Source organism: Acidocella sp., assembly GCF_027352905.1.
In the GTDB taxonomy this organism is placed as follows: Bacteria; Pseudomonadota; Alphaproteobacteria; order Acetobacterales; family Acetobacteraceae; genus Acidocella.
This window is the reverse complement of record NZ_DAIEIF010000048.1, coordinates 1-46,057: the sequence shown is the minus strand read 5'-3', so window position 1 is coordinate 46,057 and position 46,057 is coordinate 1. Positions and strand designations below refer to the sequence as shown.

The 46,057-nt window shown below is 67.6% G+C and carries 40 protein-coding genes and 1 tRNA gene; 13 read left to right on the top strand and 28 right to left on the bottom strand.

What is annotated here, in order from left to right; genetic code table 11:
* Positions 1-58: 58 nt before the first annotated feature.
* The gene (locus M7H45_RS08910; protein ID WP_298216187.1) at positions 59-496 is read right to left on the bottom strand and encodes an HPr kinase/phosphorylase; all 438 of its coding nucleotides are present in this window, start codon (positions 494-496) and stop codon (positions 59-61) included.
* 97 nt (positions 497-593) lie between these two features.
* On the opposite strand from M7H45_RS08910, the gene M7H45_RS08905 reads away from it, so the two are divergent.
* Positions 594-785, top strand: coding sequence for a YqaE/Pmp3 family membrane protein (locus M7H45_RS08905; RefSeq protein ID WP_298216186.1), 192 nt, complete (start codon positions 594-596; stop codon positions 783-785).
* 6 nt (positions 786-791) lie between these two features.
* Here the strand turns inward: M7H45_RS08905 and M7H45_RS08900 are convergent, their stop codons facing one another.
* The 11 genes from M7H45_RS08900 to M7H45_RS08850 all read right to left on the bottom strand — a co-directional run bounded on the left by M7H45_RS08900 (position 792) and on the right by M7H45_RS08850 (position 12,804).
* The gene (locus M7H45_RS08900) at positions 792-2,060 is read right to left on the bottom strand and encodes a type III PLP-dependent enzyme (RefSeq protein ID WP_298216183.1); all 1,269 of its coding nucleotides are present in this window, start codon (positions 2,058-2,060) and stop codon (positions 792-794) included.
* A gap of 161 nt (positions 2,061-2,221) precedes the next feature.
* A complete protein-coding gene (locus M7H45_RS08895) occupies positions 2,222-2,959 on the bottom strand; it encodes a response regulator transcription factor (RefSeq protein ID WP_298216181.1) in 738 nt (245 codons plus the stop codon).
* 218 nt (positions 2,960-3,177) lie between these two features.
* Positions 3,178-3,996 (bottom strand): inositol monophosphatase family protein, encoded by an 819-nt coding sequence (locus M7H45_RS08890; RefSeq protein ID WP_298216179.1) that lies wholly within the window; start codon positions 3,994-3,996, stop codon positions 3,178-3,180.
* Positions 3,993-5,273 (bottom strand): GTPase HflX, encoded by a 1,281-nt coding sequence (gene hflX, locus M7H45_RS08885; protein WP_298216177.1) that lies wholly within the window; start codon positions 5,271-5,273, stop codon positions 3,993-3,995. Before hflX ends, M7H45_RS08890 begins: the two co-directional genes overlap by 4 nt.
* A 15-nt stretch (positions 5,274-5,288) precedes the next feature.
* The gene (gene hfq / locus M7H45_RS08880; RefSeq protein ID WP_298216175.1) at positions 5,289-5,618 is read right to left on the bottom strand and encodes an RNA chaperone Hfq; all 330 of its coding nucleotides are present in this window, start codon (positions 5,616-5,618) and stop codon (positions 5,289-5,291) included.
* A 210-nt stretch (positions 5,619-5,828) separates the two neighbouring features.
* The gene (topA, locus tag M7H45_RS08875) at positions 5,829-8,504 is read right to left on the bottom strand and encodes a type I DNA topoisomerase (protein WP_298216173.1); all 2,676 of its coding nucleotides are present in this window, start codon (positions 8,502-8,504) and stop codon (positions 5,829-5,831) included.
* Between the two features lie 45 nt (positions 8,505-8,549).
* Entirely contained in the window at positions 8,550-9,659 is a 1,110-nt protein-coding gene (gene dprA / locus M7H45_RS08870) for a DNA-processing protein DprA (protein ID WP_298216171.1), read from the bottom strand.
* Entirely contained in the window at positions 9,652-10,023 is a 372-nt protein-coding gene (locus M7H45_RS08865; RefSeq protein ID WP_298216169.1) for a hypothetical protein, read from the bottom strand. Before M7H45_RS08865 ends, dprA begins: the two co-directional genes overlap by 8 nt.
* Positions 10,020-10,613 carry a glycerol-3-phosphate 1-O-acyltransferase PlsY gene (plsY, locus tag M7H45_RS08860; RefSeq protein WP_298216167.1) on the bottom strand — a complete coding sequence of 198 codons (594 nt, stop codon included), beginning with the start codon at positions 10,611-10,613 and terminating at the stop codon, positions 10,020-10,022. Before plsY ends, M7H45_RS08865 begins: the two co-directional genes overlap by 4 nt.
* Positions 10,610-11,833 carry a dihydroorotase family protein gene (locus M7H45_RS08855; RefSeq protein ID WP_298216165.1) on the bottom strand — a complete coding sequence of 408 codons (1,224 nt, stop codon included), beginning with the start codon at positions 11,831-11,833 and terminating at the stop codon, positions 10,610-10,612. Before M7H45_RS08855 ends, plsY begins: the two co-directional genes overlap by 4 nt.
* 47 nt (positions 11,834-11,880) lie before the next feature.
* Positions 11,881-12,804 (bottom strand): aspartate carbamoyltransferase catalytic subunit, encoded by a 924-nt coding sequence (locus M7H45_RS08850; protein ID WP_298216163.1) that lies wholly within the window; start codon positions 12,802-12,804, stop codon positions 11,881-11,883.
* Between the two features lie 101 nt (positions 12,805-12,905).
* Between M7H45_RS08850 and M7H45_RS08845 the strand changes: the two genes are divergently transcribed.
* The 5 genes from M7H45_RS08845 to M7H45_RS08825 all read left to right on the top strand — a co-directional run bounded on the left by M7H45_RS08845 (position 12,906) and on the right by M7H45_RS08825 (position 15,754).
* Complete coding sequence (locus M7H45_RS08845) at positions 12,906-13,301, top strand: OmpA family protein (RefSeq protein ID WP_298216161.1); 396 nt, start codon at positions 12,906-12,908, stop codon at positions 13,299-13,301.
* A gap of 167 nt (positions 13,302-13,468) precedes the next feature.
* Positions 13,469-13,542: transfer RNA gene (locus tag M7H45_RS08840), tRNA-Pro, on the top strand.
* A 57-nt stretch (positions 13,543-13,599) separates the two neighbouring features.
* Entirely contained in the window at positions 13,600-13,905 is a 306-nt protein-coding gene (locus tag M7H45_RS08835; RefSeq protein WP_298216160.1) for an ETC complex I subunit, read from the top strand.
* Between the two features lie 26 nt (positions 13,906-13,931).
* Positions 13,932-14,753, top strand: coding sequence for a 3-deoxy-8-phosphooctulonate synthase (gene kdsA, locus M7H45_RS08830; protein WP_298216190.1), 822 nt, complete (start codon positions 13,932-13,934; stop codon positions 14,751-14,753).
* Positions 14,750-15,754, top strand: coding sequence for an SIS domain-containing protein (locus M7H45_RS08825; protein ID WP_298216158.1), 1,005 nt, complete (start codon positions 14,750-14,752; stop codon positions 15,752-15,754). The genes kdsA and M7H45_RS08825 overlap by 4 nt, the downstream gene beginning before the upstream one ends.
* Positions 15,755-15,775: 21 nt before the next feature.
* Here the strand turns inward: M7H45_RS08825 and M7H45_RS08820 are convergent, their stop codons facing one another.
* Both M7H45_RS08820 and M7H45_RS08815 read right to left on the bottom strand, forming a co-directional pair.
* On the bottom strand, positions 15,776-17,155 hold the full coding sequence (locus tag M7H45_RS08820; RefSeq protein WP_298216156.1) for a cytosine permease: 1,380 nt from the start codon (positions 17,153-17,155) through the stop codon (positions 15,776-15,778).
* A gap of 19 nt (positions 17,156-17,174) precedes the next feature.
* Positions 17,175-17,327 (bottom strand): hypothetical protein, encoded by a 153-nt coding sequence (locus tag M7H45_RS08815; RefSeq protein WP_298216154.1) that lies wholly within the window; start codon positions 17,325-17,327, stop codon positions 17,175-17,177.
* 190 nt (positions 17,328-17,517) lie between these two features.
* Between M7H45_RS08815 and argE the strand changes: the two genes are divergently transcribed.
* The gene (gene argE / locus M7H45_RS08810; protein WP_298216152.1) at positions 17,518-18,651 is read left to right on the top strand and encodes an acetylornithine deacetylase; all 1,134 of its coding nucleotides are present in this window, start codon (positions 17,518-17,520) and stop codon (positions 18,649-18,651) included.
* On the opposite strand, the gene M7H45_RS08805 is transcribed toward argE, so the two are convergent.
* Entirely contained in the window at positions 18,648-19,565 is a 918-nt protein-coding gene (locus M7H45_RS08805) for a LysR family transcriptional regulator (protein WP_298216151.1), read from the bottom strand. The two genes, argE and M7H45_RS08805, sit on opposite strands and share 4 nt — an antisense overlap.
* Before the next feature lie 93 nt (positions 19,566-19,658).
* Here M7H45_RS08805 and M7H45_RS08800 point away from each other — a divergent pair, with 93 nt between their 5' ends.
* On the top strand, positions 19,659-20,336 hold the full coding sequence (locus M7H45_RS08800; RefSeq protein WP_298216148.1) for a DUF1028 domain-containing protein: 678 nt from the start codon (positions 19,659-19,661) through the stop codon (positions 20,334-20,336).
* Position 20,337: 1 nt separating this feature from the next.
* On the opposite strand, the gene M7H45_RS08795 is transcribed toward M7H45_RS08800, so the two are convergent.
* From M7H45_RS08795 to M7H45_RS08755, 9 genes are all read right to left on the bottom strand, one after another.
* Complete coding sequence (locus M7H45_RS08795) at positions 20,338-20,745, bottom strand: RidA family protein (RefSeq protein ID WP_298216146.1); 408 nt, start codon at positions 20,743-20,745, stop codon at positions 20,338-20,340.
* Entirely contained in the window at positions 20,742-21,968 is a 1,227-nt protein-coding gene (locus M7H45_RS08790) for an NAD(P)/FAD-dependent oxidoreductase (RefSeq protein ID WP_298216144.1), read from the bottom strand. Before M7H45_RS08790 ends, M7H45_RS08795 begins: the two co-directional genes overlap by 4 nt.
* 110 nt (positions 21,969-22,078) lie before the next feature.
* The gene (locus M7H45_RS08785; protein ID WP_298216142.1) at positions 22,079-23,338 is read right to left on the bottom strand and encodes an MFS transporter; all 1,260 of its coding nucleotides are present in this window, start codon (positions 23,336-23,338) and stop codon (positions 22,079-22,081) included.
* Positions 23,339-23,403: 65 nt separating this feature from the next.
* Entirely contained in the window at positions 23,404-25,557 is a 2,154-nt protein-coding gene (gene pnp, locus M7H45_RS08780; RefSeq protein ID WP_298216140.1) for a polyribonucleotide nucleotidyltransferase, read from the bottom strand.
* 273 nt (positions 25,558-25,830) lie between these two features.
* Positions 25,831-27,390, bottom strand: coding sequence for an efflux transporter outer membrane subunit (locus M7H45_RS08775; RefSeq protein ID WP_298216138.1), 1,560 nt, complete (start codon positions 27,388-27,390; stop codon positions 25,831-25,833).
* Complete coding sequence (locus tag M7H45_RS08770) at positions 27,387-28,937, bottom strand: DHA2 family efflux MFS transporter permease subunit (RefSeq protein WP_298216136.1); 1,551 nt, start codon at positions 28,935-28,937, stop codon at positions 27,387-27,389. The genes M7H45_RS08775 and M7H45_RS08770 overlap by 4 nt, the downstream gene beginning before the upstream one ends.
* The gene (locus tag M7H45_RS08765; RefSeq protein ID WP_298216134.1) at positions 28,934-30,055 is read right to left on the bottom strand and encodes an HlyD family secretion protein; all 1,122 of its coding nucleotides are present in this window, start codon (positions 30,053-30,055) and stop codon (positions 28,934-28,936) included. The genes M7H45_RS08770 and M7H45_RS08765 overlap by 4 nt, the downstream gene beginning before the upstream one ends.
* A 111-nt stretch (positions 30,056-30,166) precedes the next feature.
* A complete protein-coding gene (locus tag M7H45_RS08760) occupies positions 30,167-32,176 on the bottom strand; it encodes a biotin carboxylase N-terminal domain-containing protein (RefSeq protein WP_298216132.1) in 2,010 nt (669 codons plus the stop codon).
* A 5-nt stretch (positions 32,177-32,181) separates the two neighbouring features.
* A complete protein-coding gene (locus tag M7H45_RS08755; protein WP_408832770.1) occupies positions 32,182-33,786 on the bottom strand; it encodes an acyl-CoA carboxylase subunit beta in 1,605 nt (534 codons plus the stop codon).
* A gap of 128 nt (positions 33,787-33,914) precedes the next feature.
* Here M7H45_RS08755 and M7H45_RS08750 point away from each other — a divergent pair, with 128 nt between their 5' ends.
* The 3 genes from M7H45_RS08750 (at position 33,915) to M7H45_RS08740 (ending at position 36,179) form a co-directional block, all read left to right on the top strand.
* Positions 33,915-34,409, top strand: a complete 495-nt coding sequence (locus M7H45_RS08750; protein ID WP_298216128.1) for a MaoC family dehydratase — start codon at positions 33,915-33,917, stop codon at positions 34,407-34,409.
* A gap of 5 nt (positions 34,410-34,414) precedes the next feature.
* The gene (locus M7H45_RS08745; protein WP_298216126.1) at positions 34,415-35,587 is read left to right on the top strand and encodes an acyl-CoA dehydrogenase family protein; all 1,173 of its coding nucleotides are present in this window, start codon (positions 34,415-34,417) and stop codon (positions 35,585-35,587) included.
* 109 nt (positions 35,588-35,696) lie between these two features.
* A complete protein-coding gene (locus tag M7H45_RS08740) occupies positions 35,697-36,179 on the top strand; it encodes a hypothetical protein (protein WP_298216124.1) in 483 nt (160 codons plus the stop codon).
* On the opposite strand, the gene M7H45_RS08735 is transcribed toward M7H45_RS08740, so the two are convergent.
* Together M7H45_RS08735 and M7H45_RS08730 are read right to left on the bottom strand one after the other, a co-directional pair.
* Positions 36,141-37,478 (bottom strand): bifunctional diguanylate cyclase/phosphodiesterase, encoded by a 1,338-nt coding sequence (locus M7H45_RS08735; RefSeq protein WP_298216188.1) that lies wholly within the window; start codon positions 37,476-37,478, stop codon positions 36,141-36,143. The two genes, M7H45_RS08740 and M7H45_RS08735, sit on opposite strands and share 39 nt — an antisense overlap.
* Positions 37,479-37,554: 76 nt before the next feature.
* A complete protein-coding gene (locus M7H45_RS08730) occupies positions 37,555-39,156 on the bottom strand; it encodes an NAD(P)/FAD-dependent oxidoreductase (RefSeq protein ID WP_298216122.1) in 1,602 nt (533 codons plus the stop codon).
* A gap of 38 nt (positions 39,157-39,194) precedes the next feature.
* On the opposite strand from M7H45_RS08730, the gene M7H45_RS08725 reads away from it, so the two are divergent.
* Positions 39,195-41,339: a glycosyltransferase gene (locus M7H45_RS08725; RefSeq protein WP_298216120.1), complete on the top strand. Its 2,145-nt coding sequence runs from the start codon at positions 39,195-39,197 to the stop codon at positions 41,337-41,339.
* Here the strand turns inward: M7H45_RS08725 and M7H45_RS08720 are convergent.
* Both M7H45_RS08720 and M7H45_RS08715 read right to left on the bottom strand, forming a co-directional pair.
* Positions 41,317-41,607: a hypothetical protein gene (locus M7H45_RS08720; protein ID WP_298216118.1), complete on the bottom strand. Its 291-nt coding sequence runs from the start codon at positions 41,605-41,607 to the stop codon at positions 41,317-41,319. The two genes, M7H45_RS08725 and M7H45_RS08720, sit on opposite strands and share 23 nt — an antisense overlap.
* Positions 41,600-44,938, bottom strand: coding sequence for a DUF2126 domain-containing protein (locus tag M7H45_RS08715; RefSeq protein WP_298216116.1), 3,339 nt, complete (start codon positions 44,936-44,938; stop codon positions 41,600-41,602). Before M7H45_RS08715 ends, M7H45_RS08720 begins: the two co-directional genes overlap by 8 nt.
* Positions 44,939-45,084: 146 nt before the next feature.
* Here M7H45_RS08715 and M7H45_RS08710 point away from each other — a divergent pair.
* Positions 45,085-46,057 (top strand): glycosyltransferase family 8 protein (locus tag M7H45_RS08710; protein WP_298216114.1); only part of this gene is annotated, 973 nt, incomplete at its 3' end.

Below are 46,057 nucleotides of genomic sequence, written 5' to 3'. Positions count from 1 at the left end.
TTGCCCGCGCCGGAGAGGCCGGTGACCAGCACGATCTGCACCTTGGCGGACGAACCGTTCATGGCGCGAGGGCGCCCGCCACGGCGGCGACGCGCCCGCACGCCGCCTCCAGCGCCAGGGCCGCCCGCGCCGGGGCGGCGGGATGGGCGGCCTCCAGATGGATGAGCGGCAGGCCGAGATCCGGATGGCGGCAGGGCGAGGGCAGGCGCTCCGCCGGGGTTGCGCCCAGGGCGATGACGAGGCGCAACCGGGCGGGAGCGATATGGGCGAGGCGGAACAACCCGAGCCCGCGCACCTCCAGCAGCCCGGCCAGGGGAGCGGGTGGGCTGGCCTGGCCGTCCTCGATGATGACCTGGTCATCCGCGACCAGGGTGAAGCCGGCATGGATGAGGCGCAGCAGCAGATCCGATTTCCCGGCGCCGGAGGGGCCGAGGATCAATAAGGCATCACCGCCCGGCTGGCTTTGCCGGGCGGCGCAGGATGCGTGCCAATGCATGGTAAGACGATTGTGGCAAAATTCAGCCCCCGCGAAAAGGGATTGACAAGCGGCGCGGCCCCGGCACCATGCCGCCGCGCCCGCAAGCGGAGGGGATATGCGGCTCATTCTCGCCATTTTGCTGCCCTGGCTGCAATTTTTCACCATCGGGCGGCCCTTCGCCGGGCTGATCTGCCTGGTGTTGCAGCTCACGCTGATCGGCTGGCTGCCGGCGGCGATCTGGTCGGTCTACGCGCTGAGCCAGTACAAGACCGACCGGAAGATCAGCGCCGCGCTGGGCCAGCGCTGAGGCGCCTCATTCCCGCTCCGGCCCGTATCCGGGCGTTCCCATCATCGGGCCGTCCCGCACCTCGGCCAGGGTGGCGCGGTCGAAGCCGTTGAAGCCCGTGCGCAGGCAGGCGCCATAGGCGCCGAGCTGGCCGATCTCGATCCAGTCTCCCTCCGCCACGTCCGCCGGCAGGAAGAACGGGCCGCGCATCACGTCGAGCGAATCGCAGGTGGGGCCGAAGAAGCCAAAGGGCGCGTCCGGCGCGCCGGGGCGGGGCCGGGCCGGGATCAGCCTGGTGGGGAAGCGGAAGCGCAGCGCCCCCGCATCAGAGAGGGCGCCGTAGACGCCATCATTGATGTAGAGCATCTCACCCCGGCGCAGCTGCACCTGCACCACGACCGAGGCGCCGCCCCCGACCAAGGCGCGGCCCGGCTCGGCCCATAACCTGAGACCCGGCATCCGCAACGCCTCATAAGCGGTTGTGATCTCAGCCATGAAGGCGGAGAGGGGGGGCGGCTCCATATCCGGATAGGCGACGGGAAAGCCGCCGCCGATATCCAGCACCTCCACCGGCACGCCGGCGGCGCGGATGATCTCGCCCGCCATGGCGATGGCCTCGCCCCAGGCGGCGGGGGCCAGGCATTGCGAGCCGACATGGAAGGCGAGGCCGAGCCGGGCCGCGACGGGCCGCGCCGCGCGCAGGAGGGCGGCCGCCATCTCCGGCTCGGCGCCGAATTTTTGCGAAAGATTGATGGCGGCACCGGTCTCCGGCAGGGCGAAGCGGACGAACAGGCCGGGCCGCTCCGCCGTGACGGAGGGGGCGGCCGCCGCCTGACCGGTTTCCTCCAGGATTTTATGAAGCTCGGCCTCGGAATCGAGGATGAAGTCGCGCACGTTATGCTTGGTCCACGCCTCGCGGATGGCGAAGCGGGCTTTCACCGGATGCATGAAATGAATGATGGCGGCGGGAAAGAGCCGCCGGACGAGTTCAACCTCGGCGATGGAGGCGCAATCGAAATGCCGGATGCCGCCCGCCCAGACCGCGCGCAACACGGCGGGTTCCGGGTTGCATTTGACGGCATAGAGCACATCGCCCGGGAAACCGGCGGCGAAGGCGCGAGCGGCGGCGGTGATCGCCAGGGGGCGTATGCAATGCAGCGGCTCCTCCGGCCGGAGAGAGGCGACAAGGCTCTCCACGCTGGGAAGATCATGGCTGGGAAGCCCGGATTCATTGCCACGCAAGGTGACAAGAGGGTGCGGCGCCTGCACGCCGGTCGGCGTTTTGATTACGTTCAACGATCTCATCCCCTTGATCTCGGGACGGATGATCCGCCCCCGGACGATCGGGCGATGATACCATGTTTTCAGTCCGCGTCAGGCATCCTTCCCCGGAATTTCATATTCGTCATGCCCCGCCCGGATATGTCTCGATGATGGACCAAATCCTTCCCGGAAGGTCAGGCCACGCTCTGATTGGCGAGGGGCAGGGCGTGGGGCGGCGCGGGCAGGGATGGTTTGTCCTGGCGGTGGTCGATGACCATATAGCCGCGCCCCCAATTGGTTTCGATGAAATCATTGACGCCAAGCTGCTGGAGCTTCTTGCGGATCTTGCAGATGAACACGTCGATGATCTTGGGGTTGGGCTCGTCCAGCCCGCCATAGAGATGATCGAGGATCGCTTCCTTGCTGAGAACCACGCCCTTGCGCAGCGCCAGGATCTCGGCGATCTGATATTCCTTTTTGGTGAGCGTGACCGGCTTGCCGTTGGCGAAGATTTTTTTCGCGTTCATGTTGATCTCGACCCGACCGATGCGCAGGGCGTTGTCTTGAAAGCCGCGGGACCGACGGATGAGGTTCTGTATCTTCATGAAGATTTCCTCATGGGAGAGCGCGTCGACGATGAGATCATCCGCGCCGCTTTGCAGAACGCGCAGCCGCGCCGCCTCGCTCATCATCTGGGCGATGGCGATGATGGGCACCGCGACCCGGGCCAGGCGGAGCTTGCGAATGAGATCGAGGTCTCCCATCCGGGTCTCCGACACACGCAGCAGGATCGCGTCGTAATCATAGAATTTAACTAGATCGAGGACCTCGGCCGGGTCGTTGGTTTCATCGACGATGGCCATGCGCGAGCGTAGAAAGGCCGTAAGGTAATCTTTTTTAATGGCACCAGTATCAAAAGATAGAATTTTCATGATGTCCTCCGTGGTGTTGAGGCATGAAATACAACCGGCGATAGCATAATGTCAATATTTTTTGTTTAATGCACGCAATGCGTGTTATTTTTAAGAAACGCGAAGCGAAAAGATTAACAACTATATTCGAGATGGGTGAACGAAGTTTTCCGCGGAGCGCGAATTTAACCCGCCGCCGCGAAGGACGCGGCGGGGCGCTTAAAAAATATTAAATTATATCAGCGAAGTATGGCGTCGGCGAGGGCGTTCCAGCTCGCCTCGTCCGGGGCGAGCAACAACCCGCCATCGGTAGCGGAAGGGTGATATTCCCCGCCATCGAATTGCCGGGCGTAACCGCCCGCCTCGCGATGCAGGAGCACGCCCGCCGCGTGATCCCAGGGCAAAAGCTTGCGGAACATCTGGGCGTGGCAATATCCCGCCGCCAGCATGCGGTATTGATGCGCGGCGCAGCGATAATCGGTAACGGCGGCCAGCCGGTCCAGCCGGTGCAGAATATGCCCGCGCAACGGCTCGGGCATATAACGCCAGGACATTGAGCCCACCATCTGATTCACCGGCACGGGCGCGGCGACGCGCAGGCGGCGGCGGGCGCCATCCGCCGCGACGAGCCACGCCCCCCCGCCCCGCAGCGCCAGCGCGCAATCATCCCCGAACGGGTCGTAGATGAAGCCCGCCAATATCTCATCCGCCTCGACCAGCGCCGCCATCACGCCGAAGAGCGGCAATTCGGCGGTGAAATTGGCGGTGCCGTCTATGGGGTCCAGCACCCATACCCGGCCAGGGGCGCGCAGCCGGCCGAGACTGGCGGCGCCATCCGCCACCGCCTCCTCCCCGATCACGTCATCCGCCGGAAAAAGCCGGTTGAGCCCGGCCCGCAGCGCCCGCTCCGCCGCCTCGTCCGCCACCGTCACCGGGTCGAGCGGCCCCGCCTTGGTGCGCACATCCTCCGGGCGCAGTTTTTTGAAGCGGGTGAGAATTTCCGTGCGGGCGACATGACGCAGCAACTCCATGACGGCTCGCGCATCGTCGGCGTTCATCGGGCGGCGAACCTTGCTCTGTCCTCCGGGGAGAGCCGCACCCGCAGGCGGACGTGACGCTCGTCATCCTCGCGGCCCAGCACCTCGCCATGGTTGTAGACCCAGGCGATGCCCGCGCCGTCCGTCACCGGCAATTCGAGATCGCAGACCTCCCGGAAGGCGGCGAGGCGGGAATCGATGGCGGCGAGCAGCCGGGGCAGGCCTTCCCCGGTGAGGGCCGAGACGGCGACGCCCTCGCCCTGCACCACCTGCGCCACGCCGCCGGCCAGATCCGCCTTGTTCAGCACGTCCAATGTGCGCCGGGGCCAGTCCTCGTCCAGCGTGCCCTCCTGGGCCATGCGGTCGAGCACGGCGCGCACGTCGCGGGCCTGCGCCTCGGTATCCGGGTGAGAAATATCGCGCACATGCAGCAGGAGGTCGGCCTCCGCCACCTCCTCCAGCGTGGCGCGGAAGGCGGCGACGAGTTCCGTCGGCAGATCCGAAATGAAGCCCACCGTGTCGGAGAGGATGATCTCCCGCCCCGAGGGCAGAACGAGGCCGCGCATGGTGGGATCGAGCGTGGCGAAAAGCTGATTCTCGGCGGTGACGGCCGCGCCGGTGAGGGCGTTGAACAAGGTGGATTTGCCGGCATTGGTGTAGCCGACCAGCGCCACCACCGGATAGGGCACCCGCCGCCGCGCGCCCCGGTGCAGGCCGCGCGTGCGCCGCACATCCTCAAGCTCCGCCTTCAGCCTGACGATGCGCTCGCCGATCAGCCGCCGGTCGGTCTCGATCTGGGTTTCGCCCGGGCCGCCGAGAAAGCCGAACCCGCCGCGCTGGCGCTCGAGATGGGTCCAGGAGCGGACGAGGCGCGAGCGCTGATATTCGAGATGGGCCAGCTCCACCTGCAACGCGCCCTCCCGCGTGCGGGCGCGCTCGCCGAAAATATCGAGGATCAGCCCGGTGCGGTCGATCACCTTGGTGTCCCAGGCCCGTTCCAGATTGCGCTGCTGCACGGGGGTGAGGGTGGCATCCACCACCGCCACATCCACCCCGGCCTGGCGCAGCGCGGCGCCCGCCGCCTCCACCTGGCCCTTGCCGAACAAGGTGGCGGGCGCGATGGCCCGCAGCGGGAAGGTCTTCTCGTAAACGACCACCAGCCCGATCGACGCGGCGAGACCCACGGCCTCGGCCAGCCGCGCCTCGGCGGTGCGGTTATGACCGCCGGCATGGGCCGCCTGCCTGTCCCAAGGCAGCAGGATCGCCGCGCGCGCGGGCGGCGGCGCCGTGTCCCTCACCGTGTCATCCGCGTCTCATTCCGGCTCATGCTGCGGCTCGGCGCGGCTGAGTTTCAATGTGCTGGGTCCGGCCTCGCCCGCCGCCGGGGCGGCGGTGGCGGCGCCCTCGGCCCGCGAGGCGTCGAAGAGCATGATCGGCGCGCCCGGCATCACCGTGCTGATGGCGTGCTTGTAGACGAGCTGGGTATGACCGTCACGGCGGAGCAGGACGGAGAAATTATCGAACCAGGTGATGACGCCCTGCAGCTTCACGCCATTGACGAGAAACACCGTCACCGGCGTTTTGCTCTTACGGACATGATTGAGAAAGACATCCTGCACATTTTGCGATTTTTCGTTGGCCAAAGCCCGATCCTTTGTTTTTTGTCGCCCGCTTTGCCGGACGAGTGATTGAGATGGTCGTAAAATTCCAAGTTCAGGCGGCTGCGGCGCGCCCCGCCCATGCCTGGAATATAATGGATTTGTGCGGCGCGGCAACCAACCGGCAACGGGCACCCGCCGCATGGGAGCGTTGTCGCAGCGCATGCCCATGATTCAACTCAGATGATCAGTGCTTTAACGGGCGGCGGTTTTTTTGACGGGCGGGGCGGGGGGCTTGCGGGCGGGCGCTTTCTTTTTTCCCGCCGGTTTGGCCTTTGCCGGTTTGGCCTTCGCCGCCGGCTTCGCCGCCTTGGGCGCGGCGGCGGGTTTGGGGGCGGGCGCCGCCTTCGCCCCCTTCCTGCCGCGCGGCGCCAGGGTCTTGCCCTTCTCGGCCAGCAGCGCCACCGCCTCCTCCAGGCTCACACTCTCCATCTCCGTGCCCTTGGGCAGGTTGGCGACGGTTTTGCCCCATTGCACATAGGGGCCGAAGCGGCCCTTGCGCACCGAGATTTCCGCCCCGTCCTTGGGGTGCGGCCCCAGGATTTTCACCGAATCCTGCTTGCGGGCGATCAGCTCCATCGCCCGGTTGAGGCCGAGATGCAGCACGTCGTCATCACGGTCCAGCGAGGCGTAGAGCGAGCCGAGTTTCACATAGGGGCCGAAGCGGCCGATATTGGCCTCGATCTTCTGCCCCGTTTCCGGATGCAGCCCGACCAGGCGGGGCAAGGAGAGCAGGCCGAGCGCCTCCTCCAGCGTCAGGCTCGCCCCGTCCATCCCCCGCGCCAGCGAGGCGCGCCTGGGCTTGGCTTTCTTGTCGCCGGGGTCGGGCTCGCCCTGCTGGACATAAAGCCCGTAAGGGCCGCGCCGCAGGGTGATCTCCTCCCCCGTTTCCGGATGGGTGCCAAGCACACGCACGCCGTCTTTGAGGGTGTCGTCCCCCTCCTCGCCAGTCTCGACCGCCAGCTTGCGCGTGTACTGGCAGGCCGGGTAATTCGAGCAGCCGATGAAGCTGCCATAGCGCCCCAGCTTCAGCCCCAGCCGGCCCGTGCCGCAGGCCGGACAGGCGCGCGGGTCCGAGCCGTCCTCCCGGGGGGGGAAGAAATGCGGACCGAGATCGGCGTCCAGCGCGTCGATCACGTCCGAGATCTTGAGATCCTTGGTCTGGGCGATGGCGGCGGAAAAATCCTCCCAGAAGGCGCGCAGCACCTCGCGCCAATCGGCGCTGCCCTCGGCGATCCGGTCCAGTTCCTCCTCCAGATTGGCGGTGAAGCCGGTGTCCACATAACGGGCGAAGAAGCTGACCAGGAAGGCGGTGACCAGCCGGCCCCGGTCCTCCGGCACGAAGCGGCGGTTTTCCAGCCGGACATAATTGCGCTCGCGCAGCACCGAGAGGATGGAGGCGTAGGTGGAGGGGCGGCCGATGCCCAGCTCCTCCATCTTCTTGACCAGCGAGGCCTCGGAATAGCGGGGCGGCGGTTGGGTGAAATGCTGGGTGGCGGTGACCTCGCGGGTATGGGCCGGGTCGCCCTTGGCCAGAGGCGGCAGGATGCGGCTGTCCTCGTCCTGCTCGGCGGGGTCGTCCTGATCCTCGCGATAGAGGCGCAGGAACCCGTCGAAGGCCAGGACCGAGCCGGTGGCCCGCAGGGTCTGGCCCTTGCCGTCGGTGAGTTCCACCACCGTCTGGTCCAGCTCCGCCGGGGCCATCTGGCAGGCCAGGGCGCGCTTGTAGATCAGCTCGTAAAGCCGGGCCTGGTCCGGGGAGAGGCGGCGCGCCACCGCCTCCGGCTTGAGCCCGGTATCGGTGGGGCGGATGGCCTCATGGGCCTCCTGGGCGTTCTTCGCCTTGCTTTGGTAGACGCGCGGCGCCACGGGGAGATAGGCCTCGCCGAACTCGGCGGCGATTTGCTTGCGCATGGCGCTCACCGCCTCCTGCGCCAGCTGGACGCCATCCGTCCGCATATAGGTGATGAGCCCCACCGTCTCGCCGCCGATCTCCACCCCCTCGTAGAGCTGCTGGGCGAGGCGCATCGTGTGCTGGGAGGAGAAGCCGAGCTTGCGGCTCGCCTCCTGCTGCAGGGTGGAGGTGATGAAGGGCGGCGGCGGCGAGCGGCGGACGCGTTTTTTCTCCACCGAGGCGACGCTGAATTGCCCGGCCTCGACCGCGGCCTTGGCGGCGGCGGCCGCCGTTGCGTCCGCCAGATCGAACTGGTCGAGCTTTTTGCCCTGGTAATGGGTGAGGCGGGCGGGGTAGGGGGCGCCGGTGGAGGAGAGCAGCGCCGCCTCCACCGTCCAGTATTCGCGCGGCTTGAAAACCTCGATCTCCGCCTCGCGCTCGCAGATGAGCCGCAGGGCGACGGATTGCACCCGCCCGGCGGATCGGGAGCCGGGCAGCTTGCGCCACAGCACCGGGGAGAGGGTGAAGCCGACCAGGTAATCCAGCGCCCGGCGGGCGAGATAGGCCTCGATCAGCGGCGTATCGAGGTCGCGCGGGTGGGCCATGGCGGCCTTGACCGCGCTCTTGGTGATCTCGTTGAAGGTGACGCGCTTGACGTGCACGCCCTTGAGCGCGTTGCGCTCCAGCAGCGCCGCCTGGACATGCCAGGAAATCGCCTCGCCTTCGCGGTCCGGGTCGGTGGCGAGGTAGAGCGTCTTGGCTCCTTTCAGCGCCTTGGCGATCTCGCCGAGCTGGCGGGCGCCGCGCTCATCGGCCTGCCAGTCCATGGCGAAATCCTCATCCGGGCGCACCGAGCCGTCCCGGGGGGGCAGGTCGCGGACATGGCCGAAACTGGCCAGAACCTTATAGGAATCCCCCAGATATTTATTGATCGTCTTGGCCTTCGCGGGGGATTCGACGACGACGATATCAGTCAACGAGCCGTTCCATTCTCTCAAACATCCGCCCGGCGCCGGTCGGATTTACCCATCCGCGGGGCGGACCACCTTGTCTCCGGGCAGGCATTCCGCGCGTCCCGCCAGTTCCAGTTCCAGAATGACGGTCCGCACCGCCGTCAGCGAGAGTTGGCAGCGCCGGGCGATCTCGTCAACCAGGACGGGTTCCACCCCCAGCAAAGACGGGATCTCGCCCCGCCCGCGCTCCAGCTCATCCGGACCGGGGGCGTCATCCTCCCAGAGCGGCGGCGGCTCGGCGAAGCCGGTGAGGGCGGCGCGGCGCAAGGCGGGGTGGGCGGGCAGGTTGGCGAGCACGTCCTCCGCGGTTTCGGTGAGATGGGCACCCTGGCGGAGCAGGTCGTTCCCTCCGCGCGAGCGCGGGTCGCGCGGGGAGCCGGGAACGGCGAAGATTTCCCGCCCGGCCTCGGCGGCGAGGCGGGCGGTGAGCAGCGAGCCGGAGCGGGGGGCGGCCTCGATGACCACCAGCCCGAGGCTGAGCCCGGCGATGACGCGGTTGCGTTTGGGGAAATGCCGCCCGAGCGGCTCGGTGCCGAGCGGCGCCTCGGTGACCACCGCGCCAGTCTCGGCGATGCGGCGCTGGAGCCCGGCATTCTCGGCCGGGTAGGGCACGTCCAGCCCCCCGGCGATGACGGCGACGGTGCGCCCGCCCCGCAGCGCGCCCTCATGCGCGGCGGTATCTATGCCGCGCGCCAGGCCGGAGACGATGGTGAGATGGGGGGCGAGCTCGGCGGCGAGCTGGGCGGCGAGGGCGAGGCCGTTGGCCGAGGCGTTGCGCGCCCCGGCGATGGCGATGGCGGGCGCGGCCAGCAGGGCCGCGTCTCCCAGCACGGCGAGGACGGGCGGGGCATTGGCAAGCTCCGCGAGCAGGGGCGGGTAGCCGGGCTCGTCCAGGAACAGGAACCGCCCGCCCAGCCGGCGCACCGCCTCCCATTCCCGCCGCGCCTCCTCCGGGGACGGAACGCGGGGCGGGTGCGCCCGCCCGCCCGCCGCCGCCAAAGCGGGCAGGGCGGCCAGCGCCTCCTCAGGCCCCGCGAAACGGGCCAGCAGCCGCCGGTAGGTGAGGGGGCCGACGCCCTCCGAGCGCGCCAGCCGCAACAGGCTGAGCGGATCAGCCATTGCCGTTGAGGATGGCGAGAAGCTGGGGCAGTTTTTCGGCGGGGATGGGCCAGGCCCCGGCGGGGCTGGCATTCTCGTAAAAACTGGCGATCAGCCCGCAGGCGCCGGGCTGGCTGGCGAGGGCGGCCTCCGTCTGGCCCGGCTGGTTGCCGGTGAGCAGCGCGCCGATCTCGTCGAATTGCGGCGCGGTGACGTTGTGAAAGCCGGGCGCCGCCTGGCCGGCGCCAAGGGTGATCCAGACCGGGTTATAGGCGGCGGGGCAGCCGGCGGGAGTGAAGATATGGATGCGGTTGGCCTGGAAATGGCTGAGCGCCAGGGCCGGGCCGGCCAACAGGAAAAAGGCGAGGGGGAGACAGCGCCTCATGCCGGGGATTTCCGGCCGATGCGCGGCTCCTGCCCGGTGGCGAGGCGGCCAATATTGGCGGCGTGCCGCCAATAGACCATCAGCGCGATGAACAGCGCGACGCCGAGCCCGGCCTCGCCGTCGAAATACCACGCCGCGAAGGGGGCGGCCGCATAGGCGGCCAGCGCCGCCAGCGAGGAATAGCGGAACAGCAGCGCCGCCAGCAGCCAGACGGCGCAGCAGATGACCCCCACCGGCCAGGCGATGCCGAAGAACACGCCGAAGCCGGTGGCGACCCCCTTGCCGCCCTTGAAGCCGAGCCAGAACGGGAAGAGATGCCCGAGAAAGGCGCAGATGCCCGCCAGGGCGACGCCGTGATGGCCGAGATGCCGGACCAACAGCACGGTGACCGTGCCCTTGAGCGCGTCCAGCAGCAGAGTGGCCGCCGCCAGTTTTTTGCTGCCCGTGCGCAGCACGTTGGTGGCGCCGATATTGCCGGAGCCGATGGCCCGGATGTCCCCGAGCCCCGCCAGCCGGGTGAGCAGCAGCCCATAGGGCACGCTGCCCATGAGATACCCGAATGACGCCACGGTGAGATAATACGCGATCATGCCCCGAACACCCTCCGCCCCGCCTTCCAGGTGCCGAGCACCACGCCCTCCAGGGCGCGGCCGTCAAACGGCGTGTTCTGCGCCTTGCCCGGCAGCTTCCCGGCCTGAACCTGCCAGGATTTTTCCGGATGGAACAGGCAGAGATCCGCCGGGCGGCCGCGGGCCAGCGCCCCGGCCTCGATGCCGAGCCAGGCGGCGGGGCGCAGGGTGAGCAGCGCGAGAGCCTGGGGCAGGGTCAGATCCCCGTTCTGCACCCGCGCCAGGGTGACGGCGAGCAGGGTGGCGAGGCCGGCCCCGCCGGGCGCGGCATCGGCGAAGGGCAGGCGCTTGTCATCCGCGTCGCGTGGCTGATGGTCGGAGGCGATGGCGTCCACCGTGCCATCGCGCAGGGCCGCGACCACGGCCTGGCGGTCGGCCTCGCCGCGCAAGGGGGGCGAGAGCTTGGCGTAGGTGCGGTAATCGCCGATGGCCGTCTCGGTGAGATCGAAATAGGGCGGGGCGGTGTCGCAGGTGATGTTGAGGCCCTGTTCCTTGGCGGCGCGGATGAGGTCCAGCGCCTCGCCGGTGGAGACATGGGCGAAATGCACCGCGCCCCCGGTGAGCGCGGCGAGGCGGATGTCCCGGGCGACGCCGATCGCCTCGGCGGCGGCGGGGATGCCGGGCAGGCCCATCCAGGTGGCGCGCGCCCCGGCGGTGGCGGCGCCGCTCTGGGCGAGGCCGGCATCCTCGGGATGCTGGACGATGCGCGCGCCGAACCCGGCGGCATAGGCGAGGGCGAGGCGCATGATGCGCGAGGAGGCGATCTGCCGCGCGCCATCGGTGAAGGCGACGGCCCCGGCCGCCTGCAACAGCCCGTATTCCGCCAGCTCCCGCCCCGCCAGCCCGCGCGTGGCGGCGGCATAGGGGAGGAGGGTGAGGCTGCCGGTTTCCTCCCCCCGGGCGCGGATGAAGCGCACCAAGGCGGGGTCGTCGATCACCGGCTGCGTCTCCGGCAGCACCGCCAGGGTGGTGATGCCGCCCGCGGCGGCGGCCTCGGCGGCGGCGGCGATGGTCTCGCGATATTCATATCCCGGCTCGCCGATGGCGGCGCGCAGATCGACCAGGCCGGGGCAGAGCACCGCGCCCTCCGCCTCGATGATCTCCACCCCTTCCGGCGCGCCGAGGGAGGGGCCGTGATCGGCGATGCGGCCGTTCAGGACCAGCAGCTCACCTTCATGCATATGTTGAGCTGACTCGTCCAAATATTTGATTTTACGAAATAAAATATTCAATAATTGCTCCGCGCGCAGGTTTCCAGCACCGCCATGCGGACGGCCACACCCATCTCCACCTGCTCCTTGATGCGTGAGCGCTGGGGGTCGTCCGCGACCTCGCTGGCAATCTCCACGCCCCGGTTCATCGGCCCGGGATGCATGATGAGGGCGTCCGGCTTGGCATGGGCCAGCTTCGCGCGGTCCAGCCCGTAAAAGGCGAAGAACTCGCGCGAGGAGGGGACGGGGCCGCCGGACATGCGCTCTTTTTGCAGGCGCAGCATCATGACGATATCCGCGCCTTGCAGCCCCGCCGCCATGTCGTGGAAAATCTCGACCCCGCCGACGCCGATGCCGCCCGGCATGAGGGTGGGGGGGCCGACGAGGCGGACGAAATTATTCATCATCGTCAGCAAGAGGATGTTGGAGCGGGCGACGCGGGAATGGGCGATGTCGCCGCAAATGGCGATGGTGAGGCCGGAGAGGCGGCCCTTGTTGCGGCGGATGGTGAGCGCGTCCAGCAGCGCCTGGGTGGGGTGCTCATGCGTGCCGTCCCCGGCATTGATGACGGAGGCGCCGACCTTCTGGGCGAGCAGGGCGGGGGCGCCGGAGCTGTTATGCCGCACGACCAGGAGGTCGCAATTCATGGCGTTGAGCGTGGCGGCGGTGTCCAGCAGGGTCTCGCCCTTGGAGACGGAGCTGGTGGCGACGGCCATGTTGACCACATCCGCGCCGAGGCGGCGGCCCGCCAGCTCGAAGCTGGTGCGGGTGCGGGTGGAATCCTCGAAGAACAGGTTGATGAGGGTGCGCCCGCGCAGCAGGTCGCGCTGGGTTTTGCCGGAACGGTTGAGAAGGGCGTAGCTTTCCGCGAGATCCAGCAGATTGGTGACGGCGACCGGGTTGAGCCCTTCGATCCCCAGCAGGTGTTTCAGCGGCGCCATGGCCGCCAGCCTTAACCCATAATCCGGCGCCGCGGGAGATGAGAGCGGTTGATTTTTTATCCGCCTTCATAACATGATACATTGTAAAATAAGGGGGCTTCATGAAAAAAATCATCATATTCAGCATGCTGGCCGGGCTGGGGGGCTGCGCCTCCGCCCCGCAGACGCCGCCCGCCACGCCGGTGTTTTTCCAGCCCTGGTCGGCCGCGCTCGACCAGCCGGCGCTGACCACCATCGCCACGGTGGCGAAGGCGGCCAACGCCCAGCCGGATGCGCCGGTGGAGGTGACCGGCGCGGCGGATAGCGTGGGAGATACCCAGGCGAATGAGCAGCTCGCCCAGGCGCGGGCGCAGGCGGTGGCCAACCAGCTGGTGGCGGATGGGGTGGCGCGCGAACGGCTGCGGGTCGATACCGTGGGCGAGATCAAGCCGAAGCTGGTGGCGCCCGGGACGCCGGTCCAGGCCGACCGGCGGGTGCTGATCCGGATCGGCGGCTAAAAATCCGAGGTTAAGCCAAGGGGCGGGCGCGATACCGCCCTTTATTTCCCACCGACAAAAATCGCAGAATCTATATTATGGAAAGTAATGGGTTTCGCACAGGCGGTCATCGCTTTCTGACGGGGGCATCTCGCCATTCGATAGTTTTTTGTTTAGTACCCATCGCACGGAGCGTAGCTCAGCCTGGTAGAGCGCCAGCTTTGGGAGCTGGATGCCGGAGGTTCGAATCCTCTCGCTCCGACGGTATTTTGCATACGTCATCGCGATCCGGGCGCCCGGCCAGTCAGGAGAGAAAACCATGCGGGCTCATATCTTTCTGCCTCCCAAATCCGCCATGCAATCCGGCCTGGCGGGAACGCGGCGCTGGGTGCTGCAATATGAGCCGGAGCGGCCCAAACTGCGCGACCAGCTGATGGGCTGGACCGGCTCCGACGATATGCGCCAGCAGATCAAGCTGACCTTCGCCACCAAGGAGGCGGCGATCGCCTATGCCGAGGCGCATGGCATTCCCTACGACCTTGAGCTGCCGGCGGCGCATCTGCGCAAGCCGAAATCCTATGCCGATAATTTCCGCCCGGACCGCAAGGAAAACTGGACCCATTGAGCGGCCCCCCCTCCCCGCCCGACTCCATCGTCACTGCGGGCGGCGTGCGTTTTGGCAACGCCCTGCCGCTGGCGGTCATCGCCGGGCCATGCCAGATCGAAAGCGCCCAGCATGCCCTGGAATGCGCGGCGGCGCTGAAGGAGATCAGCGCGCGGCTCGGCATCGGCCTCGTTTTCAAATCATCCTTCGACAAGGCGAACCGCACCAGCCTCACCGGCGCGCGCGGCGTGGGGCTGGACGCCGCCTTGGCGATCTTCGCCGAGATCAAGGCCCGCTACGGCCTGCCGCTGCTCACGGACGTGCATGAGCGCGGGCAATGCGATCCCCTGGCGGGGGTGGTGGATATTTTACAGATCCCCGCCTTTCTCTGCCGCCAGACCGATCTGCTGACCGCCGCGGCGCGGACCGGCGCGGTGGTGAACGTGAAGAAGGGCCAGTTTCTCGCCCCCTGGGATATGGGCAACGTGGTGGCCAAGCTCACCGGTTCCGGCAATTCCCGGGTGTTGCTCACCGAGCGCGGCACCAGCTTCGGCTATAACACGCTGGTCTCGGATTTCCGTGGCCTGCCGGTGATGGCCGCCACCGGCGCCCCGGTGATTTTCGACGCCACCCATTCCGTGCAACAGCCGGGCGGCCAAGGCGCTTCCTCCGGCGGGCAGCGGGAATTCGTGCCGGTGCTGGCCCGCGCCGCGGTGGCGGTGGGGGTGGCCGGGTTGTTCATCGAGACACATCCGGACCCGGATCACGCGCCCTCGGATGGGCCGAACATGATCGCGCTCAAGGATTTCGAGCCGCTGCTGCGCCGGCTGATGCGCTTCGACCGGCTGGCCAAGGAGGCGGCGGCATGAGCGGGGCGGCGGCCATCCAGGCGGACGGGCGGGCGCGGGAGCGGGCGCGAATCACCGCCACCATCGACACCGAGATGAACGGCCTCGCCGCCATGCGCGCCGCCTTGGCCGAGGGGCTGGCGGAGGCGTTTCTCGCCGCCGCCGACGCCATCGAGCAAAGCGGCGGCGCGGTCATCGTCACCGGCATGGGTAAATCCGGCCATATCGGCCGCAAGATCGCCGCGACGCTGGCCAGCACCGGCACGCGCGCCCATTTTGTCCATCCCGCCGAGGCGAGCCACGGCGATCTCGGCATGATCGCGCCGCGCGACGTGGTGCTCGCCCTCTCCTGGTCGGGGGAGGCGCCGGAACTCGCCAATCTCATCACCTATACAAGGCGTTTCGGCAACCGGCTCATCGCCCTCACCTCCCGGCCCGGCTCCGCTTTGGGCAAGGCGGCGGATATCGGCTTGTATCTTCCCGCCGCCGAGGAAGCCTGCCCCAACGGCCTTGCCCCCACCACCAGCACCACCATGCAGCTTGTGGCGGGGGATGTGCTGGCCATGGTCCTGCTGGAGCGGCGCGGTTTTTCCGCCAAGGATTTTCGCCGCTACCATCCCGGCGGCCGGCTGGGGGCGCAGCTGCTCAGCGTCGGCCAGCTGATGCATAAAGGCGAGGAGGTGCCGCTGGTGCGCGAGGGCATGGCGCTCTCGGACGGGATCGTCGAGATGACCTCCAAGCGCTTCGGCATCGCCGCCGTGGTGGATGAGGCGGGGGCGCTGGTTGGCGTGCTGACCGATGGCGATCTGCGCCGCGCCTTCCAGGGCGGGTTCCGGGATATGAAGGTGGATGAGGCGATGGGCCGCCGCCAACCGCCCCAGACGATCACCGCCGACGCCCTCGCCGCCGAGGCGCTGGCCCGGATGAGCGATGCCAGCATCACCTGCATGTTCGTGGTGGAGGCGGGGCGCCCGGTGGGGGTGCTGCATATCCACGATCTGCTCCGCGCCGGGGTGGCTTAGAGCATTTGAATCCAAACATTCTCACGCCGCCGCCAGCCGCGGCGCGTGGCGTTTGGCCAGCACGTAATAAACCGGGCTGACCACGGCGAGGCCGACGATCCAGGAGAGGTCGATGCCGCCCAGCATGCGCGCGATGGGGCCGGTATAGAGCGCGGTATCCACGAAGGGCAGTTGAATGACGATGCCGAACAGATAGCAGCCGATCGCCAGCCTGTTATAGCGCCCATAAACGCCCCCGGCGGCGGTGAAAAACGACTCCACCTCGTAATTGCCATGGCGCACGAGGTAGTAATCGACCAGATTGATCGCGGTCCAGGGCACCAGGACATAGAGCAGCAGCAGAATGAAATTGGTGTAGGTTTCGAGGAAATTGCCGGCCGCGAACAAGGCGATCCCCAGGCCGATGAGGGTGATGACGATGGCGGTGACGATGCGCGCCGCCGGGCCCGCCCGCCATTGCGGGGCAAAGGTGTGGAGAAGCGTGATGGTGGAGAGCACGCCGCAATAGAGATTCATGGCGTTGGTCCCGGCGATGCCGACCGAAAAGACCAGCACGATGGGGATGGCGGCCGCGCCGGTATAGGCGGTCAGCCCCGTCACCGGATCGCCATTCGCCGCCACGAGGCCGAGCAGGGCGCCCAGGATCATCGGCAGGATGGAGCCGAGCGAACAGCCGAGATAGGACGCCCAGAAAGCCGGAACGGCGCCGGTGTCGTGCGGCATATAGCGCGTGTAGTCGGAGACATAAGGGGCGTAGGCGATCTGCCAGAGCGCGCCGACGGAAATCATCGAGCAAAAGCCGGCTATGGTGAAGCCGTTCATCCGCAGCACGCCCGCGGGCAGACCATGAACGAAGATCATCCATATGAACGTGAGCGCCAGCGCCGCGCCCGAGGCGAAGGTGAGGAAGCGGGTATAGGCATGAATCAGGTCATGCCCGAAAATGGTGGCGACGACGCTGATGGCGGCGATGAGGATAATGAACAGCTTCTCGTCAACGCCGGGGATGATGCTGTGCAGGGATTGGCCGCCGAGCACGATGTTGGAGGCGAGAAAGCCCACATACATGATGATGACGATGCCAACCACCAGCACCGCGCCCATCGAGCCGAACTGCCCGCGCGTCTGCACCATTTGCGGCACGCCGAGCCGGGGCCCCTGCGCGGCGTGGAGCGCCATGAAAATGGCGCCGACGAAATTGCCGATGGCGATGGCGAGAAGCGAGGCCAGGAAATCCAGCTTGAAGACGGTGGTGGCCAGGGCGCCGGTCACGATGGTGAGCATCATGATGTTGGAGCCGAACCAGATGGTGAACAGATCGCGGAACGTGCCGTGGCGCTCGTCATGGGGAATTTGATAAATGGTGTGCTGCTCGACAGCGGCTGGGCGCTCGGTGGCCATGGAAGTCTCCTTTCTGGGTTCAACCCGCCAACAGGGTGGCGGGATCGTAGGGTAAGAGCTCGGCAACCTCCCGTTTGAACGGCGGGCGGCCGGGATCGGCCGGGGTGCCCAATTCCTCGGCATAGCGGCGCCCGGCGAACACCGCCGCCGACCAGCGCCCGTCGCGCGGCATCAGCGGAAAACTTCTCTTGCATTATTGACTCCGATACCTAGCCTAATTTTCATCCGTGTTGCATTGAATTTATTGAAGCAGGACGCAGGCTCAGCCATGGTTCCGCCCAAAGAAAAGGCAGATGTGCCCTCCCCCTGCCCTCCGTGAGCCACAGGGTGGCCATGGCGTGCCGCTTTGCTAAACTCCGGCCATGTCCCCCACCATCGCCACCTTGGCCGCGCTCGCCGCCTTTCCCACGGTCAGCTCTGAGAGCAACGAGGCGCTGATCCGTTACGCGGCGCGGAGGATCACGGAAGCGGGCGGGCGCATTCATCTTCTCGCCGGGGCGCAGCCGGGAAAATTCAACATGCTGGCGAGCCTCGGTCCCAGCACGGGGGCGGGGATCGTTCTCTCCGGCCATAGCGATGTCGTGCCGGTCACCGGCCAGGACTGGCATAGCGATCCCTTCACCCTCACCGAGAGGCAGGGGCGGCTTTACGCGCGCGGCGCCTCCGACATGAAGGGATTTCTGGCCGCCATGCTCACCGCCGCGGAGCGGTGCGACCCGGCGAAACTCGCGCGGCCGCTGCATCTGGCCTTCTCCTATGATGAAGAGATCGGCTGCGTCGGCGTGCGCGACCTGCTGGACCGGTTGCGGGCGGAGCGTTTTCAGGCGCAGGGATGCATCATCGGTGAGCCGACGGAAATGCGCGTGTTCACCGGGCATAAGGGAAAGGTCGCGGGTTGCGTGTGCTGCCGGGGCTGGGCCGCGCATTCGGCCAACCCGGCGCTTGGCTGCAACGCCATCATGCTGGCGGGCGCCATGCTGGAGGAGATGCGCGCCCTCCAGGCGGATCTGGCAAGGGGGAAACGGGACGACGCCTTTGCGTTTCCGTTCACCAGCCTGCAACCCGGCCTCATCAAGGGCGGCGTCGCCCTCAATATTGTCCCGGATGCCTGTGACATCGCCTTCGAGATCCGCCATCTGCCCGGCGATGACCCGCAGGCGATCGTCGCCCGGCTGCGGGAGGCGGGCGAGCGCCTGGCCGCCGCCAGCCCTGGCGGCGCGGTAGAGATACGCGTCACCAACGCCTATCCGGGCGTGGAAACGCCACCCGGCGCGGCGGTCACACGGATCGCCCTGGCGGCGGCGGGCACGCAGAAAACCGGCAAGGCCGGCTTCGGCACCGAGGCCGGGCTATTCACGCAAACCCTGGGCCTGCCGGCGGTGATTTGCGGCCCCGGCAGTATCGACCGCGCCCATAAGGCGGATGAAGATGTCACCCCGGAGGAACTCGCCGCCTGCGACGCGTTTCTCGACCGGGTGATCGCCACGCTCCATTAACGAATCCCCGGCAGGGCCTGGCCCAGCAGAACCTCGCGGCAGAGTTCGATGAACGCCTCGGCGGTCGGCGTGCGCCGCAGCCCGCGAAACAAAGCGATGCCATAGTTCAGCGGGCGCAGCGTGTCCTCCAGCGCCAGATAGGTGAGCTTGCGGCCGTCCAGCGTGGAAAGGTTGCGCGGCCGCGCATTGGCCAGGCTGTACCCCTCCCCTCGCCCCACCAGCCCGCGTATCACCTCGATATAAGCGTAGCGGGCGGTGATATTGGGATTTACCCCGGCCTGGCGGAACAGAGACAGGAAGTAATCCCGGCTCATCGGCAGATCGAGCAACAAAAAATCATCCTCCGCGAGCTCGCGCAGCGTCACCGCGCGGCGGCGGGCGAAGCGGTGCTTGGCGCCGACGAAGGCATAGGGCGGCACGGGCGCCAGCGGCAGGAATTCGATATCGGGCGAAATGGCGAGATCATAGGTGAGCAGCAGGGAAATCCGCCCGGTGCGCAGATGCTCGAACAGCTCCGCCTGGCTGCCGGCGATGGCGAAGACGCGCGCGGCCTCATGGCGCTTGCGGAACCGGGAGATGAGCTCGGGCACCACCAGCGGAAACAATGTCGAAAGACAGCCGATTTCGAGCGGCCCGGCAACGCGCGTGGAAATGAGCAGGGCGGCGTTCTCCACCTCCTCGGCCTGGAGCAGCAACGCCCGGGCCTCGCGCAAAAAACGCTGCCCCTCGGCGGTGAGGGACAGCCCCTGGGCGTGGTGGCGGATGAAAAGCTGGATGCCATACGCCTCCTCCAGCGCCGTGATCGCCGAGGAGATGGAAGGCTGCGAGATGTTCACCCGCTCCGAGGCCAGGGTGATGCTGCCGGTTTCCGCCGTGGCGACGAAATAGGCGATCTGTTTGAGGGTGAAGCGCATGGTTAGGTCTTTTCGATGCGGAACTTCGTATGAATATAATTTACAAAACCGGGCGGCTGGCAACATGATGCGCGCGAACGGAGACGCACGCCGATGACCTTTTCCCTCATTGCGCATTGCCGCCGCACCGGCCAATTCGCTGTTTCCGTCGCCTCGTCCTCGCCAGCGGTGGCGGCGCGCTGCGCTTATGTCCGGGCCGGGCTGGGCGCGGCCACCACGCAGAACGTCACCGATCCGCGGCTCGGCCCGGCTTTGCTCGCGGCCCTTTCCCAGGGGCTGGACGCGGCGGCGGCGCTCGCCCAGGTGCGCGCCGCCGCGACCTTTGCTGAATACCGGCAGCTCACGGTGCTGGATTCCTCCGGGCGGGCGGCGGCGTGGTCGGGGGCGAAAACGCTGGGGGTTTATGCCGAGGCGGTGGGCGATGGCGCGGTTGCGGCGGGCAACCTCCTCGCCAATCCCGGCGTGCCGGCGGCGGTTCTCGCCGCCTTCCGGGCCGCCGACCCGGCGGCGGAACTCGGCGCGCGCATGGTGACGGCGATGCAGGCCGGGCTGGCGGCGGGGGGCGAGGCGGGAAGCCTGCGCTCCGCCGGGCTGCTGGTGGCGGAGCGCGAGGCCTGGCCGCTCGCGGATTTGCGGGTGGACTGGCATGACGAACCGCTGAGCGAACTCTCCCGCTTTTGGGAGATATGGGCGCCGCAAATGCGCGATTACGTGACCCGCGCCCTCAACCCCGCGGCGGCCCCCAGCTACGGGGTGCCGGGCGACGAATAGCTCACTCCAGCTCGGCGATCACATCGACCTCGACCAGCCATTCCGGCCGCGCGAGCGCCACCACCACGAGACCGGTGAAAACTGGGTAGACCCCCTTCAGCCAGCGGCCGAGCACGCGATACACCGCCTCCCGGTGGCGGATATCGGTGAGGTAGATGGTAACCTTGCAGATATGGCCGAGCGAGGCGCCGCACTCGCCCAGCAGCAGGGCAATGTTCTCCATCACCTTCTCGGCCTGTCCCGCCGGGTCGCCGACCGCGACGTTGTCCCGCGTTTCGAGATCCTGCGCCACCTGGCCGCGCAGATAAATCGTCTTGCCCGCCACCACCGCCTGGCAGAGATCATTGTCGAGCCGCTGCTCCGGATAGGTGTCGCGGGTGTTGAACGGGCGGATGCGTTTATGGATCATGCGCGTCTCCGTGCGGCGATGTGCCCGGCCAGATACCCGGCATCGTGCCAAACGCCCCAGATGAAGGCGGAGGCGCGGCGGGAGAGCCAGGGCAGGCCAAGGAAATATAGGCCCGGCACCTCGGACACGCCGCGCTGGTGGCGGGGATTGCCGAGCTGATCGAAGATGCCGAACCGCATCCAGCCGAAATCGGGCGCGTAGCCGGTGGCCCAGATGATCGCGCCAACGCCCGCTTGCTTGAGATCGAGTTTGAGCAGCGGGCTGGTCACGCAATCCGGGTCCGGCGCCAGGCGCCGCGCCTCGGGCTCCTCCGGCAAATCCAGCCCCTCCCGCGCGGCATAGGCGTCGGCGGCGTCCAGCATGCCAAGGTAATTGGCGTCGCCCAGCGCGATGTTGCGGGCCAGATCCGGCGCGAAATGCAGCACCTCCTCCTCATAGACGCCGGCGCGGCCCAGCAGGGTGATGCCGCTGGCGGCCAGGCGGCGGAAATCCACGGTGTGGCCGCCATTCGCGCCGCTCACCGCGATGGTGACATGCGCCATGCCCGGTTGCGCCGCCTTCGCGTCCCATAGCCCGAGCACACCCAGCCACCAGACGAAATCCTTGCCGCGATACCGGCGCGGGGGGCGGTCATGCGGGCCGACGGAGAGGTAAACCTCACGCCCGGCCTGGCGCAGCTCCTCCGCGATCTGCACGCCGGAAGAGCCGGCGCCCACCACCAGCACCGCTCCCTCGGGCAGTTGCGCCGGATTATGGTACTGGGCCGAATGAAGCTGCGCGAACCCCGCCGCCTGGGGCACCAGCGTGGGGATCAGGGGGCGCTGGAACGGCCCGGTGGCGGTGACGACGTTGTTTGCTCTCACCGGCCCTTGGGTGGTTTCGGCCACGAACCCCTTCCCCTCCGCGCGCAGCTCCCTCACCTCCACCCCGGTGCGCACCGGCGCCTTCACCCGCTCCGCATAGCTGACGAGGTAATCGGCGATTTCCGCGGCGGGAGGAAAGCCCTCCGGCGGGGTGCGGGCATAGTCCTGGTCTGGAAAGCGGTCGTGCCAGGCGGGACCATTGGCGACCAGCGAATCCCACCGCTCGGAGCGCCAGCGCTCGGCGATGCGGTGGCGCTCCACCACCAGATGCGGCAAGCCCAGCGCCCCTAAATGCCGGCTCATCGCGATGCCGGCCTGGCCGCCCCCGATGATCAGCGTTTCGACGGTTTCCAGCGGCATGACGGCTCCCTTCTCATCCAACCGATAGCCAAGCCGCCTTCTTAGAAAAAGAAAAAATTATGAACCTTCTGGTTTTGCTTTTCTGAAGATGATGCCGGGAAAAGCGGCGCTCAGGCGCGGGAGCGCAAACGCCGCCGCCCCGCCCAGATCGCGGCCAGGGTGATGAAGGCGGAAAAAACCAGATAGAGAGCCGGGCTGCGGGGATTGCCCGTTACCGCGATCAGCCAGGTGAAGATGAACGGCGCCGCCCCGCCGAACACGGCGATGCCGAGCGCGTAGCCGAGCGACAGCCCCAGCCCCCGCTCCCGCACCGAGAATACGAGCCCCATGAAGCCGTTGAGCGGCGCGTTATAGGGAAGCGAGACGAGGTTGAAGAGCAGCGGCAGCAGAAACAGCGCCGCCTGGCCCGGCCAGCGCGCGAGAAGGATGAAGGCGGGATAGGCGAGAGCGGCGTTGGCGAGGCAGGAGGCCAACATGTAGCGGCTCTGGCGTTTGGCGTCGAAATGCCGGGCGATGAACAAGCGCAACGGCGTCAGCAGCAGCAGCGCCAGATAGAGCAGGCACACCGTGCCCAAAGCCTGGGAGGTCCGCAGGCCGAGCTCCGTCTGGGCATAGGTCGGCAAATAGAGCAGCAGATAGGTCTGCGCCGCCCCCGCCGCCACCATGCCCCCGGCGATGGCGACGCCTTGCGCCACCTGGCCGGCAGGCGGCAGCGGGACGGCCTTCTCCTTCTGTTCGAGGAAGACCGGCGCCTCGCCCAGACGCCGGCGCAGCAACAGCGCCACCCCGCCGCCCAGCACGCCGAGGGCGAAGGCCAGGCGGAAGGCCGGCACGCCGAACACCGTGGGACCCGCTGAGGAGAGGAGCCAGGCCACGCCCGCCGCCATCAGCCCGGCGAGATTCTGGCTCACCCCCTGCCAGGTCGCGGCCTCGGTCTCCGCCCCGGCGGAATGCTCGATCATCAGGGCGGTGGCGCTGCCAAACTCCCCGCCCAGGGCGAAGCCCTGGACCAGCCGGGCCAGCAGCACCCCCACCGGGGCGAGCAGGCCGATCCGCTCATAGCCAGGCAGAACCGTCATCAGCAACATGGAAAGGCTCATCATCGCCACGGCGAGGATCATCGCCGCCGACCGCCCCTTGGCGTCGGCATAGGCGCCCAGCGCCAGCGCGCCGACGGGCCGGGCGAAGAAGGAGAGGCCAAAGGTGCCGAAGGTCAGCAGCAGCCGCGCCGTCTGGTCATGGCCGGGAAAAAACGACTTGGACAGGCTGAGGGCGAAAAAACCGTAAATGAAGAAATCGTAGAATTCCAGCGCGTTCCCCGCCGAGGCAGCCGCGATCATCCGCCAGCGCCCGCTCCGCGATTGCCCCATCTCACACTCCCTAAGAATCACGATGGGGGCTTTTCAGCCCCCATCCTAAACAGCCCCGGCGCGCTTCAGGCCTCGACGGCGGCGTCCCGGCGGCCGCCCTTGGCGCCCACCTTGTCGGAGATGTCCTCGCCGGTCTCCTGGTCAACGACGCGCATGGAAAGCTTCACCTTGCCGCGCTCGTCGAACCCGACGACCTTGACCTTCACCGTGTCGCCCTGCTTGACCACGTCCGTGGTCTTGGCGACCCGGCCCGGGGCCAGCTCCGAGATATGCACCAGCCCGTCCTTGGCGCCGAGGAAATTGACGAAGGCGCCGAAATCGGCCGTCTTCACCACCTTGCCGGTATAGATCGCGCCCAGCTCCGGCTCGGCGACGATGCCCCTGATCTTGTCGATCGCGGCCTGGATTTTCGCATCGTCCGCGGCGGCGATCTTCACGGTGCCGTCATCGTTGATATCGACCTTGGCGCCGGTGGTCTCGACGATCTCGCGGATCACCTTGCCGCCCGTGCCGATCACGTCGCGGATCTTGTCCTTGGGAACGTTGATCGTCACGATCTTCGGCGCGTTGGAGGAGACGACATCGCGCGATCCGGTCAGCGCCTTGGACATCTCGCCCAATATGTGCAGCCGCCCGTGCTTGGCCTGCTCCAGGGCGATGCGCATGATCTCCGGGGTGATCGAGGTGATCTTGATGTCCATCTGCAGGGAGGTCACGCCCGCCTCGGTGCCGGCGACCTTGAAATCCATGTCGCCCAGATGATCCTCATCGCCGAGAATATCGGAGAGGACGGCAAAGCCCTTATCCTCCTTGATCAGCCCCATGGCGATGCCCGCCACCGGGGATTTCAGCGGCACGCCCGCATCCATCAGCGCCAGAGAGGTGCCGCAGACGGTCGCCATCGAGGATGAGCCGTTGGATTCGGTGATCTCGGAGACCACCCGCAGCGTGTAGGGAAACGCCTCCTTGCTGGGCAGCAGGGGGTGGATGGCGCGCCAGGCCAATTTGCCGTGGCCCACCTCGCGGCGGCCGGGCGAGCCCATGCGGCCCGTCTCCCCCACCGAGAAGGGCGGGAAGTTGTAATGGAGCATGAAATGCTCCTTGAACTCGCCCTCGATCGCGTCCACCACCTGCTCATCCTGCGCGGTGCCCAGCGTGGCTATCACCAGCGCCTGCGTCTCGCCCCGGGTGAACAGCGCCGAACCATGGGTGCGGGGCAATATGCCCACCTCCGCCACGATGGGCCGCACCGTCCGGGTGTCGCGGCCATCGATGCGCAGCCCGGTATCGAGGATGGCGTTGCGGACGATATCCGCCTCCAGCTCCTTGAACAGCCCCTTGGCGGCCTCGACGTTCAGGCCTTCCTCGGCCAGCTTCTCGGCGGCGGCCTTCTTGGCGGCGGCGATCTTCTCCTGCCGCGCCTGCTTCTGTGTCTCCCGGTATGCCTCGGTCAGGCTCGGGCGCGCCAGCGCGTCCACCCGGCTCCGCAGCGTTTTGATCTCCTCGGATTCCTCGGGAAGCGTCCAAGGCTCCTTGGCGGCCGCCTCGGCGAGCTCGATGATCGCCTGGATCACCGGCTGGAACCCGGCATGGCCGAAGGTCACCGCCCCCAGCATCACCTCCTCGGAGAGTTCCGAGGCCTCGGATTCCACCATCAGCACGCCCTCGGTGGTGCCCGCCACCACGAGGTCGAGAACGCTCTCCGCGCTCTGGCTCACGGTCGGGTTCAGCACGTATTCGCCATTGACGTAGCCGACGCGCGCCCCGCCCACGGGGCCGAAGAAGGGGATGCCGGACAGGGTCAGCGCCGCCGAGGCCGCGACCATGGCGACGATATCCGGCTCGTTCTCCAGGTCATGGCTGAGAACGGTGACGATGACCTGCACCTCGTTGCGGAAATTATCGGGGAAAAGGGGGCGGATCGGCCGGTCGATCAGGCGGGACACCAGCGTCTCGCGCTCGGTCGGGCGGCCCTCACGCTTGAAAAAGCCGCCGGGAATCCGGCCCGCCGCATAGAATTTTTCCTGATAATTGACGGTGAGCGGAAAGAAATCCTGCCCCGGCTTCGGCGCCTTGGCTCCCACCACCGTGGCCAGCACCACGGTATCGCCATAAGCGGCCACCACCGCGCCATCGGCCTGGCGGGCGATCTTGCCGGTTTCCAAAATCAGCGGTTTGCCCGCCCACTCCAATTCCTTGCGGAAATATTTATCGAACATCGACATACTCCATGCGCGGCCAGACGGAGCATGCTTCGGAAAATCGCGCTTGGGCCGGAGGTTCGGGCGGCGCCTCGGGCGGCATGGGTCTGGCTGGGGCATAAAGCCGCAACCACGGACCATGTGGCCGGAAACGCCGCGGGAGCAATATCGCCGGCGGCGGCGCAGATCAGCCCGATGGCGTTCGCCCCGTTCTGCCGCTTGGTTTAACGCGCCGGAAGCGGCGCGATGCTTATATAGAGGCTGCCGGGCAAAAACGCCAGCGGGGGCGGTTTATCCCGTGGACGGAGCGGGCGCGGGAGGCGCGGCGGCGGCCGGCCCCACCGGTTGCTGGGTTTCCTGCCATCCGCCGCCCAAGGCGGTATAAAGGGCGGCCGTGTCGATATCGAGCTGGGATTGCGCCTGGATTTGCTGTTGCTGGGCGGAAAAAGCGGTGCGCTCGGCATCCAGCACCGGCAGAAAACTGGTGAGGCCCTGGGCGTAACGGCTCTGGGCCAGAACCAGCGTGTCCTCCGCCGTTTGGGCGGTGGCGAGAGCGTCGGCATAGGCCTGCTGGTCGGCATGGCAGGCGACCAGCGCGTTTTCCACCTCGGCCAGCGCGTTCAGCACCGTGGCGCGGTATTGCAGCGCCGCGTTCTGCTGGCTCAACCGCGCCAGGCGGAGGTTGGAGACCAGCCGCCCGCCCTGAAAAATCGGCAGCGAGATGGAAGGGCCGAAGGAATAGAACAGGCTGGCCCAGTTGGTGAGGTAGGAGGCATCCAGCGCGTGGAAGCCGACGCTGCCGGTCAGGCTGATATCGGGAAAGAAGCTGGCGATCGCCACGCCGATCTGCGCCGTGGCCTGATGCAGCTGGTCCTCGGCCTCGCGGATATCCGGGCGCCGCCGCACGAGGGTGGAGGGCACGCCGGTGGCGATCATCGCGGGCGGCACGGGCAAGGCAGCCGGCGTCGTCAGCATCGCATCCAGCGCGCCGGGCGGCCGCCCGGCCAGTGTGTCGATTTGGGTGAGATATTGCTGCACCTGCTTTTCGTAACCCGGCAATTGCCCCTGGGCGGAGAGAAACACCGTCCGCGCCTGATCGACATCCGATTGCGGCACCAGCCCGTGATCGGCGCGGTTGATGGTGAGATCGAGTTCATCCTGGGCCGAGGCCACGGATTGCTGTTGCCGCGCCAGCGCGGCCTGGGCGGCCCGCAGCTGGAAATAGGCTTGCGCCACCTGGGATTCGAGCATGACGAGCGAATCCCGCGCCGCTTCCAGAGAGGCGTTTTCATTCGCCCGCGCCGCCTCAACGGAACGGCGGACCCTGCCGAAAAGATCAAGCTCCCAGGAGGAGGAGAGCTGGTACTGCCAGAAATTCACCGGCTGACCCAGCTTGTCCAGCGCCGAATTGACGGCATTGGTAACGGCGGGGCCGCTGCCCGGCAGGGCGGCGTTGGCCTGCGCGGCCACCTGGTCGAGCTGGTCATACGCGCCCGAGGATTCGGCGATTCCCTTGATCCCCTCCTGCTCCCGCATGAAGGAGGCGCCGGCGTTGATGGAAGGCAACCCCTCCGCCCGGGTCTGCACCACGTTCTCATGCGCCTGCTCCACCCGCAGCACCGCCTGCTGCAGGCTGATATTTCCGGCGATGGCGGTTTGCATGATCTGGGTCAGCACCGGATCGTCGAAGCCGTTCCACCAATTGGGGTCCGGGTTCGTCTGCTCGGTGGTGAAGGCTCCGGCATGTTGAAAATTCGCCGCGGCGGGCGGCGCGGGCGGCGTGAAATCCGGCCCCAGCATGCAGCCGCTGAGGCCAAGGCAAAGCGCGGCGCGCAGAAAGGAGGCGTTCATTTACCGGAAGCTTTATGCTGGCCGGCCCCGGAGTGCATCAACAGGGCCGTCGGGATCAGCACGAGCGCCAGCAAGCCCGTGTACCAGAACACATCGATGTAAGCGAGGACGGCCTCCTGGGTTTGCAGCATTTGGTAAACTTGCTTGATGGCCTGGGAGGCGGTGGCAACCGCCGGCACGCCATGATTCTGATAAGCCTGTTCCAGCCGGGCGAGCAGCGAGTCGTATCCCGGGGAGGGGAGCAGGTGATCGACCAGATAGGTCTGATGAACCTGCGCCCGCTCGGTGACGATGGCGGTGGCGATGGAAATGCCGATACCGCCGAAGATGTTGCGCGACATGGAGAACAGGGCGGCGGCATCGCCCTGCTTGCTGTTGGGCAGAGTGAAATAGGCAACGGTGCTGATCGGCACGAAGAGAAACGCCAGCCCTATGGTCTGCGTGGCGCGCAATATGACGAGATGATCGAAGCTGTCGTCCGGCACCAGATCCATGGAATAGAACAAAGAGGCGGCGAGCGCCGCTCCCCCTAAGACGATGAGCATTTTGGGCGAGAGATAATTCATGGCGAGGCCCACCATCGGGATCAGAAACATCAGCACCACCGCGCCGGGAGCGAGAACCAGCCCCGCCAGCATGGAGGTATAGCCGAGCTGCTGCTGGGTGAATTGCGGGATCAAGACTGAGCTGGAATAAAGCGTCAGCCCGACGATACCGATCTGCACGAAACCGAAAGCGAAATTGCGGTCCTTGAGCACCCGCAAATCCACCGCCGGGTGGCGCGTATAGAGCAGATAGAGGCAGCCAAACAAAAACGACAGAAACGAAATCCCCAAGGTCACGCGGATGAACATAGAGCCGAACCAGTCGTAATCCTCCCCCCTGTCCATCCCGATCTGCAGGCAGCCCAAAGCCAGGAAGATGAAAATCGTCCCGATATAATCGAAAGGCGGCGCATTGGCCTGCTCGCGTTTGATCTCCTCGGAATCCTCGACGAAATGCATGACCCCGAAAAAAGTGATCAGGCCAACGGGAACATTGATGAGGAAGATCAGATGCCAGGAATAGGTGTCGGTGAGCCAGCCTCCGGCAAGTGGCCCCAGCACCGGAGCCACGATGATCGCCAGGGCGGTGAGTGAGAAGGCGCGGCTGCGGCTTTCGGGAGGGAAGACGTCCAGGATGATCGCCTGCTGCAAAGGCTGCAATCCGCCGCCGAAGAAGCCCTGGATGGCCCGGAACAACAGCAACTCCGGAAAGGAGGTGGACACGCCGCAGCCAAAGGAGGCGATGGTGAAGATGCCGATGCAGATGAGAAAGAAACGCTTGCGGCCGATGAGACGCGAAAGCGAGCCGGAAATGGTGAGCACGACGCTGTTGGCGACGAGATAGGTGGTGAGCGCCCAAGTCGCGTCGTCATTGGAGACCGAGAGCGACCCCGCCATATGCGGCAGCGAGACATTGACGATGGTGGTGTCCAGCACCTCCATGAAGGCGGCGAGGGTGACGACGATGGCGACCGCCCATGGATTATGGCCGCCCTTGCTCATCGCTCATGCACCGTGGGCTCGACGGAGATGCCGAGCGGCAGCATGGGCAGAGAGGCGGGCAAGCCAGAATCGATGACGATCTTCACCGGCACGCGCCGGACGATCTTCACGAAATTGCCCGTGGCGTTCTCGGCGGGGAAGGCGGAGAAAACCGCGCCCGAGCCCTGCTGCATGCTCTGCACATGCCCGCGCAGCTTGAGGGCGGGGAACGCATCCACCGAGATCGTGACCTTCTGGCCGACGCGCATGCCGTTCAGCTGCGTTTCCTTGAAATTCGCGACGATCCAGGTCTGCGGCACGACGATATAAAACACCTGCGCCCCGCTCTGCAGATAGGTGCCAAGCTCGACATTGCGCATCGTGATCCAGCCATCCTGCGGCGCCCGGATGTAATTATAGGAAAGCGCCACCTCCGCGGATTTTAGATTGGCCTGGGCCTGGGCCAGCTGCGCCTCGCGCTGCGCCACCTGCTGCACCGCGGTTTCGATATTCTGCTGCACCAGCGTGGCGACGGCGAGATTCGCCTCCGCCTGCTTGACCTGGGCGGAGGCCGTGCGCAGCTGCTCCGTCGCCTGGTCGATATCGGTGGCGGCCGTGGCGCGCTGGTTGACGGAAACCTGGCGGTTATAATTGCGCCGCGCATTGGCGAGCTGCGCCTGCGCTTGCTCGAGCTGCGCCTGGGCCTGGGTGAGTTGAGCCGGCGCCCGAACCTCCTCGATCTGGAGATTCGTCTGGGCGGAGGCCAGGTTGGCCTGCGCCAGAAGCAGGTTCGATTTCGCTTGCGCCAGCTGGGAATCATTCGTGCGCGGATCGACGATCATCAACAGATCGCCTTTATGCACGAAGGTATTGTCGTCCACATAAAGCGCGGTGACATAGCCGGAGGTATTGGTGGCGAGGGAAATGGAGCGCCCATCCGTATAAGCGTCCTCCGTCGTCACCTCTCCCCTGGTCACGAGCCAATAGATCAGCCCGGCAATAACAAGCACCACCACGGCGATGCCCGCGATGATCAGCGGCCATTTGCTGCGGGGTTTGTTATCCTCCTCCTCCCGCTTCCCAGGCTCGTGCTTCGCCTCGTCGTCCTGTTTGTCTTTCTCTTCGCCCTGCTCCGCCAAGGAAGCCTCTCCATTCATGACTGCCTTGCAAGTATGCATTCATGAAAGCCGCGGCAAGGCACGCACCCCGCCGCCGCGGCGGGAAAGGATAACGCCGCGATTGCGATTAGGTTATGTGGGCGAAGCGGCGTCCGGTTCGATCACCATGAGCCGCGCCCCTGCCGCCACCGTCTCGCCGGCGCGGCAGAAAATCTCCTCCACCAGGCCGCTCACCGGCGCGCTGAGCGAGGTGAATAATTTCATCGATTCCAGCACCAATATGGTCTGCCCCGCCTCCACCCGCTCGCCCGGCCCGGCCTTGATCTCGGCGATCACCCCTGGCATCGGCGCCAGCACCGCGCCGGAGGCGGCGCCGCCCTTACCCCCGCCGGAGGCCGCCGCGCGGGCGGGCGTGGAAATGGAGACCCCGTGCGTCTCGCCCGCCAGCTGGAGATAGATGGCCTCGCCCGCCTGGGCATGCCAGCCCGGGATGACGCGCCCCTCATGTTCCGCCTCGAAAGCCTCCCCTTGCCGCCGCAAACGGAGCTCGATCGCGCCCGCCTTGCCCGCGACCCGGTAGACGCCGGGTCGCGGCAGCGTCACCGCCAGTTCCGCCGCCTCGTCCTCATCGCTCACCAGCACATGCGCGGCCGCGCCCGCCCCCGCCGGGGCCAGCACCCGGAAGCCCGCCAGAGCCGGCGCCCCCCACGCGGAAGCGGGCATGGACGCCTGAGGGGCCGTGGCGGCCAGCACGGCGGCAATGGCGCGCGCCAAGGCCAGATGCGTGGCGGGCGGCTGCCAGCCTTCCGGAAACGCCTCCTCGATGAAGCGCGTGGTGGCGAGGCCATTAGCGAAATCCGGCTGGTCCAGCGCGCTGGCCAGAAAGGCAAGCGTGGTGCGCGGCCCCAGGATCACGGTATGGCGCAGCCCCTCCTTGAGACGCGCCAGCGCCTCCGCCCGCGTCTCGCCATGGGCGATGGCCTTGGCCAGCAGCGAATCGTAGAAGAGCGTCACCTCGCTGCCCGGCGCGATGCCGGAATCGAAACGGATCGTCTCGGGCGCCCTGTAGGCCATGACCACTCCGGCATCGGGGCGGAAGCCCTGCTCCGCCCGCTCCGCCGTGATGCGCGCCTCGATGGCGTGGCCGCGCGCCTGGATCATCTCCTGGCGCAAGGGCAGCGCCTCGCCCGAGGCGATGCGGATCTGCCACTCCACCAGATCCTGGCCGGTGATCGCCTCCGTCACCGGGTGCTCCACCTGCAGCCGAGTGTTCATTTCCAGAAACCACGGCTCGTCCTGGCCATCCTCGAAGATGAACTCCACCGTGCCGAGATTATCGTAGCCGATCGCCCGGCTCAGCTTGACGGCATTGCCCAGAAGCGCCGCCCGCGCCGCCGGGGGCAGGTTGGGCGCGGGCGCCTCCTCCAGCACCTTCTGGTTGTTGCGCTGCACGGAGCAATCGCGTTCAAAAAGGTGCACGAGATTGCCATGCTTGTCCCCGGCCACCTGCACCTCCAGGTGGCGCGGGCGCAGCACGAGGCGCTCGATGAGCAGAGCCGGGTCGCCAAAGGCGGCCTCCGCCTCGCGCCGGGCGATATCCAGCGCGGCGTCGAGCTCCTCCGGCGCGTGCACCCGGCGCATGCCGCGCCCGCCGCCCCCGGCCGAGGCCTTGACCATCAACGGAAATCCGACGCGCCGCGCCTCCTCCCGCAGCCGGGCGGTGGATTGCTCATCCCCCGCATACCCGGGCACGCTCTTCACCCCCGCCTCGGCGGCGATGCGCTTGGCGCGGATCTTGTCGCCCATCATGGCGATGCATTCCGCCGAGGGTCCCACCCAGACCAGCCCCGCCGCCGCGCAGAGGCGGGGAAGCTCGGGTTTCTCGGAGAGAAATCCATAACCCGGATGGATGGCGGCGGCGCCGGCGCGGGCGGCGGCCTCCATGATCGCCTCGGCTCTTAAATAGCTTTCGCGCGCCGGGGCGGGGCCGATCCGCACCGCCTCATCGGCGAGGCGCACGTGCGGCGCCTCGCGGTCGGCATCGGAATAGACGGCGATGGTGCGGATACCGAGCCGCGCGCAGCTGCGCATGATGCGGACGGCGATCTCGCCGCGATTGGCGATGAGCAGGGAGGGGATCATGCGGGTCACATCCGGTAAACCGGCCGGTTGGGCGGCAACTCCACCCGCCGGGCGGCCAGAGCCAGGCAAAGGCCGAGCACATCGCGGGTTTGCTGCGGCTCGATGATGCCGTCATCCCAGATGCGGGCGGTGGCGTAATAGGGCGTGCTCTGCGCCTCGAACTGGGCGCGCGTCTCGCGATCCACCCGCGCGATCTCCTCCTCATCCGCCGCCCCGCGCGTGAGGCTGGCGCGGCGCAGATCGGTGACGACGGTGGCGGCGACATCGGCGCTCATGGTGGCGATGCGCGCATTCGGCCAGCTGAACAGAAAGCGCGGGCGGAATCCGCGCCCGCACATGCCATAATTGCCCGCGCCGTAGGAGCCGCCGATGATGACGGTGAAACGCGGCACGCGGGCATTGGCGACGGCATAGACCAGCTTGGCGGAATGCTTGGCGATGCCGCCGCGCTCGGCCTCGGTGCCGACCATGAAGCCGGTGATGTTCTGCAAAAAGAGCAGCGGCGTTTCGCGCTGGTCGCATAATTCGATGAAATGCGCGCCCTTGGTCGCGGCCTCTGAAAACAGCACGCCGTTATTGGCGAGAATCCCCACCTTCTCGCCATGAATCTCCGCGAAACCGCAGACCAAAGTGGAGCCGTAAGCCGGCTTGAATTCCTGAAACTCGCTGCCATCCACCATGCGGGCGATCACCTCGCGCACATCGTAGGGCCGCTTGAGGTCGGTGCCGACAATCCCGCCCAGCTCGGCCGGGTCATAGAGCGGCGGGCGCGCGGGCCCGGGCGCGGCGCGCGGCTGCTCGCGCAGACCCAGGGAGCCGATGATGTCGCGCAGTTTGGCCAGCGCCGCCAGCTCGGTCTCCGCCAGATAATCGGAGACGCCGGAGACGAGCGTGTGCATCTCCGCGCCGCCCAGCGTCTCGCCATCCACGATCTCGTTGATGGCGGCCTTGACGATGGGAGGGCCGCCGAGATGAATCCGCCCGGTGCCGCGCACCATCACCAGCTCATCGGAAAGGGCGGGTATGTAGGCGCCGCCCGCCGTGCAGCCGCCGAACACGGCGGAGATCTGCGGCAGCCCGGCGGCGGACATCCGGCATTGCTGGAAAAACGTGCCGCCGAAATGGTCCCGGTCGGGAAACACCCTGTCCTGCTCCTGCAGATACGCGCCGCCGCAATCCACCAGATAGACGCAGGGCAGCTTGTTCTCGAACGCGATCTCCTGGGCGCGGAAATGCTTCTTCACCGTTTCATGAAACAGCGAGCCGCCTTTCACCGTCGCGTCATTGGCGATGATCACGCAAGCCTGGCCGGAAATCACGCCGATGCCGGTGACGATCCCGGCGCAGGGCACCTCGTTATCGTATAATCCCCAGGCGCCCAGCGGCGAGAACTCAAGAAATGGCGAGAGCGGATCGACGAGATGGTCGATACGGTCCCGCACCGGAATTTTGCCGCGCTCTATATGGCGGCGGCGCAGCTTCTCCCCGCCGCCCGCGGCCGCGTGGCGGTGGCGGGCGCGCAGCTCCTCCAGCAATGCCGCGTAGGCGGCGGCGTTGCGCTCAAACTGCTCGCCACCGCGAATCCTGGTTTCCAGTACAGGCAATGCCAGCCCTCCCCCGCGCGGCTTGATGTCGCCCCGCCGCCCGGGTACATAACAAGCGTTAGTTAGGTGGACAAGGGCCGCGCCGGCGGCGCCCGCCCTGCCCGCCCGAACGCCATGCCGGAGGAACGTTTTACATGAGCAGCGAGTTTCCCAGGTCCACGCATCCGCGCGGCGGCCTTTATTTCGAGGATTTCGAGCTGGGCTTCGTCTTCACCCACCGGCTCACCCGCACGGTGACGACGATGGACAACATGCTGTTCTGCAACATGACGCTCAATCCTCAGCCCTTGCACATAGACGCGCATTTCTGCGCGACGGAAACCGAATGGGGCAAGCCGATCGTCAATTCCCTGTTCACGCTCGGCCTGGTCATCGGCATCTCGGTCAACGACACCACCGTCGGCACCACCATCGGCAATCTTGGCATGACCGATATCAAATTCCCCGCCCCGGTCTTCGAGGGCGACACCATCCGCGCCACCACCGAGATCGCCGCCAAGCGCGAATCCCGCTCCCGCCCCACCGCCGGCATCGTGGATTTCCTCCATCGCGGCTATAACCAGAACGGCGTGCTGGTGGCGGAATGCCGCCGCCAGGCCTTCATGCACAAACGCCCCGTCAAAGGCTGATCCCGATGCTCGAAAACCGCATGACCCCCACAGAATTCCCCCATCTCGTCTTCCGGGAGGAGCATGAGCAGCTGCGCCGCACGGTGCGGCGCTTCGTCGAGGAGCGGGTGATCCCCTTCGGCGATGCCTGGGAGGAATCCGGCTTCATCCCCCGCGAAACCCTGCGGGAGATGGGCGAGCTGGGGCTGTTCGGCATCCGCTACCCCACCGAGTATGGCGGCAGCGCCATGGACACGCTCGGCACCGTGGTGCTGGCCGAGGAGCTGGGGCGCTGCACCTATGGCGGCTTCGCCGCCTCCGTCCTCGTGCATACGGATATGGCGAGTCCGCATCTCTACCATGCCGGCACGCCCGAGCAGAAGGCGCGCTACCTGCCGGACATCATCGCGGGCAAATCCATCGCCGCCATCGCGATGACCGAGCCGGATGCGGGCTCCGACCTCGCCAGCATGCGCACCACCGCCGTGCTCCAGGGCGACCACTGGGTGCTGAACGGCGCCAAGATGTTCATCACCAATGGCGTCCACGCCAACATCTATTTCGTCGCGGCGAAAACCGGCGCGCCGGGCCGCAATCACCAAATCTCGATGTTCATCGTCGAGAAGGGCACGCCCGGCTTCTCCGTCGCCCGGCCGTTGAAGAAAACCGGCTGGCTGTGCAGCGACACCGCCGAGCTCACCTTTGCCGATTGCCGCGTTCCCGCCGGCAATCTCCTTGGCGAGAAGGATAAGGGCTTCTACTCCCTGGTGAAAAATTTGCAGAATGAGCGTATCACCCTGGGTGCCCAGACTGTCGGCGAGGCTGCCAGGGCCATCGAGCTGACCCTGGAATGGGTGCAGCAGCGCAAGGCGTTCGGCGCCAGCCTGTGGGACAAAGGCGCCATCCGCCAGCGTCTGGCGATGCGCGCGGCCCAGGTGGAGGCGGCGCGGGCCTTCCTCTACAGCATAGCCTGGCGCGACGCCCAGGGCGAGCGCGTGGCCAAGGAGGTCTCGATGCTCAAGGCCCTGTGCGGCACCCTCGTCAACGAGGTCATGTATGATTGCGTGCAATTCCATGGCGGCATGGGCTACATGCGCGAAACCACGGTTGAGCGCATGTCGCGCGATGCCCGGGTGCAGGCCATTGGCGGCGGCGCCACTGAGGTGATGCTGGAGGAAGTCGCGAAGCGCATGGCCTGAGCCATGGCGGGAGGGAAGGGCTGGGGTGGAGCGCGCGGCCTTGCCGGGGGCGGGGCGCTGCCTTAAGTCCCGTGGATTGGCCACCATCCCTTCAGGATTTCCCCGCGTCGTGTTTTTCCACTGGCTGTTCATCATCGGCACGCTTGTTCTCTGCGCCATCGCGGCCCTGCCCACCCGCGCCTGGCTCGGCCTCGCCGGCCGCTTCCGGGCCTCCAGGCTGCGCAGCCGCTGGCAGCGGCTGGAGGCGGCCTTGCGGAGCCATCCCGGCCCCTTCTCGCCGGATGATAATTTCCTGCCCCGCGGTGGCGGCCTTGCGGCGGACCGGGGGCGGGGGCTGGTATTTCTTGCCGAGCCTGATGGCGCGCGGGTCCGCTCCGCCATCCTCCCCCTCGCCGCGCTCGGCGCGCATGCGGCGCGTCTGAAGGTGGAAAACGGCTTCCAGGAGCATGTGCTGGAGGTGGAGACGCCTGGCCAGGAACCCCCGCTCTGGCGGCTGCGCTGTCCGGATGCGGAGCTCGCCGCCGCCATGGCGGCGGCGCTGACCGGCCTCGCCTCAAGGCAGGATGAGCGGCCCGCCCCCCAGCCGCGCTAGCAGGGCGGGTATTTCCTCCTCCGCCAGCGGATGCCCAAGCAGATATCCCTGCACCTCGTTGCAGCCCGCCTCGCGCAAAAATTCCAATTGTTCCCGGGTTTCCACCCCCTCGGCGAGGCTTTCCATCCCCAAGGCCGCGCACAGCCCGATGATCGCCCGGATCACGATGCCGGCATCCCCGCACCAGGCGGCGTCCTCGACGAAGGATTTATCGATTTTCAAGCGTTGAAACGAAAAACGGTGCAGATAGCTGAGGCTGGAATAGCCGATCCCGAAATCGTCGATCGCCAGGCTGACGCCGATGGCCTTGAGCGCCGCCAGGCTCGCCTGGGTCTGGCGGGTCGGCTCCAGCATCGTTCCCTCGGTCAATTCCAATTCCAAACGCCCCGAGGCCAAACCAGTCTTGTCCAGGATCTCTCTTACCCGTTCCGGCAGGGCCGGGTCGCGCAATTGCACAGGCGAGAGATTGACGGCCACCCGCAACGCCCCCGGCCATGCGCTCGCCGCGCGGCAGGCCGCTTCGAGCATATAGGTTCCGAACGCCCCGATCATGTCTCCCGCCTCGGCGATGGGAATGAATTCCTCGGGGCCGATCATGCCGCGCCCCGGATGCCGCCAGCGCGCCAGGGCCTCGAAGCCGCATAGGGTCAGGCTTTGGCACGCGAATATGGGCTGGAAGAGGAGAAGGAAATCCCGGTCGCGCAACGCCGCCTGGAACTCCTCTTCCCATTGGGGCGGGCGCGATAACCGCTCGTTCATCACCTCGGTGAAAAGCCGCACCTGTCCCGCTCCGGCGGCCCTGGCCTGCCCCAGCGCGATATGCACGGCGTCCAGCAGGCCCTCGGCGGTCTCCCCGTGGCCATAGCCGCGCGCCAGCCCGGCGCAGGCGCTGATCTGGGCCTTGCCGCCCTTCAGGGTAAAAGGTTGAGATAGGCAATTGATCATGGCCCGGGCGTAGGCGATCGCGGCGTCCCTGCCCAGCGATTCCGCCCGTAAAATCATGAATTCATCGCCGCCCGCCCTGGCGAGGATATCTCCATCCTGCAGCCGCGCGCCCAGGCGCGCCGCGGCCTCGACTAGCAATTCATTCACGCCGTCCCGCCCGAACAGGTCATCCACCGGTTTCAGCCATTCCAGGCCGAGACAGAGCAGCATGGGCGAGCCCCGGGCGAAACTCTTGAGCTTGTCCCGCATACCCCGCCGGTTGAGCAGGCAGGTCACCTCGTCATGGCGGGGCGGACGCAGCCGCCGCGCCGCTTGCGCCAGCATGAGACGGAACCGCCGGGGCCAGAGCCTCACGGGCAGCAAGACAACGTCCCCATATATCAATTTCCCTTCCCGAAAAACCCCCTCTGGCCCGTCCTCACCTGAAATATCAATCTGTTATGTCTTGTCCGGCATGGCGCATCACCGCCTCGGCGACTTTCAGCCCATCCACCCCCGCCGAGAGAATCCCCCCGGCATATCCGGCGCCCTCTCCCGCAGGGTATAAACCATATACGTTCAAAGAACAAAAATCTTTCCCGCGGGGAATCCGCACGGGCGAGGATGTGCGGGTCTCCACGCCGGTCAGCACCGCATCCGGGCGGTCGAACCCCGGAATTTGCCCGGCAAAAGCGGGCAACGCCTCGCGGATCGCGGTAATGGCGTAATCCGGCAAAACCGGCGCGAGATCGGTGAGACGCACGCCCGGCTTATAGCTGGGCGCCACCGCGCCGAATCCCCGCGAGGCCCGCCCGGCGAGAAAATCCCCCACCAGCTGGGCGGGTGCCTGGTAGCCGCCGCCGCCCGCCTGGTAGGCCGCGCTTTCCCAGCGGCGCTGAAACGCGATCCCGGCCAGCGGCCCGCCCGGATAGTCAGCGGGCGAAACCCCCACCACGATCCCGGCATTGGCGTTGCGCTCGGCGCGGGAATACTGGCTCATGCCGTTGGTGACCACGCGCTCCGGCTCGGAGGTGGCGGCCACCACCGTGCCGCCGGGGCACATGCAAAAACTATAGACGGAGCGGCCATTGCCGGCATGATGCACCAGCTTGTAATCCGCCGCCCCCAGCAGCTTGTGCCCGGCAAAGGCGCCAAAACGGTGGCGGTCGATCATCCCCTGCGGATGCTCGATGCGCAGGCCGATGGAAAAGGGCTTCGCCTCCATCGCCACCCCGCGCGCGTGCAGCCGGGCGAAGGTGTCGCGCGCGGAATGGCCGATGGCGAGAATCACATGGCCGCTCTCGATCCGCTCGCCCCCTTCGAGGATGACGGCGCGCATCCGCCCCGCCGTGATCTCGAAATCCTCCACCCGGCAACCAAAGCGGTATTCCCCGCCCAGCGCCATGATCTTGGCGCGGATGGATTCGACCATGGAAACCAGCCGGAACGTGCCGATATGCGGCTTGGCGATGTAGAGGATCTCCTCCGGCGCGCCCGCCTCCACGAACTCCTCCAGCACCTTGCGGCCGAGATGGCGCGGGTCCTTGATCTGGGAATAAAGCTTGCCGTCCGAGAACGTGCCCGCCCCGCCCTCGCCGAACTGAACATTGGAGCCGGGGTCGAGTTCGCCCCGCCGCCAGAGCCCCCAGGTGTCCTTGGTGCGCTCGCGCACCGCCTTGCCGCGTTCGAGGATCAGCGGGCGGAACCCCGCCTCGGCGAGACTCAGCCCCGCCAGCAAGCCGCACGGCCCCGCGCCGATGATCACCGGCCGCTGGGCGGGCGGGCGGGCGGCGCGCACCGGAAATTTATACTCCATATCCGGCACCGCCACGCCCGCCGCCACCGGCGCCGCCAGCTCGGCGTCGATGGTGTAGACCAGCATGATCCGCGCTTTGCGCCGCGCGTCCCAGGCGCGGCGGTGGATGCGGTAGGAGAGCAGGTCCGCTTCCGCCACGCCGAATCCCCGCGCGATCGCGGCCTTCAATTCGGCCTCGCCATGGTCGAGCGGCAGGCGCAACTCCTCGAGGCGCCTTGGATAGGAACGGGAAACCATATTAGGTGCGGCTCTAACCCGGAGAGACCGCCGCGCCAATGACCATGGTGATTGATCTGCGCTGCTTGCAGGACACGCAATACGCGGAGCGAGGCATCGGCAACCATGCCCGCGCCCTGCTGCGCCACGCGCCCCCCGGCTGGGTGGGGTTGTACGATCCGCGCCTGCCCCCCTTGCCGGAGGCGGTGGCGAGGCAGGCGGCCCGGCTCTCGCCGCACGCCTATGTGCCGGGAGCGCGGCGCTTCCTCAACCCCTCCCCTTTCTCCCCGGATCAGAATTTCTGCGCCCGGCTGCTCACCGATACAGGGGTGCGCAAGGCCGCCTGCGTCTATGATTTCATCCCCTTCGACGAGCCGGAGCGCTATCTGGGCGATCCGGTGGCGCGGCTCGACTATCTCGCGGCCCTCGCCTGGCTGCGCCGCTACGATGTCTTCCTGCCGATCTCGCAGCCGACCCTGGCCCGGCTGCGCGAGCTGTTCGGCGCGGTGGAGGCGGCGGTCACCGGCGTCGGCCTGCCGCCCTTTCTTGAGGCGCTGCCGCCCGCCGCGCCCCGCCATATCCTCATGGTCGGCGGCGACGATCCCCGCAAAAACCCGGAGACGCTGCTGCGCGCCCACGCCTCCAGCCCGGCGCTGCGCGAGATTCCCCTGGTCATCACCGGCGCTTACGGGCCGCAGGCGGCGGCGCGGCTGCGGGCGCTCAGCCCGGTTACGTTGCCGGGGCGGGTGAGCGACGCGGAGATGGCCGCCCTTTATGCCGGCGCGCTCGCGGTGGTGACCCCCTCGCGGGCCGAGGGGTTCTCCCTGCCGGTCATGGAGGCGTGCAAGGCCGGCGCGCCCTCCCTCGCCTCGGACATTCCCGCCCACCGGGCTTTACTGCCCGGGCGGTTCCTGTTCGGCGTGGATGACGCCCCCGCCCTGGCGCGGCTGCTGGAGGAGACCCTGGCGCGGCGGGCGGAGGTGGTGGCGGCCCAGGCGGATCTGGCCGCGCCCTTCACCGAGGCCGCGGTCGCCAGCCGGGTCTTCGCGGCGCTGGAACAAGGCGTTCCGCCCCGGCCCGTGTCTCCGCCCCGCCTGGCGATGCTCACCCCCCTGCCGCCGGCGCGCAGCGGGGTGGCGGACCATTCCGCCGCGCTGCTGGCGGCGCTGCGCGGGCTGGGGCGGGTGGATGTCTTCGCCCCCCCGCTCCTCTCGCCCCTGCCCTTGCTGGAGGGCGCCTACGACGCGGCGCTTTGCGTCATCGGCAATTCGCCCCTGCACAAGAGCATCCACGATCTCTGCCTGCGCCACGGCGCGGGCGCCCTCTGCCACGATTCCCGCCTGCTCGGCCTCGCCACCGCCGCGGGGCTGGAACCCGCGGCGGCGCAGGCGAGCGCCGAGCTGGGGCGGGCGGTGAGCGCGGCGGAGGTGGCGCGCTGGGCCGCGGACGAATCCCGGCGCGAGGCGAGTTTTCTCGGCCCGCTCGCCCGCGCCGCCCGGCCCCTCATCTTTCACGCGCCGCAGCCCGCCGCCCTGTGCCGGGCGCGCTTCGGGGCGGAGGCGGCGTTTCTCCCCTTCCCCATGATGCGCCCGTATCCGCCCGTCACCGGGGCGGAGCGCGCGGCGGCGCGGGCGCGGCTTGGCATCGCGCCGGAGGAGCGGCTTGTCGTCTCGCTGGGCTTTCTCGTCCCCGGCAAGGGCATCGCCGAGGCGCTGGGCGCCTTCGCGCGGGTGAAAGCCAGGCTCCCCCGCGCCCGGCTGGTCTTCGCGGGGGCGGCGGAGATGAATCTCGCCCCCTTCGCCGCCGAGGCGAAGGCGCTGGGCGTCACGCTCGGCACGGGCTATCTCCCGGCCGCGGAATACCGCGCCTGGATGGCGGCGGCGGATGCCGGCCTGCAATTGCGCCTCGGCCAGCCGGGCGGCATCTCGGCCGCGCTGCAGGATCTCATCGGCGCCGGGCTGCCTTGCGCCGCCAGCCGCGATCTGGCGGAGAACATCGCCGCGCCCGCCTATGTCCGGCGGGTGAGCGACTGGCCGGATATCGGCGAGATCGCCGGGGCGCTGCTCGACTGCCTGAGCGGCGCCGAGGAGCGGGAGGCGGCGCGGACGGCCTATATCGAGGCGCATTCCATGGCGGGCTACGCGCGGCGGCTGCTGTCGCTGCTGCTGGAGTCCGGCCCGGCTATGCCGCGCCCCGCTGGTTGAGGGCTATGGCGAGCAAGGCGGCCTCCATTTGCCGGGCCAGGGCGCCGTCCCGGCCATGATGCGCCGCCATCTCCGCCCGCTGCCCGGCCAATTCCGTCCGCAAGGCGGCCAGCTCCGCCAATAGCCGCTCATGCCGCTCTTGGGCGGCCAAGGCCAAGGCGGCGGTTTCCGCCCGCAACTCCCGCAATTCGGGCTGCATCCGGTCGAGCGCCGCCGTGATGTCCGCCCCCAGGAATTCCCGCCAGCGGCGCAGCCAGCGTTTAAGCATAGCGGCGCAGATCGAGGCAGCGGGGATTTTCCGGCCCGGCGGGCGGCAGCGGCAGCGGGCTGGGCCCCGGCGTATGGCCGAAGGGCCAGAAGCGCGACCGGCGCCGCGCCTCGGCGGCATTGGAATTGACCGGGAAATCCTCATAGGCGCGGCCGCCCGGATGCGCGGCATGGTGGGTCATGCCGCCAATGGACCGGCCGCTCCAGCTATCGTAAACGTCGAAGATCAGCGGCGTCTGGGCATGGATGGTCGGATGCAGCGCCGAATAAGGCTGCCACGCCTTGAAGCGCACCCCGGCGACATACTGCCCCTGCACCTCGGTACGCTGCACCGGCATGGCGACGCCATTGCAGGCGAGCACGTAGCGCTCATCCACCCAGCCATCCAGCTTCACCTGCAAACGCTCGGCGGAGCTGTCCACGTAACGGGCGGTGCCGCCCTGGGCCTGCTCCTCGCCCAGCACGTGCCAGGGTTCCAGCGCATGGCGCAGCTCCAGCCTCATGTCACGCAGATTCACCTCGCCCAGCTTGGGAAAGCGGAACTCGATATGCGGGGCGAACCAGCCTGCCTCCAGCGGGAACCCGAAAGCCGCCAGCTCCTCCAGCGAATCCTTGAAATCCTCCTCGCAATAATGGGGCAGCAGAAACTCGTCATGCAGCCGGGTGCCCCAGCGGATCAGCCGCCGCTCATAGGGCCGCTCCCAGAAGGCGGCGATGGCGGCGCGCATCAGCAATTGCTGCGCGGCGGACATCTCAGGGTGCGGCGGCATCTCGAAAGCGCGGAACTCCACCAGCCCGCGCCGGCCGGAGGCGGACTCCGGCGCGTACATCTTGTCGATGCAGAACTCGGTGCGGTGGCCGTTGCCGGTCATGTCGCACAGAATGTTGCGGAACAAACGGTCGACCAGCCAGGGCGGGGTTTGCGCCTGGCGGCCCGTCTCGCGGAAAGCGATCTCCAACTCGTTGATGGAATCGTCGCGCGCCTCGTCGATGCGCGGATGCTGGGAGGAGGGGCCGATGAACAGTCCGGAAAACAGATAAGAGAGGCTCGGATGATTATGCCAGAAACCCAGCATGGATTTCAGCAAATCGGGCCGCCTGAGAAAGGGCGAATCGGCGGCGGCGCTGGCGCCCATCACCACATGGTTGCCGCCGCCAGTGCCCACATGGCGGCCATCCAGTAAAAACTTCTCCGCCGCCAGCCCCACCTCGCGCGCCGCCTCGTAGAGCTGGCCGGTACGCTCGACAAGCTGCGCCCAGCTGGACGAGGCGGGGATGTTGCACTCGATCACGCCCGGGTCGGGCGTCACCGAGAAATTGACGATGCGCTCATCCTCGGGCGGCAGATACCCCTCCAGCACCACCTTGCGGCCGAATTCGGCGGCGGTTTCCTCGATGGCGGCGGTCAGGTCCAGCCAATCCTCCGCGTCGTAAAGCGGCGGGTAGAAGATATGCAGCTTGCCGTCCCGCGCCTCGACGCAAAGGGCGGTGCGCACCACCCCCGGCTCCTCGCGCCCCACCACCGGCAGGCTTTGCGCCATGGGGCGGAAACCCTCGATCGCCCCCCGCCCCTCGCCCGCGCCATCGCGGAAACGCGCGCGCTGAAACGCGTCGCGCCGGGGCAAGGGGGTTTTCGGCGCGAAGGGGTCGGGCTCGAAATCCTGCTCGATATGGGCGGGGTCGGCCCAGGGCAGGCTGTCCAGCGGCAGCCGCAGCCCGATGGGCGAATCGCCGGGGATGAGAAAGAGTAGATCATCGCGGAAGAACCAATGGCCGGATTGCCAGCGGCGCTGGCCATCCATAATCACGCGCCGCAGCGGCAGCACGGAGCCGACACTGGCGGCCAGGCCCTGGCCGAACACCCGCGCCAGCCGCGCCCGCTCCAGGGGGTCGCGCAATTTGGCGTCCTCGGCCACGACATTGGCGGGCAGGCGCTTCTCCCGCCACAAATAATAATGGATGTCCTCGTGAGCCGCCTGCACCAGCCCCGGGTCCACCTGCAAACGTTCCGCCAAAGCTCTGGCGAAGCGGGCGGTGTCCTCGGCGGTGGCGGTGTCGAAATCATCGTCCGAGGCCAGCAGGGCGGGGTCTTTCCACACCGCCTCGCCATCCGCCCGCCAATGGGCGTGAATCGCCCAGCGCGGCAATTGCTCGCCCGGATAATGCTTGCCCATATTGTAGGTGAGCGCCGCGCCCTTGCCCCAGAGCGGGGTGAGCTTGCGGATCAGCCGTCCGGCATAGGCGCGCTTGGTCGGCCCCAGCGCATCGATATTCCATTCCTCCCCCTCATGGTCGGTGGCGGAGACGAAGGTCGGCTCGCCGCCCATGGTCAGGCGGACATCGCCTTGCAGCAAGGCGCGGTCCACCCGCGCGCCGCGCGCCAGAATGTCCTGCCATTGCCGCTCCGTATAGGGTTTGGTGACGCGCGGCGTCTCGGCGACGCGCCGCACCTCCATATGAAAATCGAAATCGGTCTTGGTATCCTCCCCGGCGGTGAAGCCGCCTGAAATGGGGGCGGCGGATTGCGGCGAAGGGGTGGCGGCGAGCGGGATATGCCCCTCCCCCGCGAACAGGCCGGAGGTGGCGTCCAGCCCCACCCAGCCCGCGCCGGGCAGGTAAACCTCCGCCCAGGCGTGCAGATCCGTGAAATCGGCCTCTGGCCCCGCCGGGCCGTCCACCGGCTTCATATCGGCGGCGAGCTGGATGAGATAACCGGAGACGAACCGCGCCGCATAGCCGAGATGGCGGAGCAGATTGACCAGCAGCCAGGCGGAATCGCGGCAGGAGCCCATGCCCAGCTCCAGCGTCTCCTCCGGCGTATAAACCCCCGGCTCCAGCCGCACGACATAGGCGATCCGCTCCTGCACCATGCGGTTGATCTCGACCAGCATGTCCACCGTGCGCGGCGGCTCGCCGGAGAATTTCGCCTTCGCCGCCCCTATCAGCCCGGCCAGAGCCGGGCCGGGCGCATGCACCACCCGGAAGGGCGCCAATTCCTCCGCCAGCACCGGGTCATAGGCGAAGGGAAAGGTCTCGGCCTGCGGTTCCAGGAAGAAATCAAACGGGTTGATGGTCGCCATATCGGCGACGAGATCCACCACCACCTCGAAGCTCGTCACCGGCTCCGGAAAAACCACGCGGGCGAGAAAATTGCCTTGCGGGTCCTGCTGCCAGTTGAGGAAATGCGGCTTGGGCGCGATTTGCAGGGAATAGGAGAGAATGGGGGTGCGCGCATAAGGGGCCGGGCGCAGCCTGATGGTCTGCGGGCCCATCGTCACCGGGCGGTCGTATTTATAGCTGGTGCGGTGGGTGATGGCGGCGTGGATGGACATGAAGGCTCCGGAAGGCAGGAAGCGCCAGCATGGCGCATGGCGCTTTCGCAACGCAATAGCAAGCAAACCGAAAGCGCGGCCGATTGCCAGATTTTGCGCGCGGTGCGAGCATGGGCGGGCTGAGTTTGCCGATTCGGAGGGCAGGAATGCGCCAGGCCGGAAGCGGCGGAGCGGGCAACGCGGTGGTCCTCGCCGCCGATGAAACCTATGCCAAGCTCGCCTGGGTGGCGGCGCGGAGCGCGGCGGCGCAGCCGCACCGGAATTTCGATGTCTGGCTGCTGACCCCCCCGGCGGTGGCGGCGGCGCTGCCCGCCGCGCCCGGCCTCAACATCCGCGCCGTCAGCCTCCCCGCCGGGCTGAGCCAGGCGGGCGGTCCCGCCCATATGTCGCCCTTCGCCTATGCGCGGCTGGCGGCGGCGGAACTCTGGCTGCCGGATTATGACCGCCTGCTCTACCTCGATGCCGATACGCGCCTCACCGGCGGCCTCGCCCCGCTTTTCGCCCTGGAGATGGGCGGCGCCCTCGCGGCGATGGCCGAGGATTGCGGCGAATATCTGGGCGAGGCCGCCGGCCGGGAGGATTGGGATGCCTACCGCCGCCGCATCGGCCTGCCCCTCGCCTCTCCCTATTTCAACAGCGGCGTCATCCTCATCAACGCGCCGCTCTGGCGGGCGGAGCGCCTCTGGGAGCGCGCCGCCGCCTTCATCGCCGCGCGCGGCCCGGCTTTGCGCTTCATGGATCAGGACGCGCTCAACGTGCTGGCGGCGGGGCGCGTCCGGGAGCTTTCGCCGCGCTGGAATTTTCCCACCCATTATCTCGGGCTGGGGCTGGAGGCGGGGCTGGCGCCGCGCGTCATCCATTACCTCAACGTTCTCAAACCCTGGCGCGACCCGGAATGGGCCTCGCTCTATGGCCGGCGGGAGGCCGCGGCCTTCGCCGCCCTGTTCCGGGACTCGCCCTGGCCGGATTTCGTCCATCCCGGCCTCGCCTCCGCCCTGCCCTGGCGCCGCCGCGCCGCAGCCCGCGCCGCCCGCGCCGCTCGCCACGTGCCGGAGGAGGCGCTCAGGGGGCATGTGCGCCGCTTCGCCGCCCTCGCCCCCCGGCTGCGGCGGGAGCTGC

Bases quoted from the DNA above. Each gene is read 5' to 3' on its own strand.
- M7H45_RS08910 (WP_298216187.1), bottom strand. From the start codon at position 496: ATGCATTGGCACGCATCCTGCGCCGCCCGGCAAAGCCAGCCGGGCGGT.
- M7H45_RS08905 (WP_298216186.1), top strand. From the start codon at position 594: ATGCGGCTCATTCTCGCCATTTTGCTGCCCTGGCTGCAATTTTTCACC.
- M7H45_RS08895 (WP_298216181.1), bottom strand. From the start codon at position 2,959: ATGAAAATTCTATCTTTTGATACTGGTGCCATTAAAAAAGATTACCTT.
- M7H45_RS08890 (WP_298216179.1), bottom strand. From the start codon at position 3,996: ATGAACGCCGACGATGCGCGAGCCGTCATGGAGTTGCTGCGTCATGTC.
- dprA (WP_298216171.1), bottom strand. From the start codon at position 9,659: ATGGCTGATCCGCTCAGCCTGTTGCGGCTGGCGCGCTCGGAGGGCGTC.
- M7H45_RS08865 (WP_298216169.1), bottom strand. From the start codon at position 10,023: ATGAGGCGCTGTCTCCCCCTCGCCTTTTTCCTGTTGGCCGGCCCGGCC.
- plsY (WP_298216167.1), bottom strand. From the start codon at position 10,613: ATGATCGCGTATTATCTCACCGTGGCGTCATTCGGGTATCTCATGGGC.
- M7H45_RS08855 (WP_298216165.1), bottom strand. From the start codon at position 11,833: ATGCATGAAGGTGAGCTGCTGGTCCTGAACGGCCGCATCGCCGATCAC.
- M7H45_RS08850 (WP_298216163.1), bottom strand. From the start codon at position 12,804: ATGGCGCCGCTGAAACACCTGCTGGGGATCGAAGGGCTCAACCCGGTC.
- M7H45_RS08845 (WP_298216161.1), top strand. From the start codon at position 12,906: ATGAAAAAAATCATCATATTCAGCATGCTGGCCGGGCTGGGGGGCTGC.
- M7H45_RS08835 (WP_298216160.1), top strand. From the start codon at position 13,600: ATGCGGGCTCATATCTTTCTGCCTCCCAAATCCGCCATGCAATCCGGC.
- M7H45_RS08825 (WP_298216158.1), top strand. From the start codon at position 14,750: ATGAGCGGGGCGGCGGCCATCCAGGCGGACGGGCGGGCGCGGGAGCGG.
- M7H45_RS08820 (WP_298216156.1), bottom strand. From the start codon at position 17,155: ATGGCCACCGAGCGCCCAGCCGCTGTCGAGCAGCACACCATTTATCAA.
- M7H45_RS08815 (WP_298216154.1), bottom strand. From the start codon at position 17,327: ATGCCGCGCGACGGGCGCTGGTCGGCGGCGGTGTTCGCCGGGCGCCGC.
- argE (WP_298216152.1), top strand. From the start codon at position 17,518: ATGTCCCCCACCATCGCCACCTTGGCCGCGCTCGCCGCCTTTCCCACG.
- M7H45_RS08805 (WP_298216151.1), bottom strand. From the start codon at position 19,565: ATGCGCTTCACCCTCAAACAGATCGCCTATTTCGTCGCCACGGCGGAA.
- M7H45_RS08800 (WP_298216148.1), top strand. From the start codon at position 19,659: ATGACCTTTTCCCTCATTGCGCATTGCCGCCGCACCGGCCAATTCGCT.
- M7H45_RS08795 (WP_298216146.1), bottom strand. From the start codon at position 20,745: ATGATCCATAAACGCATCCGCCCGTTCAACACCCGCGACACCTATCCG.
- M7H45_RS08790 (WP_298216144.1), bottom strand. From the start codon at position 21,968: ATGCCGCTGGAAACCGTCGAAACGCTGATCATCGGGGGCGGCCAGGCC.
- M7H45_RS08785 (WP_298216142.1), bottom strand. From the start codon at position 23,338: ATGGGGCAATCGCGGAGCGGGCGCTGGCGGATGATCGCGGCTGCCTCG.
- pnp (WP_298216140.1), bottom strand. From the start codon at position 25,557: ATGTTCGATAAATATTTCCGCAAGGAATTGGAGTGGGCGGGCAAACCG.
- M7H45_RS08775 (WP_298216138.1), bottom strand. From the start codon at position 27,390: ATGAACGCCTCCTTTCTGCGCGCCGCGCTTTGCCTTGGCCTCAGCGGC.
- M7H45_RS08770 (WP_298216136.1), bottom strand. From the start codon at position 28,937: ATGAGCAAGGGCGGCCATAATCCATGGGCGGTCGCCATCGTCGTCACC.
- M7H45_RS08760 (WP_298216132.1), bottom strand. From the start codon at position 32,176: ATGATCCCCTCCCTGCTCATCGCCAATCGCGGCGAGATCGCCGTCCGC.
- M7H45_RS08750 (WP_298216128.1), top strand. From the start codon at position 33,915: ATGAGCAGCGAGTTTCCCAGGTCCACGCATCCGCGCGGCGGCCTTTAT.
- M7H45_RS08745 (WP_298216126.1), top strand. From the start codon at position 34,415: ATGCTCGAAAACCGCATGACCCCCACAGAATTCCCCCATCTCGTCTTC.
- M7H45_RS08730 (WP_298216122.1), bottom strand. From the start codon at position 39,156: ATGGTTTCCCGTTCCTATCCAAGGCGCCTCGAGGAGTTGCGCCTGCCG.
- M7H45_RS08725 (WP_298216120.1), top strand. From the start codon at position 39,195: ATGACCATGGTGATTGATCTGCGCTGCTTGCAGGACACGCAATACGCG.
- M7H45_RS08720 (WP_298216118.1), bottom strand. From the start codon at position 41,607: ATGCTTAAACGCTGGCTGCGCCGCTGGCGGGAATTCCTGGGGGCGGAC.
- M7H45_RS08715 (WP_298216116.1), bottom strand. From the start codon at position 44,938: ATGTCCATCCACGCCGCCATCACCCACCGCACCAGCTATAAATACGAC.